The sequence below is a fragment of the Thalassolituus pacificus genome, from assembly GCF_025318105.1.
Taxonomy (GTDB): domain Bacteria; phylum Pseudomonadota; class Gammaproteobacteria; order Pseudomonadales; family Oceanobacteraceae; genus Venatoribacter; species Venatoribacter pacificus.
The window spans coordinates 57,484-115,154 of sequence record NZ_JAOANI010000009.1 but is presented as its reverse complement, the minus strand read 5'-3'; the positions used below and the strand labels follow the sequence as shown (position 1 = coordinate 115,154).

The following is a 57,671-nucleotide window of genomic DNA, read 5'->3' as shown; positions in this document are numbered from 1 at the left end:
GTACACCGCAAAGAATATGCAGGTTGCGGCGCTTCAGAGAGGCAAAAAAGTGGCTGTGCTTACCCAGCTGGGCATTAAACCGCAAGCTGTCGATCAGCTTCAGTGTTGATGGTATGTCAGCCGCCGGGCGCATATCCGTATGGCAAGTCTGAGAAGAAGAATCAGTCATATAACAGGCATCCTGCAGGGTATTCAGAACGATGGTCGGCCGGACTATAACAGCGCTCAGAGCCGCTCCCAAGCCAGGTCCTATTAAATTAGCAGGCGCTTGATGAGTAAAATCTTTTCAAGCTCCTGACGTAGAGCTACTCTGTATACAAAGCTTATACAAAGAGGCCAAGGAATTGGTTAAGCAATCCGGCAGAATCACAATCCACCCTTTCCGACAGATCATCGCCAGCCGCTGTTTCTTGCTTTGGCTGGCACTCATCCTGCTGTCGCCACTGTCATGGGCTGCCCCGCAAGCGGAAATTCAGGTCAAAGTCGGCATTTACCCTTATCCGCCTTATGTTGAGCAAAATGAACAGGGCGAATATGAAGGCATTGCCATCAGTCTGATTCAGCTCCTGAACGAACACCAGAATCAATATCAGTTTGTAGCCGTGCCAATTTCACCCAAACGCCGTTATCAGGCGTTTAAAATGGGCGACTACGACATTATCTTTTTTGAGAATTCAGCCTGGGGCTGGGAAGATATTCCGGTAGAAATCTCCCGCCCTTACCAGACCGACGGTGAAGTCTATGTGGCGCTGGCCGAGGAAAACCGTGATCAGCAATACTTTGCCGACCTTAACAATAAACGCATGATAGGAATTCTTGGTTTTCATTACGGCTTTGCCGGTTTTAACGCTGACGAGAACTATCTGCGGCAGAATTTCCACATGATTTTATCCTGGACCAACGAAAAAAATCTGGCTCTGCTGCGTGAACGTCATGGTGATATTGCGGTCATGAGCAAAGCGTTTCTGCATCGCTTTTTTAAAGATAACCCTGACGCGCGCGAAGAGTTTCTGGTCTCTGATCGTTATGACCAGCGCTATCAGCATTCTGCCCTGATCCGCCCCGGTTTTATGCCCGGAGCCAACGAAATCAACCAACTGATGGATGAACTGAAAAGCAACGGTAAGCTGCTCGAATTATTCCGTCCTTATGGTATCCGCGCCTGTTCAGATATCAGCCTTGATGCGCAACCCGGACAAATGCAGGATGTCTGCCTGGAATAATCCCCAGGCAGATCAGCCTGTTGGCGCAACAATTCAGTGAGACTGACGTCCGCCTGAAAACACCAGCAAGCCGAGGGTTCTGTTTGTGCTGCAACCGCACACTGATTAAGCCCGCCGCATAACGGACAACGCTGCTCATCAGCACCATCTGAACGGCTTTCAACTGATTTAACGCTGACATCACTGCCCACTGAAGACGACATAAAACCTCTGTAAGCCACCACCTCATCGCCGTATCATAGACCTTTGCATGCCCAGGTTGAATCTATGCCTCCCTCCCCACAACGTTCCTCAAGACGATCCACCATAAAACAGGAACTGCGTGCCCTGCTGCACCTTAACCCGACCACCCGCCCGTGGCATTTACCTTTACTGGTCGCGTGCTGTTCGGCACTGCCGGCATTGGCCGGTGTACTGTATGGCGATATAAAATCCGGCATTCTCGGCTGTGTTGGTGCGTTGGTTATTCTGTACTTACCCGCCGCCGGATTACGCCGCCGCCTGTATACATTGCTGGCCTGCGCACTTGGCTTCCAGCTCAGTTTTCTGCTTGCCAGCCTCGGCAGTGCAGGCCCCCTGAGCGCCGCCCTGATGCTGTTAATCATCACCACCGTCAGTACTTATGTAACGCGCCGCCTGAATATGCCACCGCCGGGCAGTTTCTTTTTTATTCTGGTTGCCGCACTGGCAAGCGTCCTGCCCCATGAACCGGAACAGATTCCACAAAGGCTGATGTTCGTTGGCCTTGGCAGTGCAGGTGCCTGCATACTTGCCCTGCTGTACAGTCTGCTGCTGCCAGCAGAAACAACAGCACCAGCCCGCAGCACAACTCCGGCACGTCAGATACTGGCCGAAGCCACGGTTATTGCCGTCTTTGTTGCCGCATCATCGTTATTAGCAAACGCGCTACAGCTACACAATCCGTACTGGGTGCCTATTTCCTGCGCTGCGATTATTCAGGGAGCCAGCTTCCGGTTGGTGTGGCAGCGGAAAATTCACCGCGTCGTAGGAACTGCTCTGGGATTAGGCATTGCCTGGCTGATTTTTGCCTTGCAGCCCAACAGCTGGATGCTGGTACTGACCATTGGTCTGCTGAGTTTTGCGATTGAGGTTCTGGTTGTGCGTAACTACGGCTTAGCCATGTTGTTTATTACGCCCTTAACGCTGATATTTGCCGAAGTAGCCGCCCTACAAAGTCCGTTAAGCACGCTGATGCTGGCGCGTTTCAGCGATATCCTGCTCGGCAGTCTGATTGGATTAATCGGCGGCTGGCTGATTCATCATCCTCGTTATTTCGGTGGCATCATCCGCGCACGGGATAAACCCTGACTGGTTTCCGCAGCGCTGATTACCGGCCGTTCTGTACTATTTTCAGACGCGGATAAATACATGCCTTCCGGCGGATGAAAATACACATTCGCCGTGCAGCCAGACTGCAACAGCAACGCACACATAATCAGCCCTGGTCGCAACAAACCGTTGCTTAATCTCAATGCAAAATACGCAGCCCTGCGTACTGTCGTTCTGATCAAATCAGACATCGTTATCCTTAACCGCAGTCGTACCGTTAACTGCACCGATTCATCATAATCAGCATAGCGGTGCAGCGTTAACGACAAACCTATCAGTCTACCGGTAAGCGAACAAGGTCTTTATTACGACGATTAATCCGGCTTGTCCGGAATAATAATTCGTGTACAAATTCCGGCGGCCCCTGCCAAAAATCCACAAAAAAACCCGCCGTAGCGGGTTCTTTTTGTGCGAAAAGCAACAGTCCGGAATTAATCCAGGAAACTGCGGCCTTTTTTCGCAGCCGTGCGCAGACGCAGCGCGTTCAGCTTAATAAAGCCGGCCGCATCTTTCTGGTCGTAAGCACCGGCATCGTCTTCGAAGGTGGCGATTTTCTCATCGAACAGAGTATCTTCTGAACGACGGCCAACCACAATCACGTTGCCTTTATACAGTTTAACGCGCACGTCACCGTTAACGACGGTCTGAGTCTCATCGATTGCGGCCTGCAGCATTTTACGCTCCGGGCTCCACCAGTAACCGTTATAAATCAGCTTGGCGTAACGTGGCATCAGTTCGTCTTTCAGGTGTGCCGCTTCACGATCCAGGGTGATGGATTCGATCGCACGGTGTGCTTTCAGCAGCACCGTACCCGCTGGGGTTTCATAACAGCCACGGGCTTTCATACCCACGTAGCGGTTTTCGACGATGTCGACACGGCCAATACCGTGAGCGCCAGCCAGCTTGTTCAGCTCTTCCATAATGGTCGCCGGGGATTTATCCACGCCATCGATGGCCACCGGGTCACCGTTTTTGAAGCTGATGGTGATGTAAGCAGCTTCATCCGGAGCGTTTTCCGGAGACACAGACCACAGCCACATATCTTCTTCTGGCTCATTCCACGGATCTTCCAGAATGTCGCCTTCGTAAGAAATGTGCAGCAGGTTAGCATCCATAGAATACGGCGATTTTTTACCGGCTTTTTTCTCAACTTTAATGTCGTGCTGATCGCAGTACGCCATCAGGGTTTCACGGGAGGTCAGATCCCATTCACGCCATGGAGCAATCACTTTTACGCCTGGCTTCAGTGCGTAAGCACCCAGCTCGAAACGCACCTGATCGTTGCCTTTACCGGTTGCACCGTGGGCGATGGCATCGGCGCCGGTAGCGTTGGCGATTTCGATCAGACGCTTGGCAATCAGCGGACGGGCAATCGAGGTGCCCAGCAGGTATTCGCCTTCGTAAATGGTGTTGGCGCGGAACATCGGGAATACGAAGTCACGGGCAAACTCTTCACGCAGATCGTCAATAAAGATTTCTTTAATGCCCAGCGCTTCTGCTTTGGCGCGCGCCGGTTCAACTTCTTCGCCCTGGCCCAGGTCAGCAGTAAAGGTTACCACTTCACATTTGTATTCTTCTTGCAGCCATTTGGCGATCACGGACGTATCCAGACCACCGGAATAGGCCAGCACCACTTTCTTGATGTCTGACATGGGTATTCTCCAGGATAATGATTGGCCGCGCGGCAGGCAGACAGCCCACACCGGCGGATAGCGATAATGAAAGGGGCAGTATTGTACTGATTGTGCACGGGATAGCCAACAGGCGTACCCAAAGGACACAGAAAGAGCAGCAAAGAAAGAGTCGTGAAGGAAGCGTAATAAAGAACGCGCGGCGAAGAATCAGTCGCCGCTGGCGGTCGTCTGGGTACGGGTCTTAGGCTTAAACAGCAGATTATCCGGAATCGGCATATCTTCACGCTGCTCGATACGGATGGTCACACGACGGTTTTCTGCGCGGCCGGCAGCGGTTTTATTACTGGCGACCGGATAACGGTCGCCATGAAAACGGGTGGTGACGATTTCCGGATCAATGCCCTGCTTGATGAAGTAGCGTTCCACATCTTCAACCCGGACCTTAGACGTCTGACGGTTATCGTAGCGGCGACCGACGCTGTCGGAATGGCCATCGAGATACACCGCAAAGATGCGCGGGTCGTTTTTGATGTAGAAAATAATGCGGTCGAGAATTTTAATATCCGCCGCGTCGATCTGCTCTTCACCACTGGCAAACAACACCTTTGAGCGCGCCACCTGCCGGTAATTAACCGGCAGCAGTTGTCTGACACAGTCGAGATAGTCCTGATAAAACTGCGGAAAAGACACCGCCGACAGGTGTACTTTTACAAAACGGTTTTGGTCGTAATAGGTTTTATGGCTGATGGCCGGCCACTTGCCTTCCAGCAAAGCATGCAGAAACTGATTCGTGCGGGTGGCATCCAGACGCAGATTCGGCGTGTCTTTAATAATCCGTGCCACGCCCAAATCTTCGCTCCTGGCGCTGGGCTGCCACGGCGGTGGCAAAATACTGACCCGCGCCTGACTGTATGACATCAGGTTTTTCAGCGTTTCCAGCTGAAAGGTCACATCCTCACCCGCTTCGTGATAGAACACCGCTTTACCGTACCCCGCCAGCGTCTGTTCAAAACGGCATTCAAACACCGAACCACTGACCGACCAGTCGGTGGTTTCAATGTCGCCGCCGTAGTCCAGCGCAGCGTCTGCCTGACAGAGCGCGCTGAGCAAAACAGCGCTTAGGGCAATTAATTTGTGCATAGACGTCCGCTTGAGGCTGTTAAATTCAGGGCTGTTCCAGAGATATCGGCCAATTCCGAGAAAAATTAAGCGGTTAAAGGCTGCTTTCGGTACAATGCCCCGATCAATTTTAGCTGAAGGTTGAAGAGCATGACTGACCGTTTGACCATTACCCGCCCCGACGACTGGCACCTGCACGTGCGTGACGGCGCTGTGCTGCAGCATACTGTGCCCGCCACCGCCAGGGTGATGGGCCGAGCCATCATTATGCCGAACCTGCAACCGCCGGTAATGAACGCCGAACAAGCGCTGGAATATCGCAACCGCATTCTGTCGCGCGTGCCGCAAGGTCTGAATTTCAATCCACTGATGGTGCTGTACTTAACCGACAATACCACTGCGGAAATGATTGCCGAAGCCAAAGCCGCCGGTAACATTGTAGCCGTTAAGCTGTATCCGGCCGGAGCGACCACTAACTCCGCATCGGGTGTTACCGATTTGGGCAAGCTCGACGATATCGCCGCCGCACTGGCCGAAAACGATATGCCGCTGTTGGTGCATGGTGAAGTGACCCAAAACCACATCGACATATTCGACCGTGAAAAAGAGTTCCTCGACACCATTTTGGCGCCGCTGGTCAGCCGCCATCCGACGTTAAAAGTAGTGGTAGAGCACATCACCACCAAAGACGCCGCAGAATTTGTCCAAAGCCAGGGGGCCAATGTTGCCGCCACCATTACCGTGCAACACCTGGCCTATAACCGTAACCACATGCTGGTTGGTGGCATTAAGCCACACTTCTACTGCCTGCCGATTCTTAAGCGCAACATTCACCAGCAAGCGCTGCAGGATGTGGTTGCCAGTGGTAACAGCAAGTTTTTCCTCGGCACCGACAGTGCGCCACACGCCAAAGGCGCAAAAGAAAATGCCTGTGGTTGTGCCGGTTGCTTTACCGCCTATGCCGCCATTGAACTGTATGCCGAAATTTTTGAAGACCTTGGCGCGCTGGATAAACTGGAAGGTTTCGCCAGCCACTATGGCCCGGACTTCTACGGTCTGACGCGTAACAGCGACGAGATCACCCTGATCAAACAAGACTGGCAAGCGCCGGTCGAACTGCCTTTTGGCAGTGATATTATTGTGCCGCTGCGTGCCGGCGAAACCCTGCGCTGGAAACTGGAGTACTGAGCGGATGAGTCAGGAGCAACAAACCCAAGATTCACAAAACGAAAAATCCTTAATGGCCAAACGCTTTCGTGGCTTTTTACCGGTTGTGGTGGACGTCGAAACCGGCGGTTTTAACGCCGACACCGACGCCCTGCTGGAAATTGCCATGGTCACCCTGCGTATGGACGACGACGGCTATCTGCATCCGCACGAAACCCTGAGCGCCAATATTCATCCGTTTGACGGCGCCAACCTTGAGCGCGAAGCCCTCGATTTTACCGGCATTGATCCGTTCGACCCCGAGCGCGATGCCGAATTTGAAATCGACGCCCTCAGCGCCATGTTCCAGACCGTGCGTCGCGAAGTGAAGCACAATGGCTGTAATCGCGCAGTCCTGGTGGGCCACAACGCCCACTTTGACCACGGCTTCCTGCGCGCTGCGATTGCCCGTAACGACATCAAGCGCGACCCGTTCCATCCGTTTTCGTCTTTCGACACCGCCTCCATTGCGGCACTTGCCCTCGGCCATACCGTGCTGGCCAAGTCGTGCAAAATGGCCGGTATCGATTTTGACAACAGCTCAGCGCACAGTGCCGCTTACGACACCTTCAAAACCGCCGAACTGTTCTGCTTTATTATCAATCGCTACAAAGATCTGGGCGGCTGGCCACTTGCGGGTGCCGACCTGAGTGACGACAACGACTGAACAACACGAAGACCCTCTATGGATTACCGTTTTTTCTACAACGAACGCCAGCTGCCCTGCGCCCGACTGTCGATGGACCACGAAGCCTTTGGCCTCTGGCTGACCGACGAACTGGGCGCCGACACCGAACAGCTGACCTCCCTGCTGCAGGCTGTCAGCAGCCTGGAACAGGGCCAGAAAAGTGAATTTCAGTGGCAGGGGCGCGACTTCCTGCTGCGCCTGAACCGCGATGACGCCGAAGTGATTGCGCTGTCGATGCTGCAGGATCACAATCTGGATGAGCTGGAAGGTGAAGACCTGCAATTTTACGACGCCGAATCCTTTGCCGCCTGCGGCCTTGATGACTTTAAAGAACTGCTGATTGAATGGCAGGAATTCCTGCACGACTGACCCCCTCTCTGCCTGCCTCAGCCGATGCAGGCACTTTGGCCACAAGCCTTGCGCAAGACGCTCTCCAGATCACCGAACCACACCCGGACAACAACGCAAATAACACAGAAAAGAACCAAAACCCAGAACAGCAATATCTCTCAGCACGCCGTTCAGAATCGCTGTGCCGTTATAGGCCAACGGTAATGCCCGATAACCACAGACTCACCCAACTGATAGAAGACTATTTCGTTATAGAAAAATTCAATAGCTTTTAACTAACCACCGCATTGCCACAACTAATTCGGCAAGCGCGTCCTTCTCCCCTAGTCTGTATCTGTACAGTCACTACCGGCTTCACTTTCACAGCGCGAAACAGCCGGCTCACCGGTCAATGAAGGAGATCAGTATGAGCAACAACAAACAAGGAACGCCTGCAGGCACCTGTCCGGTCATGCATGGTGGCAACACCACATCCGGCAACGACAATATGGCCTGGTGGCCCAATGCCCTGAACCTGGACATTCTCCATCAGCACGACAGCAAGACCAATCCTCTGGGCGACGATTTCAACTACGCCGAAGCATTCAAAAAGCTCGACCTCGAAGCACTGAAAAGCGATCTGAAAACACTGATGACCGACAGTCAGGACTGGTGGCCAGCCGATTGGGGCCATTACGGCGGCCTGATGATCCGTATGGCCTGGCACAGCGCCGGCTCTTACCGCACAACCGACGGCCGTGGTGGTTCCAACACCGGTAACCAGCGTTTTGCACCGCTGAACAGCTGGCCGGATAACGGTAACCTCGACAAAGCCCGTCGCCTGTTATGGCCACTGAAAAAGAAATACGGCAACAAGATTTCCTGGGCCGACCTGATGATTCTTGCCGGTAATATGGCCTATGAATCCATGGGCTTTAAAACCTTCGGTTTTGCCGGTGGCCGTGAAGACATCTGGCATCCGGAAAAAGACACCTACTGGGGTTCAGAAAAAGAATGGCTGGCGCCAAGCGGCAGCGAAGGAACAAGGTACAGCGGTCAGCGCGATTTAGAGAACCCATTAGCCGCCGTGATGATGGGCCTGATCTATGTAAACCCGGAAGGCGTGGATGGTAACCCCGATCCGCTGAAAACCGCTCAGGATATGCGCGTCACCTTCGAGCGTATGGCCATGAACGATGAAGAAACCGTTGCCTTAACCGCCGGTGGCCACACCGTGGGTAAAGCACACGGCAATGGCGATGCCGCCAACCTTGGGCCTGCCCCGGAAGGCGCCGACGTTGACGAACAGGGCCTCGGCTGGAACAACCACAAAGGCCGCGGTATTGGCCGCGATACCGTCACCAGCGGTATCGAAGGTGCCTGGACCAGCAAGCCAACCCAATGGGATAACGGCTACTTCGACCTGCTGTTTAAATACGACTGGGAACTGACCAAAAGCCCGGCCGGTGCGCACCAGTATCAGCCGGTGAACATTGCCGAAGAAGATATGCCCGTGGATGTCGAAGATCCGTCTATCCGCCGTATGCCGATGATGACCGACGCCGATATGGCGCTGAAGGTCGACCCGGAATACCGCAAAATAGCCGAGCGTTTCCGTAACGATCAGGCCTACTTCGAAGACGTGTTTGCCCGCGCCTGGTTCAAACTGACCCACCGCGATTTAGGTCCGAAAAGCCGTTACCTCGGTGCCGACGTGCCGGCCGAAGACCTGATCTGGCAAGATCCGGTTCCGGCGGTGAACTACACACTGAGCGATGCCGAACTGGCCGACATTAAAGCCAGAATTCTGGCCTCTGGTCTGAGCGTATCCGAGCTGGTTGCCACCGCCTGGGACAGCGCCCGCACCTTCCGTGGTTCCGATTACCGTGGTGGGGCTAACGGCGGCCGCATCCGCCTGGCGCCGCAAAAAGACTGGGAAGGCAATGAACCTACCCGCCTGCAGAAAGTGCTCAAAGCACTGGAAAGCATTCAGGCCGGTTTAAGCAAACCCGTCAGCATGGCCGACCTGATTGTACTGGGCGGCAGTGCCGCGGTTGAAAAAGCCGCCAAAGACGGAGGCGTGGATATTGTTGTGCCATTCGCAGCGGGCCGTGGTGATGCCACCGACGAGATGACCGACGCAGCATCCTTTGAACCGCTGGAACCGATCCACGATGGTTTCCGCAACTGGGTGAAAAAAGACTACACAGTAATGCCGGAAGAACTGATGCTCGACCGCGCACAACTGATGGGTCTTACCGCCGTAGAAATGACCGCACTGGTCGGCGGTATGCGCGTACTCGGCACCAACCACGGCGACAGCAAACACGGTGTATTCACCGCTAAAGAAGGCGTATTAAGCAACGACTTCTTTGTGAACCTCACCGACATGGCCTACAGCTGGAAGCCAACGGGTAAAAACTCCTACAACATCGTTGAACGTAAAAGTGGCGATGTAAAATGGACCGCGACCCGTGCCGATCTGGTGTTTGGCTCTAACTCCATCCTGCGCTCTTACGCCGAGGTGTACGCTCAGGACGATAACAAAGAGAAGTTTGTAAAAGACTTTGTTAAAGCCTGGGTGAAGGTCATGAATGCAGATCGCTATGATCTGAAATAATGGCTACACCTTTGCTGGCGGCTGATGCTGAAATCAGGTGGTACTGAAGTCAGGCGCAGTCAGCTGCTGGCGGTTAAAAAAACTCCGGGTTTTGCCCGGAGTTTTTTTATGGCTGTTTGTTTTGATGGAAAATATGACGGCTGTAGGGTCGACGGTTGTAGGAGCGACGTTCAGTCGCGATATCCGGTTTGTTTACGGCCGCTCGCGGGCTGGCTTTTTTAGTCTCTTTGAGGCCTTTGCGGGGCCGGCGGGATGGCTTTTCGGACTTCCACCCGGCCCTATGACCTCTTTGAGGGGTCTTACCCCTCACGCCGGTCGGGCGCTTACCCCTCACGCCGGTCGGGCGCTTACTCCTGACCGCCATGGATGGCGGAAATGCAGATTGTGCAGGAGCACACAATCGGCCCGCTTCGCGCTGTGCAAGACTAAATCCGCTCTGAATAATCCTGCGATCTCGGTAACGCGAATAATGGGCGAGACCTCAGGCATCCTGCCTTTCGCCCTGCGGGTCAGCCTGCGGCTGCTCAATTTTGTTCCCGACAAAATTGTCCATGCCATATTCGCTCGCCCGGCATCCTGCCGGAACGTACCGGCGCAGTATTATCCAAACCGGCGTCCTGCAGGCGCATAAAACCATAACGCGAAACCTCGCTTCAAAATGAACAACACGCAGCTTTCCAGGGCAGACAGGGTATTTTCTGAAAAGAAACTTCGCACAGTGATATAAGCGCCTTTAGCCCAACGCAGGCGCACAAACCATGACGCGAGGCCACATTTCAAAGCAGGCAATGTATTGTGGGAGCGGATCTTATCCGCGACGGACTAGCCATACGCTCATATTGATATGTAGGGTGGGCACTGCCCACCAGATCACAACCGTCATTATCAAGAAGAGCCAAAGCAACACCTGTCGTCATTTGCCATTTGTAACCAGTTTTATCAATTATTGAACCCAACCCCGAATTTCAGTACTCTCGACCCTCAGCAGGGATGCCGCCATATCGTACGAACACACCGTCCGGACACACGCCCTCCCCGCTTACAATCCCGAATGATAAAACCACGCGATTCCTGCCCTGCGTATATAAGGACGGGCGGCAGCGTGTCTGGAGTACAAGCACCATCTGAGCGATTTTCACTGCCGGAAAAGCGCTGAAAATCACCGACGCAAAATAATATACAAACAACCAGTATATTTTACTGTTTACGGAATCTGATGCGCGTTTACGCTCCGGTAGCAAAACGCGCATGCGCGGATTAACGCCTTCGGCCCAGAATGAATGGAAGAAAATCAATCACTTAAGATTCTGCGAAAAGTGATAACACGCAAAGTGTAAAGAGCGACGCAGGGTAAAAGCGTGCCTGCGCGTTTATATCCTGACAAGAAAGAAAATAACGATAATTTTTACAGCCTGGACAATGGATTAGGCTGAGAATTTGAATAAGGGCTTAGGTGTGTTAATGAGCATGCCTACGAATAAACTGTTATGTTCTACGAGGATATGTAGAAAACAATGGAATTTTTTAGAAATCACTGGATCAGAATCGCATACCTATTGATTTCATTAGGTGCGCTTCTTGCGTCGTTAAAATTCAAAGACAAAGTTATCGGAAGCGATGCTTATCTGAATGAGTTTTCATACTTTGGAGTGGTTGCGACTTTAGTTGCGTTGCTGGTGGCAGTGTTCGAAGTCTTGCACAGTGTGCACGTTTCTAAAAGTATTCGTGACGAGGCGATAAAGCTGCTTAAGCAAGCTAGGGATATTAATGGCGCTTCATTTGTAAGTGAATGCCTTGCTGTGCTTGATGAAGCTAATGAGCATGTATCTGGTCAGCGCTACGTACTATCGCTAAAATGCTTTCAACACTTTAGGCGCACATATCTTCGAATATCTGGCCCGGAAAATCTCGTAAACGAGATAAACAGTGCTCTAGGTAATATAGAGCTTGGTCTGCAGCAAGCAACTCATACGAGTCCTCAGGCTCCGCTGGATGGACGAAAAAAATCAAAAATACAAAAAGATATCTTAAATATAAAAAGGTGCCTTGAAGAAATGAATCCAGCAAAGAGAGGTGAGTATGTTTCCTCCTAAGATTAAAGATTTTGTTGTTGAGCTTATAAAAAGAACTGAGAGCGGTGAGTTTTCATGGATATATGATGATGATAATTCCAATGTCCAATTACAAACTGATCGTTTTATCGTTTCCTTAAGGTACTCATTTAATGGAATTGAAGAGTACGGGGAATTTGTCTTGTTTTATTTTGATTCACAAGATCAAAAGGAATATCGGTTTTATACCAACCAGACATGGAATGACTATGATGTGGCCCGTCGCCTTTATGATGTTGCTCAGTCTTCCGGTTTGAGCTTACCGTTCTGAGTCAAGAACATAACAATCGCAGGCACAGCGACGGCTTTTACGTTGCGGCTTCGCCTCCACTACAAAGCCGCGCGTGCTGCGGGCGTTATACCGTAGGTCTATATTGGAGATAGCTCTTGGGTAAAAAAACTGAAGACAAAAAATTGCTCAAGTGTTTGAGCTACATTAGCTATTTGCAAAAAGGAAATAAGCCTAGATTTCCAGCTGAGGCGATTAGGCATTTAGCTAACCTACTTCAATCTATAGAAAAACTGTCGGCAAGTGACGGAAGATTCAAAGTTACAATTGGTATCACAACACCTAATGGTAATATTGATGTAAATTTACTTGAAGATTGCGGCTATGTATTCCACCACTTGTTCCCTGTTCTCTTCACTGCACCAAGTAACAACACTATCGACCAATATTTTAAGGTAACAACTTCGTTCCTCTCATCGAGTAACATTTCTAACATCCTAAAAGCACAAATAATAGATTTTGAAAACCAAAGTTTTAAGAATGTGTTGAAGCAAGGGTTTGTATACAGTCCGCATGGATTTGAAGCTCTAGAATCTAGATTGAAATTCTGTAGGGTTGGATTGGCCAAACCAAATGATGATGCGTTTGGTGAACTCAATGCAATTAAAAATATATTCTCTACCTATGTTTCAAAAGCTCTGAAGTATTTTGTAAATAATGGCCAGTTTCTGCAAGGGTCATCCTTCCTTTACACCTTACTAGAAAGCTCAGATTCTATTAATGAGAAAACATGTATTGTGAGGTTTATAATCTCTCATAACACCTCATTTAACTTGAGTAGTAAGACAGAACTAAGCTCTCTACTTGATGAGTATGAAGACGAGTACAGCTCTGAGGATGTTGATTTTATGAGATCTGAAATTGATTCAGATCCTAGCTCAATGCATGTATCGTTTTTCTCCTTTGGAAATGGAAATCTATCTCTTAAATCAACTAGAAATAGAGATGTAGCTACAGTTATTAGTTTTTCTATCCCTAATGCATGTACTGACATCGGAACCCGCCAAATAGAAGCTGGCGATAAAACCACAATAATCCTTTCGCCTGTCGCAGCATTTTGGGCTGATCCAATGTTCAAAGTTATGAGTGACTGGAAAATAGCAAATATGGGATGGAGTCATTTTTGTGACGTGGAGCCAAAAGAAGGAAGAGGCTATACGCATGTTCAGGTGGTAATAAATGAACTATTTTCCCCAGATGTAGAGCTTTTAGAAGACTCTAATAAATTAATCGACTTTAGCGAAAAAGAGGCCCTCATGGGGCGCCCTTTCTATCCACATAAAGATTTTGTTGTACGAGTAATGCTGGATAACTTTGTCGACATAAGTGAATGCTTGGATATTGAAAAAGGGGATATAAATATAAATTTATTCTCCAACTACTTTGTTCAGCATATTGATAGTTCGACGGGTGAAAGCATTCATCACAAGCTATTTGCAATTACGAACCCTGATTCTTATTCAAAAACCACAACTAAATTTATTGAACGACTAAATAGTATAAATCTTTCTGATTCTTTGGTGGACGTTAGAGATTTACTCACTTCAACTAAAATAGAAACAGAAAAAAATTTGACGGAGTTTGTCAAGCGATCTATTGATTTGTTTGTAAAACACAATATTGAAAATCACGGCGGCTATAAATACTTGTGGAAGACGGATAGCACAGGGGAGCTAAAGCCTTGTAGGGAACCAGAGTCACAGCCATATATATTTAGCCATTTGAGAGCTATATTTGACTTTATGGGAATTCAGATATCTAGAGAAGTTGAAAGCTCCAATGGCGAGATAGATTTTTTATTATCATATAATAACAGCCAAAACAAACTATTGCGTCTATGTGTCGAGCTTAAGCTAGCACACGCTTCAAAGATTGAAGATGGCCTCACAAAGCAATTACCAGCTTATATGAAAGGTGAGCGCTGCAAGTATGGGATTTATGTTGCTCTCTGGTACAAATGCACTATTTTTGAGAAGCCTGAAGGGTACTCTTCAATTAGAGAATTAAAAGATAGGCTAGAAAAGATCAACTCCAACAACAGGGTGGTAAGCATAATTATAGACTGCTCAAAGCCTACGTCGCCTTCAAAACTTAAATGAGTAAAAACGGTATAACAAAACGCTCAAGCAAGGACGCAGCAAAGCTGCGCCGCTTAGCTTGGCGTTATGAGTCCTAAGATGTTCTTAATATTGAAAGGAAAGCCGAGTATTGATAGCTGCCGTGATGGAGGTAGTATTGTTGTTAATTACTATACACTCTTCGGAAGTAAATACATTTTGACACTCCCAATTAAGTGGGGCGGCACCAGAGAAGATATGAAGGTTGTTGGCTATAGAGAGCCTAAACTTGAAAAACGTCTAACTCAAAAGAAGATATCTAAAGGGAGTGGAAAGCCATACTACATAAATTCCCTCTTAGATATGGAGTTGAATAAAAAAGATGCTTTGAAAATTGCAGTTAAAATCCGAAAAAAACTAACAAATACCGATAGCTATGATTTAGCATTGAACCTTGTTCATGGAATAGAAAGCAATGGTCATTTGCGTGACTCATAACAATGAGTTGGTGAACGCACCTTCGGTTCTGGGACGGTTAAACTTCGCTCGTTCCTCACTACGTTTCACCGCCCCACAACAAAAACGTTACATGTCTAGAGGAGTATCGCGTGGAATTTGAATTAAGCGAAATAACACAAGCGGATATCGACTTTCTACATAATATGTCGCTCGAAGAAGTTATAAGTTGGCCTATCGATTTCGAAACTAATAGGCAGACATTCTCAGAAACGTCAGACGTCTTAGATATGTGGTTGGGTGGTAAGAAATGGAGAGAAACCGAACATCATTTCATCCAATTTGGTCAAGATGGCTGCGGTTCTCTATTTTGCCTTTGGTACTACCCTGAATTAAAAGGTGAACCGCCAGTGGTTTTCTTAGGGTCTGAAGGCGAAAGAGCTCTTGTATCCAATAGTGCTCATGATTTTGTAATGCAAATCACTTCTGGCAAAGTGTTCTACGACGGAAGTTGGCTCGATCCACACGACGAAGATAAAGACGAATTAAATTGGGATCTTCTGTCTAAGAAAGCAAAATCTTATCTAGGCTCACTTTGCGATAATCCGTCAGAATTAACTAAATCGGCACAAGCTAAGCACCCAGATATTTCCTCATGGATTGAAAGCAATGTCGAGTAAACATTTAACAAGCAAAGTCACTGCGACCAAATACTCTCCACTTCAATTTTGTGCGGGAAAATGCTCGCACAAAATCAAAGCTCCGGTAATTGGTGCGTGCTTTGGGCATTACGTGTCACTATGAAAACACCAATCGAGTTAAAATTAGACGGTATCACCGTAGGGGAAATTCTCAGTTTTAGCTATGAGACTCCTTGAGCTACCGGCAAAGTTAAGTTCAAAGACAAGTCACTATTTGAAAAATTAGTGGCAGTATCTTCGACGTCATCCTTCGATCTAGAAATGGATGAGCTTGGATTAGATGACGCTGAAGAAGAAAAAATGTGGGAGGCCAAGTTAAAGGAGCTTTGTATTTCTTGGGAGGATCTGAAACTAGACCGTGATGATAGATGGTCTGTTATTCCCAATGGAGGTGAATCGCAGCCAATTTACTCACCTAGATTCTCCGAGCAGGGCTTTATCGACTATCGCCTATGAAAACACGTAACAAGTCAATCAACTTCGCGCCTACGGCGTCGGACGCAGCAAATCTGCGCCGGTTATTGAGGCGTTATGGACAACGAGAGAAATATGCAGTTTGCCAACTTTGAAGATGACTACTGGCAGTTACGTAACGGAGAGGAATCTCATCGGGCGCATCCAGATACCTTTTGGATTCCGCCTATTGAGGAGAGGAAGAGCCTCAAAGTTGGTGATGCTGCCAAGGTAATCCTCGAAATTGAGTGCGAGGATGAGGATGGCGAGGTGTTTGTTGAGGGCGAACGAGGATACCTGATCGTGTCCGAAATAATTGGCGAGAAATACATCGGAATCCTCGATTTTCATCCTCTTTGCATCGAGAAGGGTCAAGAAGATGTGTATCTATGTTTTGGTGCGGAAATTCCTTTCGGTCCAGAGCACGTAATCGAGATTGATCGCCCACCTCAAGATTATATTGATTGGCAGTTGGGGCAAAAGCCAGAGCGAATCTGGCACCGCCGAAATGCCTAGCAAGGCGCTCGTTCGGACGCAAAGCGTTATGCTCAGTGAGGAGAAACCATGTCACTTTTAGAATCAGCGAATGAGCCTGTAGATCTGTTAAAAGAGCTCTTTCGTGAAGCGAATGAGATAGTTTATGAAGCTGATCAAGAGCGTTTGTCCTTTAGTGTGCAAAGCGCTAAATTCTTAGAAAGCATTGTAGGAGCGGGCGATGCCCGCGAGACTTCAGAACAGCTGTCTGCTACCGGAACAGTTCCATACAATAGAAGCGGCTTTCAGCCGCGACAACACCGCAAAAAAGCACCGGAAGCTTTTTTGCTCCGGTATTACCGGAATGATGCGAACGGAGTAAATAATGTCTTCAGTACCTGAATCAAAAGACGAGTTGCTCACCGCTATAAATTCGATATACCCGAAACTGATGGACGATTATCGATGTATTCCTGCCTCAATGGCACGTAAATGTAAAATTGAAGGTAATATAAAAGGAACACAAATCAGCGTTTGTGACACGGTCGCTTATCTTATCGGTTGGGGAAATCTGGTGTTGAAATGGTACCGTTTAAAATCGCAAGGTGTGCCGGTCGATTTTCCTGACACAGGCTATCGATGGAATCAGCTTGGATTACTGGCGGTCAGTTTTCACGATCAGTACCGTGATTGGAAATATGAGGACTTACTGAGGAAATTAGACTCAACAATAAAAGAGCTTATCTTGTTGGTTGACAGCTTAAGCAATGAAGAACTCTATGAAAAAACATGGTATGAACAATGGACACTGGGTCGGATGATTCAATTCAACACGTCATCACCCATGAAAAATATGCGGACTAAAGTCAGGCGATTTAACAAAAGCAACGGACTTAGGTAAGTAATTCACATAGAAACGCCTCAACAGTGATAGCAATACTGCCCCTCGCCCTTACCAGACCCCGCCGATTTCCCAGCGCTCCTTCCCCATAACCACTTCGTCGCCAATACTTAAACGCATCAGTGTTTGCGCCAGCGGTGCCTGGGTACTTAGCACGGCGATAGTGCGTCCTTCTGTCACGAGCTGACGGCCGCCAACCGGCGCTATCCACAACCAGCGCTGATTTTGCTGCGCACTGTTGTTCTGAGTATCCAGTAATTGAATCAATGCGCCGGAGGCGATGGTGTCGTCTTCACTGAAGTCCGGCACCGGCCATTGGCCGATAAGGATGCGGGTTTCCTGCAGCTCGCGGATACGCTCCGACTGACCGTGGGCCAGATAGGCGGCTTCCAGCGCCAGAGTGTCGTACTGATTTTCCGGTTTATTGCCTTCGTGGGAGGCGGTTTCCTGCGCCTGGCGGGCGGCATTGAGTGCCGCAGCAATTTCACCGTCAAGGGCGGCCAGCAAGGCTTCTTTCAGGGCGCTTTTGGCAAACGGAACTGTGTTCAAATGGATAACCGAAAAATAAAGAATTATGCGATTATAGGCCTATTCGTCGTTTATATTAATGCTTTGTCTGCACCCTGAGTACAGGGCTGTGCCTCAGCGAATACCTTAAGGAATAGCGCTAACCATGCCTTCTCTGTCCTCTCACCCGGTTACCTCTTCTACCTCTGCCTCTGCTGCCTCTGTTTCCCTCGCGGCCTCAGGGTTACTGGCTCACAGTCCTTTTGTTAAAGCGGTGCAGCGTGATGAGCTGACATGTCTGGAAATCCGCCATCCGCAGTTCAGCGCCGATCTGTTATTACAGGGCGCGCAGTTAATTCATTACGCGCCTAAAGGTGAGAGCAACTGGCTGTGGCTGAGCGAGCAGGCGGAATACAAACAGGGGCAATCGCTGCGCGGCGGCATTCCCGTATGCTGGCCGTGGTTTGGTAATGCGGCGATGAATCCGGCGGCGGTAAAAGCCGCCATAACTAATCCGGAGCAGGCACCGGCCCATGGTTTTGCCCGTGCACGGCAATGGCAGCTGAGCGATTTGTACGAGGCCTGCGACCGGGTAGAAATTACGCTGACATTAAATGATCACCAGCATCCGCAATGGGCAGCGCAGCTGAGCGCTGAGGCGCATTTTATTTTCCGCGCCGACAGTCTGGCGGTTAATTTAATCAGCCAGAATAACGGAACCGAGCCGGTATGTTTCAGCCAGGCATTGCATACCTATTTCCCCACCGACGATGTACGTGCCACTCAGGTTTTAGGCTTTGAAGGTGAGCGTTATATCGAAACCTTAGAAGGCTGGTGCGAGAAAACCCAGCAGGGGCCGGTACGTTTTAGCGGTGAAACCGACCGTATTTACGATGCCACGCGTCCCTTACGTTTAATCAGCCCACTGCAACGTCTATTACTGCAATCCTGTGGCAGCGCCAGTGCCGTGGTGTGGAACCCGTATATTGAAAAAAGCCTGCGTCTGAGCCAGTTTGCAGCAGATGCCTGGACGCGCATGTTTTGTGTAGAAACCGCTAATGCCTTTGCCGATGTAATTACCCTCGCGGCAGGCGAAAAGCATTGCCTGGGACTGCAATTAAGCTCGCTGGGCCAAAGTTAAGCTCGCTGGGCCAGAGTTAAACTCGCTGAGTAAGGGTTTAGCTCGCTGAATCTGAACGGGATTCTGCCAACATTAACAAGGAGGTTTTGGTGTCTTACGAATTAATCGTCAGCGATCCACGTCAGGTACGGACTTTACAAATGCTGCTGTATTACAGCATCGCTTTTCTTGTCGCCTGGCTGGTCAGCAGTGATCAGCCACCGGTCGTTCTCTGGCCGGTTACTGCACTGGCTCTGCCATTGCTGTTGTGGTTGCAGTGGTGGGAACATAAACGCCATCATCAGCAGCAACGGGTTAAAACCTTGCTGCGTTATGACGATGGGCAATTGTTTATAGCCCCGCATGCTAACCACCCGGCACTGACACTGGCCGCTGCTGATATCCGTAAGGTATTGATCGGCCCCGGCTATATTGCCATAGAAGGCGATTACCCCATTGCCCGCTCGCTAAATCTGCCTGTGCAGGCCGATACCCGGGAACGGGATAAAGCGATAGAAGATATTATTGCCGCGTTACTGCAGGTTAATCCGGCGCTGGCTGTTATTCGTGAATAACCGCCTGTTAATGCGCGCGCTTTTGATCCTGCTTTTGTTCCTGCTGCACTAAAAACAGCGATAACGCGCGGTCATAGTTGTTCATGTGCTGGCCGAACCAGTCGGGGATGGTATCCATTAAAAATTCGAGTACACCGGTCATATCACCGCTGCGCTCATAACCTGCCAGCGCGTCGGTAAATAGTTGCAGTATCCGTTGGTGTTCATGACGGTGGGCTGCGAGGGCGGGAAAGCGCAGGTATTCCATATCACGCTCTTCCTGGGCAAAGTGCTGCAGACAGTGGTCATACACACGGCGTAAATAAGGTAAACCGGCGCGGCCCATCAGCAGAGCCTGTTCGGCTTCGTTCAGCAGGTTGGCAAACTCTTCGTGCTCACGATTCATTTGCGCTAACGCCAGCGGGCGATAATCACGAAATTCGATGGTCATGACGGCAGATCCGCAGCAACAATCAGTAATGGCAGTCTAACCCGCCACTACTGATTACGATGTTGATTATCGTCAAGCGAAGGCTGATCGAAGGAGCATCAGCAAGGCTGGGCGATTAACCGCTCAGCAGTACTGTGCCACATCAACGATGGTGCGGCGTAACCAGCGATGCGCCTGATGGTGCTGCAACAACGGCGACCAGGCCATTTTCAGCTCGAACGGCGGGATTTTGAACGGTGGCTCTTTCACCACCAGCGAGGCCGATTCGGCCTGCATGTCCGCCACTTTACGCGGCAATGTCGCCACCAGATCGTTATTCAGCGCCAGTAACGCCGGCATCTGGTAGTGGCGGGTAAATACCGAAATCTTACGCTTATGGCCCAACTTCGACAGCGCGTTATCCACCCAACCCAGACGGATGACTTTTTCCGGATCAATCCCCACGCCAGCGCCCATACCGGTTTTGCTTACCCAGATATGTTTGGACGCCAGATAGGCATTAAGATCGAAATTATGAATGCCCTGATGGCCCGGGTTAATCAGACAGACAAAATCGTCCTGCCATAACGTCATCTGGTGAAACGACTGCGGCATTTCGTCAAAGCGGTTAATGGCCATATCGACCTTACCGGCTTCCACGTCTTTAAAGGTCACATCCGAGGGGGTCAGTACGTCGAGGATGATATCCGGTGCTTCGGTTCGCAGGCGCTTCACCAGCTCCGGCACCAGCGTGGATTCGGCGTAGTCGCTGACCATAATGCGGAACACGCGGTGGCTGCTCTGGGCATCAAACTCTTCCAATGGCTGCAACGCCATTTCCAGTTCGCCCAGTGCCTTACGGATCACCGGCTGCAGCTCCTGTGCGCGCTCGGTCGGCGTCATACCGTCGGAGGTGCGCACCAGCAGCGGGTCGCCAAACAATTCACGCAGACGTCGCAGACCATTGCTCATCGCCGGCTGGGTAATACCCAACTGCTGGGCGGCTTTGGTTACGCTGCCTTCGCGCAGCAGGACATCAAGGTAGACCAGCAGATTAAGATCGATACGATCGAGGTTCACAAACATCACCCTTCAGTGTTGAAGGGCGCATTGTCGCAGGATTTTCGGCATTCACCAAGACTATACAACTGCCTTGCTGCATAACTTTTATTAATACTGAGTATAAGGCTCAGCCTTCTGTTTTACGCAGGAAAGGCTCTACCCAGGGCTTATTGGCGGCAATTTCTTCCTGGCTCAGGCCTTTCAGTTCGTATGGAAACACCAGCCAATCGTCAGTTTCACGCAGACAGAAATCGGGTTTGAAATCGACCCGGTTATACGCCGGACGCTGCCACAGTGTCGCAACCTTAACCTGGCTGGGCATATTCCGCTTGAGCTTGCCCTGCAGGCGGTTAATCACCGCGCTGATGTTGTAGCCGGTGCTGAATACGTCATCGACAATCAGCAGGCCATCATCAACGTTCAGGTTTTCAACCAGGTACTGAGTGCCATGTACGCGAATATCTTCCGGCGACTGCACCATGCTCTGATAGGCCGGCAGACCACGATACGAGGTACGCAGCGCGATATGATCGGTTTTCACGCCCAGTGTCTGCAGACACTCCTGCACATAGATACCCACCGAGCTGCCGCCACGCCACAAACCAACGATAAAGGTCGGGCGGAAACCGCTCTCAAAAATCTGCACGCCGAGGCGGAACGCATCCTGAATGACTGTTTCTTCGTCCAAAAATCGTTTCTGCATGAGGTACTCTTATGTGACAGGCATAGGAACAGAGCGGTATGATAGCACCTGACCAATTGGTCAGGTAAAGAGTTGTTTCAAAACACGACGGGAGCCGGAATCATTATGAGTGCCAAATTGTACCTTACCGCCCAGGGATTGCTGGAAGATTCTTATCATCTTGCGGCCAAGGTGCTCGACAGCGGCTTCCGCCCGACCTTTATGATTGCGGTATGGCGCGGTGGTGCACCGATTGGTATTGCGGTGCAGGAATACCTCGATTACCACAGCGTAGAGACCGACAACATTGCCATCCGCACCTCGTCTTATCAGGGCATTGACCAACAGGCCAAAGAAGTCAAAGTGCATGGTCTGAACTATCTGGTAAAAAACGTAAAACACAGCGATAGCCTGTTGATTGTCGATGATGTGTTCGACAGCGGCCGCTCCATCGAAGCCATTATTAACGAGCTGAGCCGCCGTGCACGTTTGAATACACCACACGATATCCGCGTTGCCGTGCCCTACTATAAGCCGCACCGCAACCAGACCGACCGCGTACCGGATTACTATATCCACGAAACCAGTGCCTGGCTGAAGTATCCGCACTCACTGGAGGGCCTGAGCAACGATGAAATCGCTCAGGGCCGTCCGGAACTGTACGACATTATCAAAGACCACCTGCCGGCCTGAAAACCCGGTGCGGAAACAGAATAGAAAACGGGCCCTGTTAAGGCCCGTTTTTTTATTGCTGAAAAGTATCTCTCTTACGGATATTTTATTTCAGCCCGGCCAGATAATCGGCCTGAATTTTAGCGGCATCAATTTTCGTCAACCCTTCGTTAAAAATATCGGCCATCGCCTGCTTATTGTTCTTAAAACAGATAAACAGCTTTTTATTTTCCAGAAGTTTGTCATTAAAACTGATTTTATCTTTCAGCTTAACCAGATCCGGGTCGGTTTTAACGCTGTATTCCAGTACGTTTTTATCGATTACGGCAAGATCAATACGCCCAAATGCGGCTTTCTGGATATTGTTTTTATCGCTGATCACCTCGCTGACTTTCAGCTGGCCGGAAGCCACCATCGCATCAAAGTCGGCGGTATTCACATAGTCTTTCACGACACCAACCTGAAAGGCTTTCAGATCATCAAGTGACGACCAGCTCACCGGTTTGGCGGCCGCTTGCACAAACCCCAGCGGGCCACTGCCCATGGCTTCAGAAAAGGCGAACTCCGCCGCAATATCATCACTGTAATATTCCGGGAAATACCCGGCGTATTTACTGCTCTGATCTTTTGCCAGATGCACCGCTCGACTCCACGGATAAAAATCGACCATCAGCGTATAGCCCATCGCTGCAAACGCCGCTTTGGCCACTGCAACACTGGCACCCTGTTCCGCCATTTGCGGATCAGAATACGGCGGCCAGCTGAGTGATGTCAGATAGATCGTTTTATCCTCTGCCTGAGCCGGAAAAATACCGGCGACCAGCAGTAAAACAGCACAAAAAATATGACGCATAATATTCCCCTCACATCAGTTTAAAGCTGCGTTTAACCGACAGCACAACCGTGCTGTTGCCATTGTCGTTAAAGTTATCATCGATTGTTGTGGACATCAGACTGCCCTTGATATCAAAGCCATGAAACATGCGGCTGACGGCAACTTCGGCGTATTGATAGGAGGCTTCATTGTCGTCCCAGGCCCACACATCTTTATCGTCCGATACGCTGTGCGCTGCTGCAAACGCCAGGGTGTAATCACCCAATGGCATGCTATGCGACAATTTAAAAATATTGTGCGCAGTATCCAGACCGAAATACTCCGGTGCGTGATACCAATACAGTGTGGTGTTGGCATTAAAATACAGCCCCACATAATACTCGCCGTAGTTATAGTCATTGGAATTACTGGCACCATGATAGGTGTATTGGGCATAGCCAATATCAAAACCAAAGGCCGGATTAATGTCGTGGTAATAGCCCAGGTAATAATCCCATTCAAGATTCGTATCGTCGGCACCACCAAAATCGACATTACTGGCCCAGGTTCCTGCGTACAAACCACTGTTATGGCTGTAATTCAGCTCCGCCTGCAATGCCGGATTTTTATCGGTTTGCGATACGCCATTGAAGCGATAATCCGAAACCACCTCCAGATCGGCCGAGACTCCGGCAAATGCAGCTATAGGAGCCAACACCAGAGATAAGAGTAAACTTTTATTCATCCAATTCTCCATCATACGGCCAGAGCCCTGATCCGCCGGAATATACCGGCGGACTTTAAAAACGGAATTTGTGCATCAGGAATGTCAGCGCTTCAGCCTGTTTTTGCGCTTCGACACTGGAGCGTGCGGTATTACCAATCATTTCATTGGCGGCATCGACGCTTTCTTTAATGTGCACCAGGTTTTTATTCAGTTCTTCAATGACATGACTTTGCTCGCCCGATGCCTGGGCAATTTCGGCATTCATATAACTGATTTCCATCATCATCGCCACCACACCGGCAATGGATTCTCCGACTTTTTCAATCTGTTCCACGCTGTTGGCCGTGTATTCTGTACTCTTGTGCATAACCTCAACGGCCTGACTGGTCGAAGACTGCAGACGACCAATCATCTGATTAATTTCGTTGGTCGAATCGCGGGTACGCTGTGCCAGTGTGCGTACTTCATCGGCAACCACGGCAAAACCGCGCCCTTGTTCACCGGCTCGGGCCGCCTCGATCGCGGCATTCAATGCCAGAAGATTGGTTTGTTCCGCAATCCCCTGAATCACATCCGATACCGCACCAATATTAACGCCTTCGGTTTCCAGATTACGGATCACCTCGCCTACATGCTTAATTTCACCGGATAAATTCCGGATAACATCCGCAGCTATTTTTACCGTTTCCTGGCCATGGCTGGCTTCGACATTGGCTTTACCGGCATATTCCGAGGCTTTTTTGGCATTGTCGGCAACGTTTTGTGTGGTGGAAGCCAGCTCGGTACTGGCCGTAGCGACCATATCAACTTCGTGTTTCTGCACATCAAATCCCTGGCGGATATTGCTGATGTCCTGCTGACTCGAATTCGACAGTAATTTCAGTTCTTCCGATGAATGGTTTACCTGGCCAATCATACTGGCCAGCCCGGCTAATAGCTGATTAACCTGTACCGCCAATGCCGATATCTCATCACCACGACTGGCATCCAGGCGCTTACTCAGGTCGCCGCCGCCAGCCGCCAGTTCACCGACTGCAGCGGTAATCTCTGATATTTTTTTAACCACCGAGTGAGAAACAAGAAAGGTAATCAGGCTGACCAGAATAATATCCAGCAGAATCATCTCAATGATAACCGCGCGGATTGCCTGATTAAGTTCTGCGCGCATGACAGAATCGTTCATACGCAATATCAGATGGCCAACGCTCTTGGGCGTGTCATTGTCGTTAAAAAACAGTTCGGTACGGGTTTCCAGCGCGTTACTGCTGTCAGCATTTTCTTTTGCCCGTACAACCGGATCACCTTCTGGCAGTTCAACCACCAGGCTGTTGATGCTTTCGGCTTCCAGCTCGGCTTCCAGTGTTTTTTCAATACTGGCGGTATCAAAATTCCAGATGAAGTTAGGCAAGCTAAGACTTAAACGATTGGCTACCAGACGGGCCTGACCCTGTAACTGTTGCTCCAGAGCCTGAGCTTTACTCTGATAGTTGTAAAAACCCATCAATAACAGCAAAGCCGTTACGGTAATAACAACATAAACCGCCATTCGGGATTTGATACTGGTAAACATAGCCAACCTCCTGAGATCAACTAACGATAGTACAGCGCAAGACGATGACGGGCTGGTAAGGCAAAAAAGCTCAGATTGTCATACTATTCAGGCCCTTACCGATCTATTGATAAATCTATGTTTTTATTCACACGTAATTCATTACAACGTAGCGCCAGAAATATTCATGGTTTGTTACATAAAAGCGCTGAAAAAGACGAATTATCATTTCTGTCTGAACACTTACTCATGGCCGTTAATATTGCCACGAGTGGCTATTGCCGATAGCAGATATAGCGATAGCAGATATAGCGATGGTAGAAATAGCGATGGTAGAAATAGCGATGGTAGAAATAGATGGAAGCGACGACTCCCGGCAACCAGGGCACCTCTGAATCATTCAGTGCCCGCTCGGTTTACTGAAAACGTCCAGAGATGCCCTGATATTGATGGGTGTGCATGCATAAACGCACATAAAAAAACGGAGCCGAAGCTCCGTTTTTTATGAGTGATGCGAATAACGCCTCAATCCGTTTGCTTAAGCCTCAGTTGAGGTGCTCAACACGGATGCGGGTAACATCACCCACGGTACTGGCCAGACCTTCAATCGCGGCAATGGCTTCGTTCATCTGTTTTTCCACCACAACGTGGGTCAGCAGGATGATCTGCGCCAGCGCTTCGCCATCTTTTGGCTCTTTCTGGATGATGGCTTCGATATTGATGCCACGCTCACTCAGAATGCTGGCAACAGCGGCCAGTACACCGGTTTTGTCTTCCGCCTGAATACGCAGGTAGTAAGCGGTTTCCACTTCTTCCATCGGCAGTACCGCCACGTCTTCAATATCGTTGAAGGCCAGGTGATTGACGCTGGCTTCCGCCGGTGCATCAAAGGTACGGGCCAGGTCGATAATGTCGGCCACTACTGCAGAAGCGGTTGGACCAGCACCGGCACCCGCGCCAACATACAGCGTGTCACCAACTGCATCACCGTTCACCATCACAGCATTCAGCACGCCATCAACGGTCGCAATCGGACGTGCCACCGGAATCATGGTCGGGTGTACACGCAGGTCGATACCTTTTTCAGTACGACGGCTGACACCCAGGTGCTTGATGCGGTAACCCAGCTCTTCGGCGTACTCAACATCGTCAGTGGTGATCTTGCTGATGCCTTCGGTGTAGCAGCGGGCAAACTGCAGCGGAATGCCGTAGGCAATCGACGACAGAATGGTCAGTTTGTGTGCTGCATCAATACCTTCAACGTCGAACGTTGGATCGGCTTCGGCATAACCCAGCGCCTGAGCTTCAGCCAGAACGTCGGCAAAGTCGCGGCCTTTGTCGCGCATTTCGGTCAGGATAAAGTTACCGGTACCGTTAATAATGCCCGCCAGCCAGTTGATGCGGTTCGCCGCCAGGCCCTCACGGATGGCTTTAATAATCGGAATGCCGCCGGCAACCGCCGCTTCGTACATCACGCTCACGCCTTTGGCTTCCGCCGCGGCGAAGATTTCGTCACCGTGTACCGCAATCAGGGCTTTGTTGGCGGTTACCACGTGCTTACCGTTGGCAATGGCGCCCAGTACCACGTCTTTGGCGATGGTGTAACCACCGATCAGTTCAACCACCACATCAATCTCGGGGTTGTTAATCACATCGTTAACGTCTGCCGTAATTGCCACAGCGCCGGTGTCAACATCCGGGTTCGGATGACGGGTAGCCACCTGCGCGATAATAATTTCACGACCCGCCCGGCGCGCGATGTCTTGTGCATTACGGGTCAGCACATTAAAGGTGCCGCCGCCAACTGTACCTAAACCACAGATACCTACTTTTACCGGTTTCAAGGTCGTTTCTCCTTAAAATATAGAGAGTGTTAAATTCGTTTCAGCGTGCTGCTGTTAACCGCCAAAGCCATCGTTACGCAGCATCTGTTTAATGCCGCGCAGCGCCTGGCGGGTGCGCTGGTCGTTCTCAATCAGGGCGAAGCGTACATGGTCATCGCCGTATTCGCCAAAGCCAATTCCCGGTGACACAGCCACTTTGGCCTCGGTCAGCAGCTTCTTGCTGAACTCGAGGGAGCCCATTTTACGATAAGCTTCAGGAATTTGCGCCCAGACAAACATGGTGGCTTTCGGCCATTTTACCGGCCAGCCCAGATCATTCAGCCCCTTGCAGAGCACATCCCGGCGGCTGCGGTACATCTCGCAGATATCGCTCACCACCGTCTGATCACCTTCCAGTGCGGCAATGGCCGCCACCTGGATAGGCGTGAATGTACCATAATCGAGGTAGGACTTAATCCTTGCCAGGGCATAAATCAGATCTTTATTACCGCAGCAGAAGCCAACCCGCCAGCCCGGCATGTTGTAGCTCTTCGACAGTGAGTAAAACTCAACCGCAATCTCTTTCGCGCCTTCGACCTGCAAAATAGACGGCGGCTGGTAACCGTCAAACACGATATCGGCATAGGCCAAATCCTGCACCACCCAGATTTCGTGCTCTTTGCACATCGCCACCACCTTCTCAAAGAAGGCTAAATCGACACACTCGGCGGTCGGGTTACCAGGAAAGTTCAGCACCAGCATTTTCGGCCGTGGCCAGGTGGTTTTAATGGCTTTTTCCAGCTCGTCAAAAAAATTCACATCCGGCGTCATCGGCACATGGCGGATATCCGCCCCGGCAATAACAAAGCCGTAAGGGTGAATCGGATAAGACGGATTCGGCACCAGCACGTTATCGCCCGGCCCCAGAGTGGCCAGCGCCAGATGTGCCAGACCTTCCTTCGAGCCGATGGTGGTAATCACCTCGGTTTCCGGATCGAGGTCGACATTGAATTTGCGCTTGTACCAGCTGGCCATGGCGCGGCGTAAACGCGGAATGCCCTTCGACTGGCTGTAACGATGGGTACCGCCACGGGTCGCAGTTTCCACCAGCTTATCGACAATATGCTTTGGCGTGTCCTGATCCGGGTTACCCATCGACATATCGACGATGTCCTCCCCCGCCGCTCGTGCCGCCATCTTCATTTCGCCGATCACATTGAAGACATAGGGAGGCAGACGCTTAATGCGCGGGAAGTTAGTATCCATAACGGTTTCCTGATTCTCAGGTAATTAAAGGGACATCAAGGCTACTGTATCAACGACAGGGGAACAACGATCAGTCGGCAGGAATTTGACCAGCACAGTGCGTGCGGTAAATCGCATAAAGCTGTGTTAGTGTCAGAACGACAATCTGATTGCATAAAAAACATAAGGAAAAGCAATGGAAAACTTTCTTGTATTAACCGTTATTGCCGACGACAAACCCGGAATTGTTGAACAACTATCAGCCACCATCGCCCGCAATGGCGGCAACTGGCTGGAAAGCCGCATGGCGCACATGGCGGGTAAATTTGCCGGTATTTTGCGGGTTTCTATTGCCGCCGAACAAAGCAACAGCCTGATTGCCGAATTAAGCTCACTCAGCTCGCGCGGGATTCTGGTTAATGCCGAAACCGGCAGCGACAGTGAAGAAAACGACAGCCTCGACCTGACCCTGAATCTGGTTGGCAACGACCGTCCGGGTATTGTTAAAGAAGTATCGCAGGCGCTTTCAAAAATGGGCGTGAACGTACTGGAATTAACCACCGACTGCGGCACCGCCGAAATGTCTGCGGTACCGCTGTTCCGCGCCGAAGCCTTGCTGCGGGTACCACACAGTTTTGATACCGATATTCTGGCCAGCGCGCTGGAAGCCATTTCCAATGACCTGATGGTGGAAATCCGCTTGGATTAATCTTCCGGTAACTGCCGTGCTGCATTAACCTGCAGCACGGATTCTGAAGACAGAATCAGCCAATAACAGCCTGACCCAGCAGCCAGGTCGAATTACCCGCCAGCAGCCACATCATTACCTTAAAAAACACATCACCGTCGATGCGTTTGCTTAACCAGCGGCCCAGATAAATACCAACAAAAGCCACCGGAACCAGCAACAACGTTAACCAGCCGATATCAAAATTCAGCAATCCCAGCATGCCGTAAGGCAGTAATTTAATGGCATTCATTAAACCAATGGCGAGGGTTATTTGGGCCAGGAAAGATTCTTTATTGAGCTTACCCAATAAAAAATACGCCTGTAGCGGTGCCGCACCGGCATGAGCCAGAGCACTGCCGATACCCGCCAGTCCGCCCAGTAAACCACCCTGCAATGCAGAAGCGCCCTGAGGCTGCACCTCACCGGCAACCACCGGGCGGCGTCCGGCCATCCAGGGCCAGCGCTTCTGCGCCAGCACCCAAAAACCCATCAAACCGATCAGCGCCTGCACACCGCGCTCACTGACCACGCCCAGCAATAATGAGCCCGCCGTAATGCCAATCAGAATGCCGGGCAAGACCGGCTTCACCAGCGCAAACGACAAATGCCGGCGGTAAACGCGCAGGGTCATAAGATCCATCAGCAACAGAATCGGCAGCAGAATACCGATGGCCTGTTCGCCGCCAATAAAGGGCGCCATCATCGGTACCGCGACAACGCCAATACCACCACCAAAGCCAGATTTGGCGATGCCGGTTAACAATACGCCGAGTACGGCGATGGCAAGAAAAGTCAGATCCACAACGTTATCCAGATAAACGCCGGACATACGCCTGCACCCTCAGGCGATGTTCCGGCCGGGCAGGCAATGCCTGCTTACGGTAAATCGAACAACAAGGCCTCCGCCTGGCTGTCGGCACTGAAGATCAGTGCCTGTTCCTGGCTGATGGTCACGCCGTCACCGGCGTGTAAAATCAGCGTGTCATCTCCGGCCTGCAGTTGCAGCGGGCCGTTGATGGTATGTACGTAATATTGGCGCGCAGGGTTCAGCACCTGTTCAGCGCTTTCCGCTGCCAGACGCACATGCAGCAGCTGCGCATCCTGACGGATACTGAGCGTACCGTCGCGTCCGTCCGGCGTAATCACCGGCTGAATCGCCTGCTGGCGTGGAAAACGTTTCTGCTGATAACCCGGCTCGGTATTCTGCTCATTAGGCTGAATCCAGATCTGCAGAAAATGCAGCGGCTGGTCTGTCGACGGATTAAATTCGCTGTGCATCACACCGCTGCCGGCCGACATCAGCTGAAACTCACCGGCCGGCAAATGCTCAACGTTGCCCATCGAATCGCGATGGGCAATAGTGCCGTCCAGCACATAGCTGATGATTTCCATATTGCGGTGGCCGTGGGTATCGAAGCCAGCGCCGGGGGTCACCCGGTCGTCGTTGATCACCCGCAGAGCCGATACACCCATCTGTTGCGGGTCGTAATACTGGCCGAAAGAAAACGTATGCGAGCTGTTGAGCCAACCAAAATTGGCCCGGCCGCGCTCATTGGCTGCGCGTAAGATTAACATGCGGTGACCTCCTTCGATATTATTGATATGAGCATTAATGTTTGCAATGCAACGCTCTTTTTCAGTGCAACAGTAAAACCACCCACAGACTTCCGCGGGAGGCTGTGAAATACTGCTGCGCTTTTTTGCGAAGCCTTTTACACCTCTGTTTTAAAGGCGTTGTTTTAAAGGCGTTGTTTTAAAGGCGTTTGTTGCGTGTTTGCCTGCAACGTTGTGCAAAACCTTTTTCCCGGCAACCCGGCCCTTGTCCGACGTTGCCCTACTGCCTGCGGGCCAGCGGTTTACTGTGTCTTCAACTTCCGAATCCGTATCCACAGACGATCAGCAACAAGCGCAACTGTTGCGCGCTGATCTTATTCTGCTCGGCGTTACCCTGCTGGCTGCGGTCAGCTGGATGTTTTCCAAAGAGGCGTTAAACGAATTTCCGCCACTGCTGTTTATGGCCTGCCGCTTTACCGCTGCCGGGCTGCTGCTGGTGATTCCCGGCCGCCGCGCGCTGGTTGCCCTGAAAGCCCATGAATGGCGTGCATCGGCCCTGGTCGGCCTGTTTTTCGGTGCCGCCATGAGCTTCTGGATCATGGGGCTGTTTAACGCTCACACCCTCGGCGAAGGCGCGTTTATTACCAGCCTGGCAGTGGTGCTGGTGCCTTTTATCAGCTGGCTGCTGTTCCGCGAGCGGCCGGCGAAAAGCATCTGGATTGCCCTGCCGCTGGCCATCGGCGGGCTGGCGCTGCTGTCGTTACGTCACGGTTTTAACCCTGACCCCGGCCAGCTGTTTTTCTTTGCCGCCGCCCTGCTTTTGTCGCTCACCTTTATACTCAACGGCCGTGCCGCGGCGCGTATTTCGGCACTGGCCCTGAGCGCTATTCAGCTGGTGCTGGTCGGCGTTGTGTCCTTCAGCCTGTCGGCCATGTTTGAAGACTGGCCCGATACTTTTACCCCTACCATGTGGCTGTGGCTGATTCTGAGCGTAACCGTTGGCACCGCCGCACGCTTTCTGCTGCAAACCTACGCTCAGGGTCTGGCGTCCCCCAGCCATGCTGCCGTGATTATGGTGCTGGAGCCGGTCTGGACCGCCATCATCGCCGCCTTCTGGTTTACCGAACGGATGGAAACGGCGCAGATTCTCGGCTGCACCCTGATTCTGCTGGCGCTGCTGGCCAACCGCTGGAGTGCTCTGCGGCGCTGGCTGAAACGCTGATACAACATCCCAGTCCGTAATCATTATTCCGCTAAGCGGCTTTTCAAAACGGACATTGATTGTTTGGTAAAAACCATACTGCGGCTGAGATAAACCGCGCCTCTGGGCCCGCCGCCATGAGCGATGATTTTTACGATCTGGCTGGCATGGATGCCAGACAAGCGTATCCGGCCATGGATGGCCGATATACGCGTGGTCAGTAAAAAACGAGCGAATAAGGATTACGGGCCAGAAAGCGCAAAGCAGGGGCCCGGGGAGAAGTTCCCCGGATTGGGGCGCAGGGGCTTGCCCCGCTTCGGCTACTCACGTGCAATCGACGTTTCATGATTGCTTAAGTAAATAGCACATCCCTACCCGGCGTTTAATCAGTTACTCAGGTCGTGCAGCTTACCCGGACGACCATCCAGCACAGTGACTTCGCTTGCCGCCAGGCGCGGCTTACGTGGCCAGTTACCTTCTTTGGCGTAACCCAGGGTCACCATCATGGCAACGCTGTAGCGTTCACCGATGTTGAACACTTCTTTCGCTTTCGCGGTATCGAAGCCGATCATCGGCCCGGTGGCCATACCCTTGCCAGCCGCGGCCGTCATCAGGTTCATGGTCGCCATACTGGCCGAGCGCAGTGCTTCATCGTGGGCTGCGGCTTTGTTATCGCCGTAGGCACCGTTTACCGCACTGACAAAGTAGTCACGCACGCCTTCGTTGTAGATCCCGGCATCGACACCGCGCTGGGCGATATCCGGCATACGTTCATGACCCTGTTCGTCGGCCAGCACCAGAATAACCACCGGGGCATCGGCCACTTTCTGCTGACCGTAGGCGATGTCTTTTAAGGTTTCTTTCGCCGCCTGATCGGTTACCACCAGATAGCGGGTATGCTGAATGTTAAAGGCCGTTGGCGCGTGTTGGGCGTAATCCAGCAGCTCCAGGACTTCCGCCGTGCTGATGGCACGTTCGGTATCAAAGTAGTTCACAGAAGTACGCTGGCTCAGGGCATCAAATACGTTCATGGGGCATCCTTAAATCGGGTATCGGTTCGGGTATTGGTTGTGGTGTTAGGGCTGTTAAGCAATGAGTGCAGTTTAAGTTCGCTTTATTCGATTAAAAATCTCATAATTTAACGTATAGCTTTCGATATTTACGAAAAGGCATTCCAATGAAAACAACCCTCGAACAGTGGCGCATGTTTAAAGCGGTGGTCGACCATGGCGGCTACGCTCAGGCGGCTGAGGCCATCTTCAAGAGTCAGTCAACCATCAGCTATGGTGTGCACAAGCTGCAGGAGCAACTGGGCGTACAACTGCTGGAAGTGGAAGGGCGCAAAGCGGTACTGACCGAACACGGCCGTATTCTGTTACAACGTGCCGAACAGCTGCTCGATCAGGCAGAAAATATCGACAAGATTGCCGGATCGCTGAATCAGGGCGTCGAGCCTGTTGTGCGTGCGGCCATCGACACCATTTACCCCAACGATGTGCTGTTTGATGTGTTTGAAGCCTTCTCAGCCGAGTACCCCGATACCCGTCTGGAGCTGGAAGAGTTTGTACTCAGCGGCGGTAACGAAATGCTGCTCGAAGACAGCATCGATATTCTGATTACCCCGCAACTGCCCAGTGGCTGGAATGGCGAGCACGTACACCGCTCCTGCTTTCTGCCGGTTACCAGCCCGCAGCATCCGTTGCAGCATCTGGGGCGCGAGGTCACCTACGATGACCTCACCGCTCACCGGCAGGTGGTGCTGCGCGACAGCAGCCGCAAACGCCGCAGCGAAGGTGGCTGGCTCGGCGCCCATCAGCGCTGGACCGTGACCCATACCAGCACCCGACTGAATATTGTCCGCCGTGGTCTGGGCTTTGCCTGGCTGCCGGAGCTGCTGATTGCCGACGACCTGAAAAGCGGTGCCTTACAGGTGATTCCCTTTGCTCAGGATGCGCGGCGCTACGTCGACCTCTATCTGGTAATGGCCCATGAAGAAAGCGCCGGCCCCGCCACCCGCGCCCTCGCCCGCCTGCTAGCCAACACCGACACCGGCTGCAAAGCGGCGCACACAACAGAAACCGAATAAGCGCCCCAGAATGCAGCGACCATCTGTTCAGCTAATCATCTGTGCACCCTTTTGGGGTGCAACTGACAGCAAAATCAGCAACTTAACACTCGCCAGCCTGCCGGATGCCGCAATTTTCAGGCTCCGGCAAAACTGGTACAGCCCTTGCTGAACACTGATCAGTAACAGGAGATACTCGGCAACCGAATCCGGTTGGGATTCACAGAAATAGGTGGCTAGGGTTCCGGTTCTTTGATGGAAAAAGAACGACTGGTCCGAGAGCAACCGACCTCAGCGTATTCACAGCGCAGGTTACACGGCGGGACAAAAGCCCGGGAGACCCACACGCGAATGCCAGCATCTGGCCGTTCGCGCTGAGTTCTCCTGCCGTCTGATTTATGTGGATATCAAAGAGGAAGTCCTATGAACGCGTTAAAACGTCTGCTCACTGCCAGCCTGGTCACCCTGGCCGCCCTTACTCCATTACACGCTCAGGCCAAAGACAGTTTCCGTCTGGCCTGGTCTATCTACGTTGGCTGGATGCCGTGGGATTACGCCGACAAAGCCGGCATCGTAAAAAAATGGGCCGATAAATACGGCATCGAAATCGAAGTGGTGCAGATCAACGATTACGTTGAATCCATCAACCAGTTTACCGCCGGTGAATTCGACGCCTGCGTAATGACCAATATGGATGCCCTGACCATTCCGGCCGCCAGCGGCGTCGACACCACCGCCTTAATCGTCGGTGACTTCTCCAACGGCAACGACGCCGTGATTCTGAAAGAAGGCAAAAGCCTGAAAGACATCAAAGGCCTGCCGGTGAATCTGGTGGAGCTGTCGGTTTCCCACTACCTGCTGGCACGCGGTCTGGAAAGCGTGGGCATGAGCGAAAAAGACGTATCGGTGATCAACACCTCCGACGCCGATATGGTGGCAGCTTATGGCACCGGTGATGTTAAAGCCGTGGTGACCTGGAACCCACTGGTAAGCGAGATTCTGGCGCAGCCAAACGCAACCGCCGTGTTTAACTCCTCACAGATTCCGGGTGAAATTATCGACACCACTATGGTCAACAGCGAAACCCTGGCCGCTAACCCCGCCTTCGCCAAAGCCCTGACCGGCGCCTGGTACGAAACCATGAGCATCATGGCGAAAGACGACGCCGAAGGTAAAAAAGCACGCAGCATGATGGCCGAAGCCTCAGGCACCGACCTTGCCGGTTACGATGCCCAGCTGGCCGCCACCAAAATGTTCTACGACGCACAAAAAGCTGTGGAATTTGTGAACAGCGCCGAGCTGCCAAAAACCATGGAATACGTGGCGAAATTCTCCTTCGACCACGGTCTGCTGGGTGATGGCGCCGCCGATGCCGGCTTTATCGGCATGGCCTTCCCGAACGGCAAAACCTTTGGCGATAAAGGTAATGTGAAGCTGCGCTTTACCGACAGCTATATGAAGATGGCGGCTGAAGGAAAGCTGTGATGCCCGGCCATTGAGTATCAGGCGCTGCGCGGCAGAGTTTGCTGCCGCAGCGCTTTTAAGCCGTACCGCAGCCATCGCGGCCAGCGGCAAAAATCGCTACAATGCTGCCCTTTCTTTGAATAACCCGTAGCGAATTGTCATGACCGCACAGAATCCCCGCAAAATCCTCGTCACCAGCGCCCTGCCCTATGCCAATGGTTCCATTCACCTCGGCCACCTGCTGGAATACATTCAGACTGATATCTGGGTTCGGTTCCAGAAACTGCGTGGCAACGAATGCCACTATGTTTGCGCCGACGACGCCCACGGCACCGCCATCATGCTGCGCGCCGAAAAAGAAGGTATCAGCCCGGAAGAGCAGATTGCGCGGGTAAAAGCCGAGCACGAAGCGGATTTCGCCGGTTTCCAGATTGCGTTCGACAACTTCCACAGCACCCACAGCGAAGAAAACCGCCTGCTGTCAGAAGAAATCTACAAAGCCTGCCGTGACAAAGGCCATATCGCCATCCGCAGCATCAAGCAGCTGTACGATCCGGTTAAAGAGCTGTTTCTGGCCGACCGTTATATCAAAGGCGAGTGCCCTAAGTGTGGCGCCGCCGACCAGTACGGCGACAACTGTGAAGTCTGCGGTGCAACCTACACCCCGGCTGAGCTGAAAAACCCGTTCTCAGTGATTTCCGGTGCCACCCCGGTCGAAAAAGAGTCTGAGCACTACTTCTTCAAACTGCCGGACTTTCAGGAGTTTCTGCAGCAGTGGACCCGTTCCGGCACCCTGCAGGATGAAGTGGCCAACAAACTGGCCGAATGGCTGGATTCCGGTCTGCAGGAGTGGGACATTTCCCGCGATGCGCCGTATTTCGGCTTCGAAATTCCGGATGCACCGAACAAGTTTTTCTACGTCTGGCTGGATGCCCCTATCGGCTATATGGCCAGCTTTAAAAACCTGTGTGACAAGCGCGGTGACCTCGACTTTAACGAGTACTGGAAAAAAGATTCCACCACCGAGCTGTACCATTTTATCGGTAAAGACATTATTAACTTCCATGCGCTGTTCTGGCCTTCCATGCTGAGCGCCGCAGAATACCGTACACCAACGGCCGTTAATGCTCACGGTTTCGTCACCGTGAACGGTTCTAAAATGTCGAAGTCGCGCGGTACCTTTATTAAGGCGCGCACCTTCCTGAATCATTTAAACCCGACTTATCTGCGTTACTACTTTGCCGCCAAACTGAGCTCCAGCGTCGATGATTTCGATTTAAATCTGGAAGATTTCGTGCAGCGTGTAAACGCCGATCTGGTCAACAAACTGGTGAACATCGCCTCACGTACCGGCAACTTTATTGCCAAAGCGTCCGGCGAACTGAGCGCGACCTGCGCTGAACCGGAAATGCTGCAGCAATTTATTGATGCCGGCGACCAGATTGCCAGCCATTACGAAAAACGCGAATTTGGCCGCGCGATGAAAGACATCATGGCGCTGGCCGACCGCGCCAACGAATATATTCAGGAAAAAGCCCCGTGGGCGATGAATAAAGAAGAAGGCCGCCAGCAGGAAGTGCAGGACGTATGTTCCGTGGCGCTTAACCTGTTCCGTCAGCTGGTGACTTATCTGGCACCGGTACTGCCGGAAATTGCCGACAAAACCAAAGCATTCCTGAATCTGGACAGCCTTGACTGGGAAGCACGCCGCGAGATTCTGCTGAGCCACAAAATCAATAAATTCCAGCCGATGCTGGCCCGTGCTGAAATGGATAAAGTAACCGCCATTCTGGAAGAAACCAAAACCGAGCTGGCCAAAGAAAACGGCGAAGCACCGGCGGCGGATAACAGTGCCGATAAAAGCGCTGCGAAAAACGCCGAGAAAAAGGTCGAGAAAAAAGCGAAGAACAAAGGTCCAGAGCTGCGTGAAGACGGTAACGAAGTGATTGCCGATACCATCGAGTTCCCGGATTTCGCCAAAGTCGACCTGCGTATTGCCCGCATTGTTAAAGCCGAACATGTTGAAGGTGCAGAAAAACTGCTGCAACTGACGCTGGATATCGGCAACGGCGAAATCCGCAACGTATTCTCCGGTATTAAATCGGCCTACAACCCGGAAGACCTGAACGGCAAGCTCACCGTGATGGTCGCCAACCTGGCGCCACGTAAAATGAAATTCGGCATGTCCGAAGGCATGGTACTGGCCGCAGGCCCGGGCGGTGAAGATATCTTCCTGCTCGAACCACACGACGGCGCCCAGCCGGGTATGCGCGTGATGTAAAAAAGCAGAAACAGAAAAGCCGGGGTTTTACCCCGGCTTTTTATTGAGCGGGCTTAACATTAAACCCGGTTTAATATGCCTGCCACACTATTCACCACAGGGAAGATTGACAACATTCGTATTAATATCGTTTTCCAGCTCAATCCAGAAGTTAATACTCCATGCCTCGCGCTTCTTTCGTATAATGTAAGACTTACCCTTTTCGGCTAAAAACTTCAAACAGCGTTCAGATTTAACCTTTCCCTGATAAAACCCTACGTCAATCTCAGTCAAGCCAGGTTCAATATAAGCACTTTCATAATAACCGCTAAAAAACCCACCGATAGAAACACCATCAACCGCATTAATATAAAGCTTCTCATCAAGTCCCTGGAAAATACCATGATCACGCTCTGAATCTGCTTTTAAATATACGGCATCTTCTTTCGCAAGCCCCGGAGGAGAATAAGCAGAATCAGCGATACATCCCCACAAAAATCCGGTTAAACAAAACACAACCAACAACTTCATTTTTCACAGATCCTTTGATATTGCTAACGTCCGGTTCAGCAGCAACCAACACCATGCACATTGTGTAAAAAACCGGGCGTTCTGTGGATGCCCGAAAGAGCAGAGCATCCTGTTTGCACTTACTATATTCAGGTATCCTGAGGGATATTATCCCAATCACTTGCATTATCCAGGCACCATGTTAACGCTCGCCGACGCTCCATAATCAGACTCATATTAAAGTGTTTATGGGGAGTGTTGCGAAGCTGAAACTCCCTGCAACACCACATAGCTCTATAGTAAAGGTCTCTCATACTATAGACTTCCTCGTAAGAACGAATCGAATCGGTATCCGTAAATTTCTCCGGCCCTTCATTTTCATGAAGTTTTGGACAATACTCCACCATGTCATCGGGGATTGGGTAAGGAACTTCCAGCTTATCAATTTTACCCATGACCCAAAGAAGCGCCCAAAGCGACTCCAAATACCAATGTAAATTGATCTTATCTTGCTGAGAAAGAGTTTCCTGGCTTTGAGCCAATATTTCACGCTCTGCACATGAAAGATGATCTGTTAGCTGATTGTCCTTTATGTAGTCAGCAATCAATTCAACTGGCGCATCAAATGCAATATTGATCATTGCGTTCATGATGAGTGCTCTGGAAACAACGTCCTCGCATGAGCGCATCGTTGTGATGTCATAAACGGGTAACCAATCACAAACTTCCCCACCCATTCCCTTGATTGCTAATTCACTCTCAGATTTAATTTTTCCAGAATCCATCAATACTCCCCCTGCTAAATATAAGTGCTTATTGCTGTGTGATGTTTACACAAATGTCCCGAATTAAAAAACAACGTAACCCAATGATTTAATTGAAAAATATCACACCAGCTCTGAAAATTTGCAGAGACAAAGCACAAGCCTGTTATTGCGTTCAGAACTGCCGCTAAAAATTGTAAAGAAAACCCAGAATCTATTGATTTTAAAGTCAATAAACTAACATTTGTCTGAAAAACGAGCAAGTTTACGGCTGATTTTCAGGGGGATAGCACGGCCATGCATGCACCTGCTATGGCGGTATCATCCGTACCGGGAATACCAACCACTACTGGATGCACTTTTACATTGGCTTCTCTACACCCTGTCACATTGGGGCCTGATCATGTGCTGATGCAAGGGCCTTTATAAAGATCCTCTCCGGTATACGGAGGCTGCAATCGACCGACTGTGGCACCCTTGTGCTTAAAAACTTTCTTATCAGTTTAACCAAACTGAAACATTCTCTCACCATAATCAGCGATCATCCGACCACGGACTCTGGAAGGCTCTCCTGTACGCACTGGCAGAACCGGAATAATCGCGCAGGCGAGTTCAGAATCCCCACTTTCTTGCTGTTTCTCCAGCTAAAGTCCACAGGCAGACCGGATTCAATGAATATGTTCCAGCCCGATGTCTCAGTGCATCACATCAGTCAGCTGATTAATCAGGAGAAGCCCAGATTACTCAGTTTTATCCGCAAAAAAATCAATGACCACTCCTACTCTGAGGATATATATCAGGAAGCACTGGAGCGGACATTAAAACGATCTATTCAGGGGTTTGTGCTCAATGACCCGATCAGTTACATCTATAAAATTGCCAACAACATCATTAATGATTATTACCAGAAGAAAGTATCAGAAGACACCGTCTGCATTGACGATCAGGAAGTTCATTGCGAAAAACCGCAACCTGATCGCAATGCAGAAATGAACCAGAAAATAGAGCACTTTTTGCTTTGTCTTAACCAGCTTCCTCCCGAGACAGCAAATCTTCTGGTGATGCGAAAAGTTCATGGGCTGACCATTTCCGAAATCGCCCGCCGCGTAGGAAAAGAGCCAAAATCAGTAGAAAAACGAATTAATCGTGCCATGCGTTCAGTACTTGAACAGATTGAACGTGGCGTACCCGCAGTGAGTAAAAGAACGTGGTTTTAAGACTGATACCAAAACAGAATATTCTGGGTGATTCTGAAAGAGAGAAAATCAGCCAATGGGTTCTGCATGAAAAATACGAACAAAGTGCAGCTGAGCAGACCTCTGAAACCGAAGTCTGGCTGGATAAAAAACCTGAGCGTCGCCAGGAGGCTGATGCTCTTGATGCAATCTGGAATGATGATTGTTTTACTGAGGCACTGAAACAGTTCGAAACAAATCAACAGAACCGTCAGCAGAAAAGCCAGCAGAACCACCAGACATCTGACCATAAATGCAGCACATTATGGTACGGAAGCATCGCTGCATCGGTCGTTCTTACCCTTGGCATTCTGCTGTTTCGCAGCGGCGATGTTTCACAACCGGTATATTTCAATACTCAGAAACTGCAAACCGCTCACCAGCTACTGGATGACGGTTCGCGCCTTGACATCAGCGCAGCCAGTCAACTGCTGGTTAAATACAGCGCCGCTGAACGGCACATTGATCTGGTTGAGGGTGAGGCTCAGTTCAACGTCAGTAAAGATCCGGCACGGCCTTTCGTTGTCGAAACCCGCCATGCCACTTTGCAAGCACTGGGCACGGTGTTTAATGTTGATCAGCGACGCGACAGCACCGAGTTAACAGTTCTTGAAGGCCGGGTTGAAGTGGCCCCGCTGCAGGCAGGCAACAAACGCGTCATCCTCACGGCAGGACAACGGGCTCTGATCCGGGCAAATGGACATGGTCCGGTAGAGACATTCGACCTGACCTCTTACCGTGACTGGCAACAGAATATTCTCGAAGCGGATAATATGCCGCTGGCAGACATCATTGATGAACTGAACCGATACCGGAATACGGCCGTCGGAATCCATCCAAGCATCAGTAACTTGCCGGTATCAGGCACTTTCAGACTGGACGATACGGAAAAGAATCTGCAGCTGATTACCTCAGCCTACCAGTTAACAATATCCGAACAGAATGGAATAACCTTTATTAGCAGGTAATCAGAATGCCTTCAGGTTAAGCAGATGATAAGGCAGGGAAGATATAATCATGCAGCTGGCATGAGCCAGACCATGAGCCAGACCATGAGCCAGACCCAGCGCTACCCTGTACTACTGCTGCTATGGCTCTGCGGCATATTCTGCGCTGAGCCATTACACGCTGAGCCTTCAAACTCTGATCAGCTAAATACCGGACAATCAAATACCAGGCAGTACTCCCACAAAAATTCCGGCTACGGAGAAACTGCCAGCTGTATTCCACCCAAACAGATCGTGCAGATTACTGAAGATTCATTGAGTCATGCATTGCAGTCAGCTGCCCGTTATTTTCATTTTTTAATCGTTGTGCCGGAAGCCTTACTGGCCGATAAACGCACAGCAGAAATCGAAGGCTGTTATTCTTTGGTTCAGCTATTGGAACAGCTTCTGCAAGATACACCGCTTGAATACGACCTTCTCGGCGACACCATTATTATTCGCCAAACAACCACAGAATATTCGCGTAACAACGATGATGAAGCTCATACAATAAGTCCTGAAGAGTTAATTGTAACCGCTGACAGTGCAGCAGAAATACAACCACGCCCGCTCAATGAACTTACCGGCCCAACAGAACTGAGCATTAATACCCGTCAGCTCCGTGAAGCAGGAATTTATACATTATCCTCAGCACTGGAGCTGACAGCCGGGGTTAAAATAGAAGATAACCGCTACGCGATCATCCGCGGGATGACGGGCCGTTATCAATCAATCCGGATAAATGGCGGTGAGCTTCCCAGTCTTGATCCCTCCGGCCAGAACTTTCCTCTGGATTTTATTCCACTGGGTATTCTCAACAGTATCAACCTCAGAAAATCGGTCTATGCCGATGCTCCCGGTCAGGCCAGCGCTGGTATTGTCAGCCTGAATACCATGCAGTTACCCAAGCAGGCGTATGCTCAGCTCACAGCCAGCGCTATCTGGCGTCCACACAGTAACCACAGCACGGTTCTTCAGGGCTCCCAGACATCGGCCAACCGTTACGGATTTGGTGATGGCCGTCAGGCTATTCCGTCGCTTCTTTTTGACAATGCCCGTACGGGTGGCGTCGATACGCTGTCAGCGCAACAGCGTGAGCAGGCAGGAGAAGCCATTGTCGGTGATATGGGGCTATATCGGACGAAAAGCAAAAACAGCGGCAGTCTGGAACTGAGCACCGGCACGACCGGGCAGTATCAGAACATACGCTGGGGTGGAACGCTGTCTGCCAGTGTACGTGATCGCTGGCAGCACAGCCTTATCCGTTCCACCAGTTACAGTACAGGGACGGGCTACTCCGGCGCGTCCAGTGATTTTCATCACGAAGACTCCCGGCATAAACGCAGTGAACACACGTCCGACATTAATACCCTGGCTGCGCTGGGTTTACATATTTCGGATCAGCAGTACCTCGGATTTAATACCCTTTACCTGCACCAGGGTACTCACCACGGTGAGCTGATAGAAACACAGGGCAAAAACGAACAGAATATCAATACAGAAACCGCCTACCGACGAAACCTGATCCACTGGACAGAACGAAGCCTACTGCTACACCAGCTCTATGGATTGCATAAATTCACACCATTAACCACCCTGAACTGGCAGATCAGTAAAAGTACAACGGAATATAACCGTCCACACGATCTGGATTATCGCTATTTTTCGGTGTCAGAAGAAAGTAACTACAGGCTACAGCTATTACCATCAACGGCCAGTATTAGCTGGCGTTATATGGAGCAGCAAAGCGATTCTTACGGTTTACATTTCAGTCACCTATACGGCATTGATCTCGGTGACGCGTTACTGACCGGTGAGTTCAAAACCGGCTGGGAAAACAGCGTTAAAAATCGCGAAGGCTACAATTTGCTCTACGGCTTTACCGGCAGTAAAGATCTGACCAGCAATGGGCAGATTATGGAACAAACCAACCCCAGCGACATCCTCACCGCAGAGCGCATTACCGGAGACAGCCAGATACCCGGCTTTATTTTGCAGGATACTCTGCTGGAGCCTGAGCAGGATATCGGATTAAACGGCCATTTTTACCGCGCAACACAAGAGAATCAGGCATCCTATCTGCTTAACGATCTTGATCTTAACGAACACTGGCGTCTGATCAGTGGTTTGCGCTATGAAAAAAATACCCTGCAGGCAGAACTCTGGGACGCTCAGCCGGAAGACAACAAAAAACTTGAAGACGGCACCCGCTGGCTACCCTCAATCGCCATTGGCTTTCAGCGACCTCAGCAGCGAATCTGGCTGAATTACCGTCAAACGGTTGTCTGGCCACGCTTTAACGAAATACTGCCTGTCGTCTACGAAGATCTCGACACCCGCACAAAAACAATCGGCAACCCACGATTACACAGTTCCGACGTTCATAACTGGGATTTATCCTGGCAATGGCAAAATGTTTCCGGGCTGGAGCTGGGGGCAGCCTTATACCTGAAACGAATCCGCCAGCCGATTGAAGGAGCATTCACAGATAACAGCGAAGCGACGGACAGCGCAACCTACAGCAATTACAGCTACCGCAACAGTGGTCAGGGTAATGTTCGTGGTCTGGAACTGGAAGCCGATTATCGTCTGAGTATTGGCCGCAACCAACACATAAAGCTATCCGGGCGCTATGCCAGAATTCACTCACAGGTCAGCGGTTCCGATGCTTATGATGATTCTGACGATGCGGAAGAAAAACCAAAAAATCATCGGCCATTACAGGGACAGCCTGAGTATATTGCGGCCTTAAGGTTGCAGTATATGCCTGGCCTTAACCAGACAGTGAGTCTGACAGGCAAGCGCAGCGGCACTCAACTTTATATTACCAGCGACCAGCCAGATCTGCCGGCCGTCTATCAGCAGCCGAGAAATCATCTCGATTTCAGCTGGAATTACCGGATACACCCAGGCCAGTTAACGTTCAGCATCAATAATATGCTGAATACAGCACACCGTTATCTTCAGGGTGATTACCATTACCTTGATTACCGTACCGGGCGGGAGTTTCTGCTGAGTATCAACGTCGACGTTCAATAGCTTTATTTCTTTTTTTCTTCTCTTTCTCTTTTATTCAGACAATAAATAGCCTGAAGCTTAAAATAAAAGGCCCACACTTTGCAGTATGGGCCTGAAAACCTGAAAACTATCCGGTTTTAGTTACAGGCAGGAGCAGCCGCCCAGAAGGTAGTTGCTTTGGTGAACGAAGAAGGGCCTGTTGCAGAGAAGGTCATAGCATCAACAACAGAGCAATCAACGCTCATAGTACCGAAATCAGCTGAACTGATATTAGTGGAACTGATAGCATCACAATCCTGGGTAGAAACCGTGTTGTAACCGGTTACCACAATATTATTGAAGTAACCGTCAGTACCTTCTTTCAGCTTGAAAACGAAGTCAGTATCGGCATTGGCATTGTCACCAACAAACTCGACATACGCACCTTCAACAGAAGCCGTTGCCAGCGGAGTGGCTGCGTAGTTATTCGGGTTACCGGCCAGTTCGAATGCATGGTCGGCAGCACCGTTCTTATCGCCCTGCTCAATGTACACATTGGTGATAGAACCGTGGAAACCGTAGTCCCAATCCACACTGTCATCACCGTTACAGGTCAGCCAGAGGTTTGACACAGCCACGTCACCACCAAAGAACTCGATACCATCATCCAGGTTTTCGTTTACGTGGATGTTGCTGATAATGGTGGACGACGTTACACCGTACAGCGTCAGACCGTTGATTTCATTACCGCCGTTGGCAACATCATCCGGATCATTTACGTTAATTTCGGTACCACCTTCGGTAATGGCAACATAGTTCATGACGCCACTGCCCGTTTCGCTGGCTGCTTTACTGCTGCTGCCGGAACCGAAATAGTAATTGCTGGAAATACCTTCCATCAGACAAGTATCACCGGAAGTGCATTCGTTAGCCACACCATAACCAGACAGAATCACACCGCCCCACTCGCCTTCGCCGGTGAAGTCTTCATCGGCACTGGAGAACACGATAGGGTTGCTGGCAGTACCAACGGCATTAATTTTTGCACCACGGGCAATCACCAGAGCCGCATTATTGGCGGTGGCGATCACATTAACACCCGCTTCAATGGTCAGTACAGAATGGTTAGCCGCAGCGTAACTGGTATTCTGCACATAACCATCACCCACCGTTACAATACCCGGCAGCGACCACAGGACAGGAGCCTTCTCATCTAAATCTAAACCATTAAACAACGTCACATCTGTAGTAATAGATGCAGGCAGTTCACATAAAACGTAGTTGGTGCCATTCCAGCTATAGGAATAATCAGCAACAGAACCTACATCAGTGCAGTAGCCATCAGAAGCAAAAGCGCTTGCAGATGCTACAGTTAAGGCCGACGCCAAAAGGATCTTTTTCATTTTCAATCTCCAGCAATGTATTTCCATGTATTAGGTTTGCAAAAACTGAATACAAACATTATCGATCGAAGGTAGTGATGTAAATTATCACCGAAAATATTGGATTACTTACCCAACAAAACACTCACAAGGAGCAAGTAAACAGTGCCAAAAAGTAATGACTAAAATGTTTCAACTTAATATCAATAACATAGTATTATCACCAACCTAATAATCCATCATTATTAAAAATTAACCCATTTGTAACACTTAAACAAAAATCAATTAAAATCAATTAAAATCAATTAAAATCAAAAGCTTAGAAAACAATCAAAATAAAACAGCCCCATCAATTTAAATTAACAAAACTTTAAATAATTGTATTTTAAAAAAATACACCGACATTAAATTTAGTTAACAAAAAAGGGAGCAAAAGCTCCCTTAAAATTAAAAACTAACTGACTAAAACATTGAATCTAATCCGTAATATCCGTACCGGAATTAAATATCAACGAATAGTCAAACGCCCCAATATAGCCATTAGTTTCAATCACACTGGCATTTACTGTTTTTGAGCTGGAATAATTCAGAGGCCAAGCATCGGTGGAATCGTTCCAGATCAGATCAGGCCCTTTCATTACTTCAGGAGCCGGATAATAATCACCATGTTTGGGAGGGGCTGTCACACCAGGCACAACTCCACCATCATAATTACCTGGTCCTTTACCACTTAATGCCGCGTAGTAATGCTTAAAGCTGGAAGTGTCACTCACTGCCAACAAATCGACTAAGTTACCCCCGCCATCAGGATTGTTTGAAAATGCCTTGCAATTAGCAGCGAGATTGTTAACTACCAACGTATCATCAAGCTGAGGCTTAATGGTTTCGTCAATATAGAAGCAGAGATCAAAGTTTCTGCCACGATCCATAAAACGTTCCGACGTACCAAAAGCGCTATTATATATAAACAAACCCGTATCATTGCCCAATCCCACTGCGGGACTAACCTGCTCATATTCCGCAAACTCATAAATCGCAATCGTCATATTCGCAATGGTCGGCATAGACCTTGGTAAAGCGACCAATGAGCCAGCCTCCAGCAACTCGGCATCCGTCACATTGTCGCCACGCAATAATGGGTAAAGAATTTGACCGGACTCATCCATCAAGACAGGGTCAGGGCTATACGATGAACCATAAAGAAAAGAGGGGCTTGCTGAAATATATTGTAAAGTTCCCTGATAACCATGATTCCAATACAGAAAACTTCCCCAGTGACCGGATGAGCTTTGTTGGTATAAATGGTTGAAGTTAGTTGATCCACCATCAATGGAAATCTGATCTACCCCCGTATACTCTTCACCTGCATCACTAGAATTTCTAAAAATTGAATTATCAATGGTAGCGGACCCCGTGGCATTCAGCCTAAGCGTACTATTTTGATAAAAATACCGCATATCAAAATTCACAAAGTCATTATCATAACCGCCGTAGTACCCATATTGTCCCTCAATATTACAGATTCGAGTGCCCGCCTCTGCTGTCGCTGCTTCCGGGCACTGGTTATGCCGGGCAAAGCCATCAATCACCAGAGGAATATCCAGCTCGATATAACCCTTAGTATCTTCAGGATTATCATTACTATCTTTAAATTCTGCTTCCCCACGCATATTAAGGTAACCCGCGCGGGTAATATGCAGAACACTATTTTCAGACTCCGCCGTTAACACAACGCCCGCATCAATCGTCAGGGTTACCGGATTTGCTTTCATATCAGCAACGGCGGCAACGTCAGTTATTTGTTGATGCCCCTCACCAATATGAATTTCACCTTTTACCGTCCAGGTAGTTGGCACTACCGGCACAATAGGTTCATCGACCCAGTAAATGTCATTCGTATTTGAACCAAGGACAATGTAGCCAGGAGCAAGTACCGAGGTCATATCAGTTTCACCGGCTTCGATCGCTGATGCTACAGCCTCACCAGCTAATCCGGTGTATTTTGACAGAGTTCTGTCTTCCGTATAGGTTCCCCCGAGAATACGACAGGTAATCTGAGCGGCGTAACCTCTTTCGACAGCGCCGTCACCATTTATGTCAACGTCAACCTGGTTACGATAATCCATTAAGTACAAATCAGCGCCCACCATCATGCCCAGGTCATTACACTCAGAGTCCGGCGCAATAACCACCGAATCACTCCAGTTGCTGTACCAGTCATCACCATCATCTGCCACTGCGCCAATATAAGCACCGCCCCCCAGATGATGGTAGGCATCACCTAATAAAGCAGCGTAGTTACTCAGATCCACCAGACTCACGCTGACGTTGCCAGTAATCAGGTAACCGGTATTCAGAACCGGATCTTCTTCAACCACACCACTTGCAGAAACCACGGTATAGCCATAATCGTAACCGCCACTTTCGGATTCATCGGCCAGAGTGTTTTCACAACTGAATATCACGCCATCAAACAGAATTCCCAATGGATCACTGCTTTGTAATGCAGCGGTTTCGGCATCGTCAATATCCAGGCAAGTGGCAAAATCTGAAAATACCGAGTTAAACATCAACAGGCCAGAACCCTGTTCCAGCAATACAGCCGTATTGGCAGAGCCAAAGCCAGCGGCGGTGATATTGGTGATAACCGGGCGGGAACGCGGCATAGCATCATAATCGGCATTATTATTAATACCGTGCAACACGGCACCGGTGCTGTTGTCTCCCGGACTGATAACGGCTGTTTCTATGGTTCCCTGATAGCCGTTTTGCCACTGAATCTGGTCACCTGCGATATTGGCCATCAACAGATGATCAAAATTGGCAGCGCCGCCATTAATATTAAGGCCGTCTGCTCCGGCACCGTAAATGTCCAGATAGGTAATGTTCGAATCTGCTCCAACCTCGTTAAGGGTGAATGCCGCCTGACCATCTTCACCAGTGTCATACAGACGCAGGTACTGAATATCCAGCTGTTTAGCGCTACCGGCAGCACCATTAACCGTAATACCGCGCCAGCCTGAAGTAATATCGCCAGCGGTCAGCCCGGCAACACCGACAACAACCGGCGCTTCTGCTGAGCCGGCAACACGCAAGCGTGCATCGGGCTGAATAAGCAATTCAGAATCGTTGTTACTGGTAGCCAGCAAGGTGGTGCCAGCAGGCAGCGTCAATTGCACCGGACTGGCTAATGCGGCAGCACGTTCAGCGCTGTTGAGTGGCGCAAAATCGGTACCGACCTGCACCTGGCCATTTATCCGCCAGGCAATTTTTTTAGGATAATAGTCAGGTTTTCCGCCGTTATCCAAACGCCCCTCAATACTGAAGTTGCTGTACAAAGTGGCTGACTGGTCAACGTTGGTTAAATCACAGATCTGATACGGCATGCCACCAACAACCAGAGTATCTTCTGCCAGCGTGCCGACCCCCATACACTCGGGAAAAAGAATGGCCGGGCTATAAACTCCCAACACACTCGCATTACCCGCACCCAACTGAGACGGATCTTCAACATTGGCAAAGTTTAAGCTGCTATTACCTACTGCCCATATATAGCTGAGCAGGGCATCGGCACCGGTTATCAGATCGGTCGCGTCTGCAATGGCTGCCAGGGCATTACTGGTGTTATTGGTAATGTTGCTGCAGTTAAACAAAGCAGACCCCACACTGATCTGACTGGCCGAATCCTGTGGTGCCAGACAGGTATCAAAGCCCTGAACCAGGGCGTCATCCAAGGTAACTTTAGCTGCGCTGGCTACTGATATCGCCACACCCGCCTGATTGTACTGGTCGAACAGGCTAAGATTACTCAAATTCACCTGACCGCCCTTCACCACCAGCGCCGATGTTAACGAGTCATGCCTGATACGAGCAGCAATATCGCCCTGATAGTTATTCAGCTCCAGAGCGGTAGCGCTGATGTTAGTGATATAGGGAATGGGGCTAACCGGATTGCCATTCACAATATTATAGCTGCCACCGTGGACCTGCAGCCCATTCGATCCGCTGTAAGCAATCACCCCTCCCGTTTGGCTGGCTGCGGGAGCATAAGCGGTAACCGCCGCATGAATCGTACCACCCGCATAGTTTTCCAGACTGACGGATACTTCCTCACCCGCTTCACCAATCACGGAACCATCGCCGCTGTTCAAGCTGTATAAACCGGGAAACCCCTTGGTATTTGTCGAGTTGAAACTCATGCCATAGGCTGTCAGATCGGTATCTTTGGCAACACCGCCGTAGTAGCCAAAGGGACCTTTAATATTGCACAGCTGGTCTGGACTACTGGTTGCCGGGCACTCTGGTGAATAGCCAATGCCATTAATAACCACACCACCCCATTCACCACCGCCGGTATTATTGTCGTCGAGTGATAAAATGTTGGCCGTTAATTGTGCATTTCGATGAAGAATTACAACCGAACCGGGCTTCGCATATAGCTCAACGGAAAAATTAACACGCTCAGCGAGTAATTGATCCAACGTCTCGTATTCTTTACTTTCGCCGAACTCGTACACACCATCCAGCACCCAGACTAGAGGTTTATAGTTCCACGTCTGTTTCAGACTGATCGTGTTTAAATTATTAGTAATATCGCGTGTGTTGCTTAGCTGTCCGATGTCTTTGTTCAGTAAACAGGCATTGAATTCTTCGCCGTTTACCTGCACCGGATCAGTAGCGGTTCCGACCACACCGTATTGCAGGATTTCACACTGTGCCAGCGATACCTCCAGGCTTTCCTGCATGGCGGTTTCATCGGATACATCAGCACCGCAACTTGCGAGTAACAAAACCGCGGATAAGACACCCAGCTTTGGTATTAACTTCAGGCCTGAATACTCAGAAGCCCGAGGGTATTTTTTAAATAACATAATTCCACCCATCATCTTTTTAGGAGTCCAATATTTAAAATTCATAACTGACTTTCAGCTTGTATTTAGGCCCGGACTTGTAACTCAGGTAGGCCACATCGTATTTTTCGTAGTACTGACGTTTTTCAGAATCCAGTATGTTTTCACCCGACAATGACACTTTAAGGTCATCACCAAACCGTTTGGTGTAAATCAGTTTCAGGTCGTCATAAGGATCGCTGTAAACATTGGTGACGTTACTGCCCGCATCAGGGGTAACAATCACCAGTTCTTTACCTTTGCGGTTAAATACCAGCGTGACTTCCTGGCCGGTTTCGAAGTGGTCATACCCTAACTGCAGGTTAAAGATATAATCAGGCTGGCCTTGCAGCGGACGGTTTAAATCGGTTTCTTTGGAGTCAGCGGCCAGGCTGATTTCCGATTCAATGTCGGTGTAATTACCCTGCACAAAGACAGAATGACTGAAGTTATCATCAAGAATAAACTCGGTACGGAAATCCAGCTCCCAACCGGTCACCTTGCCGGATTCTACGTTAACAAAGGTGTAGTAATCGTAATCATCACCGAGCGTGTCAAAGGCATTTTCAATCGGGTTGTCCATGTCTTTGCGGTAAGCACCCAGGCTGATGGATTCATTATCACTGGGGTACCACTCCAGGCGCATATCGTAGTTTTTAATATCGGCCGGTTTAAGATCCGGATTACCTTTGTAGCTGGTCAGGGTTTCGATATCACGATAATTTCGTGGTAATAGTTCAAAGGTTTCCGGCCAGCTTACGGTTTTGCTGTAAGCGCCGCGTAATTGCCAGTTATCGCTGATCAGCCAGGTCAGTCCCAGAGATGGCAGGGTTTTGGTTTCATCCAGCAGTTCGTACAAGGGTTCCGGGTTGTAGTAATACTGGTCAGCTTCTACTTTAAATGACTCACGGCGCACACCGATATTAGCCGTAACCGTTTGCCACAGGTTCCAGTCGGTTTGCACATACCAGGCATTGGTATTCTGCTCGACACGGTACTGATAACCTTTATCGACGCCGGTATCATTTTCTGCATCGATAGAACCGCCATAATTCACGTACAGACCATTACTGCCATTGGTGCCATCACCAATATATTCATCGGTGAAGATATCCGCAGGGTCAGGGTACAAAAGAATATTTTCCCTGGTTTCCTGTTCTAGCTTATTACCTCGGTATGAAAACCGATCTTCATAACCGTCGCGGGTACGGCTCAGCTGATACAGACCCGTTTTTGCCGTTACTGAAATATCTCCGCCTTCATTGATCGGTAACTCCAGATCAATACTGGCTGAGTTGCCGTCTTCTTCAGAAGCTTCCCACAGATTATAGGCGCTACTGAAACCAACCTGCAGCACAGGGTCTGCAGACAGGCTATTACCCTGATAGGAGTACCGCTGAGCATTCGGGCGATCATATTCACTGCTTGACCGGGAAATCTGCCAATTGGTTTTTAAGTCCCCCAGTAATCCTCCATCACTCAGGGGGATGTAGTGTTCACCCCATATCTGATGGCTGACCAGCTGCTCCTCAATCCAGTCAATACTTTGGGTTTCCTGCTTTTCTATGTTTCCGCCATATGGCCAGTCTCGCGGATCTTCGGGCATAACAATATTATTCTCGGCAATATAATAACCATTACCCATAACATACCTATCCTCAAACTCTGCCGAGTTGGTGGTATGGCGTAACAGAATATTATTCAGGCCAAGTGTATGATTTTCGGTAATGCGCCAGTCCAGATTAAGCATGGCACTCAGGTCGATAACATTATTGGTATCGTAGGTCACTTTTGAAGATGTCAGCGCAAGAAGATCTTCTGGTTCATTTGTATCAGGGTTGTTAACGGTATACAGCTCAAAACCGTTCTGAATTTTTTCATCATTGGTCCATTTGTTACTGTAACGCACTGCGCCAATCATCCCCAGGCGCTGTCCGCCATCCGTGACAATGCTGTCACCTCCGGACAGGCTGATGGACATATCGGCGGGTAAATCCCCTTTATACACGCCGTAGTTTTCAAAGGACTCTCCCAGCTCTTCACGGAACTGCAGAAATTCTTCGCTGTCGCCCAGGCCATTGCTGCCCGCAGAATCCGGATCGCCAAAAAAATAAGCACCGCGCGCGCGCTTGGCAATGTCCGGCATTTCACGGAAACCGTCGTCATACCCTGTCCAGTCACGGCCACCATGTTCTTTGCTTATATAGCCGTCTTCACTATTGGCTTTACCATAGGCCAGACTGGCCGAGATTTTAAAAAATCCTTCATCCGGAGTAGGCTTGGTACGCATATCAATATGACCGGCGGTTGCTGTGCCCGGTACATCTGCGGTGGCCGATTTTTGCAGTGACAGCGACTGCATAATATCTGCAGGAAAGATATCCAGCGGTAAATCACGACGAGCCGGATCGGTGGAGGGCAGAATAGCACCGTTAAAAAAAGTGGACTGATAACGGCTCTTCATACCACGGACAATCGCATAGCGGCTGTCTTCCATACTTACCCCAACGACCCGCGTCATGGCGGAGCTGACGGTGCTGTCATCAAAGCGGGCAATCTGCGTGAAATCCATAGTATCCATTACCGCCGATGACATTCGCTCAGCATCAACCGGGCTGTATGCCTGATAGCTGCCCACCGCGACCACTTCTTCAATAAATTCACTGTCATTGCTGCTGAGCATCGGTAATTCGGTAAAGACACTCACTTCCATACCGCGCATCACATTGACCGATGTCAGGGTGCGCGACATATATTGCGGATGTTCAATCAGCAGGCTGTATTCGCCTTTTGGTAATTCAATTTTAAATTCGCCATTACGATCGGTGCGTGCGGTAATATTTTTACCAACAACACTAATCATTGCATTACGAACCGGACCATTAGTTTCAAGTCCGAAAACCTCCCCTGTCAGAACGCCAATGCCTGCCAGCTCTTTTTTATTATTACGATTGGCTGCCGCCAGCGGAACACGATCAATAGCCGCATCTACTGTTTTTTCACCGCGCTTTGCGCTGATGCTGATAAAAGCCGCTTCATCATCTGCCAGCGTAAAGCTGTAAGGAACAGATTGATCCGGCAACTGCAACGTTAACGTATGCCGTCCACCACCAAAGCCTTCATACCAGAAACTGCCATCGGCGTTGCTGCGCCCTATTTCTTTTCCATCCAGCAAAATAATGGCTTCTGCCAGTGGTTGCCCGTCGAGTACGATGTCTGCTTTAAGACCCGCAGCAAACAATGGTCCTGCACTTAACAAACTGATAAAGCCAGTCAGTAAATGCTTGTTCGATACCCCCATTTTTACTTCCCCTGATCATATGTGAATGACTCCGGCCTGAATGCAGCAACCGGCAGCTACCACTGAAGACGGTAAATATGGGGGAAGTGCGACATGAATTTTATATGTCACGCATTGTGGATAAGTCTGAGCGTTGTATAACGTGATCAATTCAACAGCAAAACCTGTGCAAAAGATTTCATCTGTTTTTAATAATGTTCCATTTTTTATCCGGCGGCTGTCCGGCCCCTGATATTGTCCGGCTTCTGTGCGCCTTCCTGGCGCACAGTGATCCCTTATGTTGTGCACGCCTGTTTACCTGCGCCGTACCTGCACATCGTTGTCCCTCTGCCGGCCTTAACCGGGCAGCCCGCCGCTAAAAAAACTGACTAAGCAGTCAATATGGTATCCCTCTTGCTTAACAACCCGGCATAACCCATTGCGGCCCGTTGTTATTGGGCTGGTTCTGACAGAACAAAGGAGATACGGCTTGAATCACCCCGTTCAGCCGCTGCTAAGCGCGCAGGCTGATGCACCATACTGGAACGCGCAGTTACAGCTGACCACACGCCAGACAGAAAGAGGCACCCGTTTGGTGCAGTGCGAACATAACGGCCCTCTTTATGTGCAAAAGCCGTTTTACCCGGAAGGGCCGGACTGTGCGCACCTGTATCTGCTGCACCCGCCCGGCGGCATGGTGTCGGGTGATTTTCTTACTATTAATGTCAGTGCCGGTGAAAACAGCCATGTGCTGGTAACAACGCCCGGAGCCGGTCGTGTTTACCGCGCCCGTGCCGATGGTTTACTGCAACAACAGAAAGTGCAGCTAACGGTTGATAACAACGCGGCACTGGAATGGATGCCACTGGAAACCATTTTATTTCCGTCATCGCGTGCGCAACTGGAAACCGAAGTACATCTGGGTGAAAACAGCCGCTATATCGGCTGGGATATTGTCAGCCTCGGTTTGCCCGCTAATGGCAGCCGTCTGGATGACCTTGATCAGCACACCACGCTGAAGCAGGGGCTGCGTATTTATTATAAGCAACGGCTATTGCTGAATGAGCGCCTGAGCCTGCATCCGGGTAACAGCGAATTATTAAATGCCGCGGCCGGTTTCCGTGGCATGCCGGTACACGGTCTGTTGGTGGCCGGGCCTTTTACTCAGGGCTTTTGTGAACAGGCTCTGGAGAAACTTCAGGAGCTGTGCGCCGACCAGCTCGCCGGCGTCAGCCTGAACGGCCAATTTTTAAGCGTGCGTTATCTTGGCACCTGCAGCGAACAGGCCCGCCTGCTGCTGATGGAGGCCTGGGCGATTATCCGCCCGCAATTAATGCAACGTCCGGCCTGCGCTCCGCGCATCTGGGCAACCTGATTATTTCTGACTATTTAAAGCACTGATTGATTAACTGAGGTGAACGATGGAACTGCTACCGCGCGAAAAAGATAAGCTGCTGATTTTTACCGCAGCCCTGCTGGCAGAACGCCGCCTGAACCGTGGTCTGAAATTAAATTACCCGGAAGCCATGGCTTACCTGACCATGGAAATTATGGAAGGCGCACGCGATGGCAAAACCGTGGCCGAGCTGATGGGTTACGGTAAAACACTGCTGAGCGCCGATCAGGTGATGCCCGGCGTGCCGGAATTAATTCATGAGGTACAGGTAGAAGCGACCTTCCCGGATGGCACTAAGCTGGTCACCGTGCATGAGCCCATTGTTTAAAACGGCCTGCGTTTAAACAACTTCAGCCGAGATGCTTAACGGTTTACAGGAGAAAGAACATGATTCCAGGTGAAATTATCGTCGGCGAAGACGATATCGAATTAAACGCAGGCCGTGAAACGCTTCGTCTGCGTGTTGAGAATACCGGTGACCGCCCGATTCAGGTTGGCTCCCATTATCATTTTTACGAAACCAATCCGGCGCTGTCGTTTGAGCGGGAAAAAACCAGAGGTTTCCGCCTGAATATTGCCTCAGGTACCGCCGTGCGTTTTGAGCCAGGCCAGGGCCGTGAAGTGGAATTAGTCGCCTACGCCGGAGACCGCATTGTGTACGGTTTCCGCGGCGAAATAATGGGCAAGCTAGGGCCTGTTAACACTAAGTAAATCGGGCCTGCTGAGAGCCAGTTTTTCTCAGAACAAGGAGAGAGGAGTGATATTAGCGAGCTAAATGAATGACGAACGACGATGTTAATGGGGAAAACTGGCCTCAGCCCGAAGGGTTATGGCTAAAAGTCCCTCATTCTGCGTTGCTGCTCGCTCACTTAACCCGTTAGGCCACACTCTCAGCGCCTTGTCTGAGAAATTTTTAGCCAATAACAGGCCTGTTTAATTAGTGTTAACAGGCCCTAGATAACTTAGGGAAAGCACATGAGTAATAAAACCATGGACCGCACGTCCTACGCGCAGATGTTCGGCCCTACCACCGGCGATAAAGTGCGCCTCGGCGATACTGAATTATTTATTCAGATTGAAAAAGATTTCACCACCTACGGCGACGAAGTGAAATTCGGCGGCGGCAAAGTCATCCGTGATGGCATGGGCCAGAGCCAGCGCGTCAGCGCAGAAACCGTCGATCTGGTGATTACCAACGCCGTGGTGCTGGATCACTGGGGGATTGTAAAAGGCGATGTCGGTATTAAAGACGGCCGTATTTTTGCCGTGGGCAAAGCCGGTAATCCGGATATTCAGGATAACGTCGATATTATTGTCGGGCCGGGCACCGAAGTGATTGCCGGTGAAGGTTCCATTCTTACCGCTGGCGGTATTGATGCGCATATTCACTTTATTTGTCCGCAACAGGTTGAAGAAGCGTTAATGAGCGGCGTCACCACCATGATTGGCGGCGGCACCGGACCAGCCACCGGCACTAACGCCACCACCTGTTCATCCGGCCCCTGGTACATCGGCAAAATGCTGCAGGCCACCGACGATATGCCAATGAATTTTGGCTTTTTAGGTAAAGGCAACGCCAGCCTGCCAGAGGCACTGGAAGAACAACTGGAAGCCGGTGCCTGCGGCCTGAAATTACACGAAGACTGGGGCACCACACCGGCATCCATCGACTGCTGCCTGAGTGTGGCGGAAAAATACGATGTGCAGGTTGCCATTCATACCGACACCCTGAACGAATCCGGTTTTGTCGATGACACCATTGGTGCTTTTAAAGACCGCGTAATTCACACCTACCATACCGAAGGGGCCGGTGGTGGCCATGCGCCGGATATCATCCGCGCCTGTTCTTACCCCAATGTGCTGCCCTCTTCCACCAACCCAACGCGCCCTTATACGCGTAATACGGTGGATGAACATCTGGATATGCTGATGGTCTGTCATCACCTCGACAGCAGCATTCCTGAAGACGTCGCTTTTGCCGATTCGCGCATCCGCAAAGAAACCATTGCCGCTGAAGATATTTTTCACGACCGTGGTGCCTTCAGCATGATCTCATCCGACTCTCAGGCCATGGGCCGCGTGGGCGAAGTGATTACCCGCACCTGGCAGACGGCGCATAAAATGAAAACCCAGTTCGGTTTATTAAAAGAAGATCTGGACA

Annotated in this window: 50 protein-coding genes and 1 riboswitch (2 of these 51 only partly in view); of the genes, 29 read left to right on the top strand and 21 right to left on the bottom strand. The window is 50.2% G+C overall.

The window, feature by feature from the left end; genetic code table 11:
• A protein-coding gene (locus NYR02_RS02545) for an SLATT domain-containing protein (protein ID WP_260974828.1) crosses the window boundary here: on the bottom strand, positions 1–169 show its 5' portion. It extends 389 nt beyond the left edge of the window; 169 of the gene's 558 nt are visible here — the first part of the coding sequence; the start codon lies at positions 167–169; the stop codon falls past the left edge of the window.
• Positions 170–410: 241 nt separating this feature from the next.
• On the opposite strand from NYR02_RS02545, the gene NYR02_RS02540 reads away from it, so the two are divergent.
• Complete coding sequence (locus NYR02_RS02540; protein ID WP_260974827.1) at positions 411–1,223, top strand: substrate-binding periplasmic protein; 813 nt, start codon at positions 411–413, stop codon at positions 1,221–1,223.
• Here NYR02_RS02540 and NYR02_RS19575 read toward each other — a convergent pair.
• Positions 1,148–1,426 (bottom strand): cysteine-rich CWC family protein, encoded by a 279-nt coding sequence (locus NYR02_RS19575; protein WP_420864291.1) that lies wholly within the window; start codon positions 1,424–1,426, stop codon positions 1,148–1,150. The two genes, NYR02_RS02540 and NYR02_RS19575, sit on opposite strands and share 76 nt — an antisense overlap.
• A 64-nt stretch (positions 1,427–1,490) precedes the next feature.
• Between NYR02_RS19575 and NYR02_RS02535 the strand changes: the two genes are divergently transcribed.
• Positions 1,491–2,552, top strand: coding sequence for an FUSC family protein (locus NYR02_RS02535; protein ID WP_260974826.1), 1,062 nt, complete (start codon positions 1,491–1,493; stop codon positions 2,550–2,552).
• 452 nt (positions 2,553–3,004) lie between these two features.
• Here NYR02_RS02535 and NYR02_RS02530 read toward each other — a convergent pair whose 3' ends face one another.
• Entirely contained in the window at positions 3,005–4,225 is a 1,221-nt protein-coding gene (locus NYR02_RS02530) for an argininosuccinate synthase (protein ID WP_260974825.1), read from the bottom strand.
• A gap of 189 nt (positions 4,226–4,414) precedes the next feature.
• On the bottom strand, positions 4,415–5,347 hold the full coding sequence (locus NYR02_RS02525) for a flagellar protein MotY (protein ID WP_260974824.1): 933 nt from the start codon (positions 5,345–5,347) through the stop codon (positions 4,415–4,417).
• 129 nt (positions 5,348–5,476) lie between these two features.
• Between NYR02_RS02525 and pyrC the strand changes: the two genes are divergently transcribed.
• From pyrC to NYR02_RS02465, 12 genes are all read left to right on the top strand, one after another.
• Positions 5,477–6,514, top strand: a complete 1,038-nt coding sequence (gene pyrC / locus NYR02_RS02520; protein WP_260974823.1) for a dihydroorotase — start codon at positions 5,477–5,479, stop codon at positions 6,512–6,514.
• A 4-nt stretch (positions 6,515–6,518) separates the two neighbouring features.
• Positions 6,519–7,199, top strand: coding sequence for a ribonuclease T (gene rnt / locus NYR02_RS02515; RefSeq protein WP_260974822.1), 681 nt, complete (start codon positions 6,519–6,521; stop codon positions 7,197–7,199).
• Between the two features lie 18 nt (positions 7,200–7,217).
• Positions 7,218–7,589 (top strand): YacL family protein, encoded by a 372-nt coding sequence (locus NYR02_RS02510; protein WP_260974821.1) that lies wholly within the window; start codon positions 7,218–7,220, stop codon positions 7,587–7,589.
• Between the two features lie 388 nt (positions 7,590–7,977).
• A complete protein-coding gene (gene katG, locus NYR02_RS02505; protein WP_260974820.1) occupies positions 7,978–10,170 on the top strand; it encodes a catalase/peroxidase HPI in 2,193 nt (730 codons plus the stop codon).
• A gap of 1,514 nt (positions 10,171–11,684) precedes the next feature.
• Complete coding sequence (locus NYR02_RS02500; protein ID WP_260974819.1) at positions 11,685–12,263, top strand: hypothetical protein; 579 nt, start codon at positions 11,685–11,687, stop codon at positions 12,261–12,263.
• Positions 12,250–12,552 carry a hypothetical protein gene (locus NYR02_RS02495; RefSeq protein WP_260974818.1) on the top strand — a complete coding sequence of 101 codons (303 nt, stop codon included), beginning with the start codon at positions 12,250–12,252 and terminating at the stop codon, positions 12,550–12,552. The genes NYR02_RS02500 and NYR02_RS02495 overlap by 14 nt, the downstream gene beginning before the upstream one ends.
• Positions 12,553–12,668: 116 nt before the next feature.
• Positions 12,669–14,669, top strand: a complete 2,001-nt coding sequence (locus tag NYR02_RS02490) for a hypothetical protein (RefSeq protein WP_260974817.1) — start codon at positions 12,669–12,671, stop codon at positions 14,667–14,669.
• Positions 14,670–14,735: 66 nt separating this feature from the next.
• The gene (locus NYR02_RS02485) at positions 14,736–15,125 is read left to right on the top strand and encodes a hypothetical protein (RefSeq protein WP_260974816.1); all 390 of its coding nucleotides are present in this window, start codon (positions 14,736–14,738) and stop codon (positions 15,123–15,125) included.
• A 110-nt stretch (positions 15,126–15,235) separates the two neighbouring features.
• Positions 15,236–15,763 (top strand): hypothetical protein, encoded by a 528-nt coding sequence (locus tag NYR02_RS02480; protein ID WP_260974815.1) that lies wholly within the window; start codon positions 15,236–15,238, stop codon positions 15,761–15,763.
• 570 nt (positions 15,764–16,333) lie between these two features.
• Complete coding sequence (locus NYR02_RS02475) at positions 16,334–16,753, top strand: hypothetical protein (RefSeq protein ID WP_260974814.1); 420 nt, start codon at positions 16,334–16,336, stop codon at positions 16,751–16,753.
• Between the two features lie 48 nt (positions 16,754–16,801).
• Positions 16,802–17,113: a hypothetical protein gene (locus tag NYR02_RS02470; protein ID WP_260974813.1), complete on the top strand. Its 312-nt coding sequence runs from the start codon at positions 16,802–16,804 to the stop codon at positions 17,111–17,113.
• Positions 17,097–17,612: a ClbS/DfsB family four-helix bundle protein gene (locus tag NYR02_RS02465; protein WP_260974812.1), complete on the top strand. Its 516-nt coding sequence runs from the start codon at positions 17,097–17,099 to the stop codon at positions 17,610–17,612. Before NYR02_RS02470 ends, NYR02_RS02465 begins: the two co-directional genes overlap by 17 nt.
• A 51-nt stretch (positions 17,613–17,663) precedes the next feature.
• Here the strand turns inward: NYR02_RS02465 and NYR02_RS02460 are convergent, their stop codons facing one another.
• Positions 17,664–18,161, bottom strand: coding sequence for a hypothetical protein (locus NYR02_RS02460; RefSeq protein ID WP_260974811.1), 498 nt, complete (start codon positions 18,159–18,161; stop codon positions 17,664–17,666).
• Positions 18,162–18,285: 124 nt separating this feature from the next.
• Between NYR02_RS02460 and NYR02_RS02455 the strand changes: the two genes are divergently transcribed.
• Together NYR02_RS02455 and NYR02_RS02450 are read left to right on the top strand one after the other, a co-directional pair.
• Entirely contained in the window at positions 18,286–19,260 is a 975-nt protein-coding gene (locus tag NYR02_RS02455; protein ID WP_260974810.1) for a D-hexose-6-phosphate mutarotase, read from the top strand.
• Between the two features lie 89 nt (positions 19,261–19,349).
• A complete protein-coding gene (locus tag NYR02_RS02450) occupies positions 19,350–19,814 on the top strand; it encodes a hypothetical protein (protein ID WP_260974809.1) in 465 nt (154 codons plus the stop codon).
• A 7-nt stretch (positions 19,815–19,821) separates the two neighbouring features.
• Here the strand turns inward: NYR02_RS02450 and NYR02_RS02445 are convergent, their stop codons facing one another.
• The 3 genes from NYR02_RS02445 to NYR02_RS02435 all read right to left on the bottom strand — a co-directional run bounded on the left by NYR02_RS02445 (position 19,822) and on the right by NYR02_RS02435 (position 21,988).
• Positions 19,822–20,244: a bacteriohemerythrin gene (locus NYR02_RS02445; RefSeq protein ID WP_260974808.1), complete on the bottom strand. Its 423-nt coding sequence runs from the start codon at positions 20,242–20,244 to the stop codon at positions 19,822–19,824.
• A 123-nt stretch (positions 20,245–20,367) separates the two neighbouring features.
• Positions 20,368–21,303: a LysR family transcriptional regulator gene (locus tag NYR02_RS02440; protein ID WP_260974807.1), complete on the bottom strand. Its 936-nt coding sequence runs from the start codon at positions 21,301–21,303 to the stop codon at positions 20,368–20,370.
• A gap of 109 nt (positions 21,304–21,412) precedes the next feature.
• Positions 21,413–21,988 (bottom strand): phosphoribosyltransferase, encoded by a 576-nt coding sequence (locus NYR02_RS02435; protein ID WP_260974806.1) that lies wholly within the window; start codon positions 21,986–21,988, stop codon positions 21,413–21,415.
• Positions 21,989–22,093: 105 nt separating this feature from the next.
• On the opposite strand from NYR02_RS02435, the gene NYR02_RS02430 reads away from it, so the two are divergent.
• Positions 22,094–22,660 carry a phosphoribosyltransferase gene (locus tag NYR02_RS02430; protein ID WP_260974805.1) on the top strand — a complete coding sequence of 189 codons (567 nt, stop codon included), beginning with the start codon at positions 22,094–22,096 and terminating at the stop codon, positions 22,658–22,660.
• Between the two features lie 85 nt (positions 22,661–22,745).
• On the opposite strand, the gene NYR02_RS02425 is transcribed toward NYR02_RS02430, so the two are convergent.
• The 5 genes from NYR02_RS02425 to alaC form a co-directional block, all read right to left on the bottom strand.
• Entirely contained in the window at positions 22,746–23,492 is a 747-nt protein-coding gene (locus NYR02_RS02425; RefSeq protein WP_260974804.1) for a substrate-binding periplasmic protein, read from the bottom strand.
• 10 nt (positions 23,493–23,502) lie between these two features.
• Positions 23,503–24,198, bottom strand: a complete 696-nt coding sequence (locus NYR02_RS02420) for a TorF family putative porin (protein WP_260974803.1) — start codon at positions 24,196–24,198, stop codon at positions 23,503–23,505.
• A 55-nt stretch (positions 24,199–24,253) separates the two neighbouring features.
• The gene (locus NYR02_RS02415) at positions 24,254–25,750 is read right to left on the bottom strand and encodes a methyl-accepting chemotaxis protein (RefSeq protein WP_260974802.1); all 1,497 of its coding nucleotides are present in this window, start codon (positions 25,748–25,750) and stop codon (positions 24,254–24,256) included.
• 524 nt (positions 25,751–26,274) lie between these two features.
• Entirely contained in the window at positions 26,275–27,573 is a 1,299-nt protein-coding gene (locus tag NYR02_RS02410; protein ID WP_260974801.1) for a homoserine dehydrogenase, read from the bottom strand.
• 54 nt (positions 27,574–27,627) lie between these two features.
• Positions 27,628–28,818, bottom strand: a complete 1,191-nt coding sequence (alaC, locus tag NYR02_RS02405) for an alanine transaminase (RefSeq protein ID WP_260974800.1) — start codon at positions 28,816–28,818, stop codon at positions 27,628–27,630.
• A gap of 175 nt (positions 28,819–28,993) precedes the next feature.
• On the opposite strand from alaC, the gene NYR02_RS02400 reads away from it, so the two are divergent.
• A complete protein-coding gene (locus NYR02_RS02400; RefSeq protein ID WP_260974799.1) occupies positions 28,994–29,506 on the top strand; it encodes a glycine cleavage system transcriptional repressor in 513 nt (170 codons plus the stop codon).
• 55 nt (positions 29,507–29,561) lie between these two features.
• On the opposite strand, the gene NYR02_RS02395 is transcribed toward NYR02_RS02400, so the two are convergent.
• Both NYR02_RS02395 and NYR02_RS02390 read right to left on the bottom strand, forming a co-directional pair.
• A complete protein-coding gene (locus NYR02_RS02395; protein ID WP_260974798.1) occupies positions 29,562–30,356 on the bottom strand; it encodes a sulfite exporter TauE/SafE family protein in 795 nt (264 codons plus the stop codon).
• A 47-nt stretch (positions 30,357–30,403) separates the two neighbouring features.
• A complete protein-coding gene (locus NYR02_RS02390; RefSeq protein ID WP_260974797.1) occupies positions 30,404–31,102 on the bottom strand; it encodes a pirin family protein in 699 nt (232 codons plus the stop codon).
• A 286-nt stretch (positions 31,103–31,388) separates the two neighbouring features.
• Between NYR02_RS02390 and NYR02_RS02385 the strand changes: the two genes are divergently transcribed.
• Positions 31,389–32,303: a DMT family transporter gene (locus tag NYR02_RS02385; RefSeq protein ID WP_260974796.1), complete on the top strand. Its 915-nt coding sequence runs from the start codon at positions 31,389–31,391 to the stop codon at positions 32,301–32,303.
• A 365-nt stretch (positions 32,304–32,668) separates the two neighbouring features.
• Here the strand turns inward: NYR02_RS02385 and NYR02_RS02380 are convergent, their stop codons facing one another.
• On the bottom strand, positions 32,669–33,313 hold the full coding sequence (locus NYR02_RS02380; RefSeq protein WP_230330770.1) for a nitroreductase family protein: 645 nt from the start codon (positions 33,311–33,313) through the stop codon (positions 32,669–32,671).
• A 146-nt stretch (positions 33,314–33,459) separates the two neighbouring features.
• Between NYR02_RS02380 and NYR02_RS02375 the strand changes: the two genes are divergently transcribed.
• The 3 genes from NYR02_RS02375 to metG all read left to right on the top strand — a co-directional run bounded on the left by NYR02_RS02375 (position 33,460) and on the right by metG (position 38,092).
• Positions 33,460–34,368, top strand: coding sequence for a LysR family transcriptional regulator (locus NYR02_RS02375; RefSeq protein ID WP_260974795.1), 909 nt, complete (start codon positions 33,460–33,462; stop codon positions 34,366–34,368).
• 204 nt (positions 34,369–34,572) lie between these two features.
• Positions 34,573–34,688, top strand: a riboswitch (guanidine-I (ykkC/yxkD leader).
• An 82-nt stretch (positions 34,689–34,770) separates the two neighbouring features.
• The gene (locus NYR02_RS02370; protein WP_260974794.1) at positions 34,771–35,832 is read left to right on the top strand and encodes a putative urea ABC transporter substrate-binding protein; all 1,062 of its coding nucleotides are present in this window, start codon (positions 34,771–34,773) and stop codon (positions 35,830–35,832) included.
• A 139-nt stretch (positions 35,833–35,971) separates the two neighbouring features.
• Positions 35,972–38,092 (top strand): methionine--tRNA ligase, encoded by a 2,121-nt coding sequence (gene metG, locus NYR02_RS02365; protein WP_260974793.1) that lies wholly within the window; start codon positions 35,972–35,974, stop codon positions 38,090–38,092.
• Positions 38,093–38,179: 87 nt separating this feature from the next.
• Here metG and NYR02_RS02360 read toward each other — a convergent pair whose 3' ends face one another.
• Positions 38,180–38,602: a hypothetical protein gene (locus NYR02_RS02360; RefSeq protein ID WP_260974792.1), complete on the bottom strand. Its 423-nt coding sequence runs from the start codon at positions 38,600–38,602 to the stop codon at positions 38,180–38,182.
• A 128-nt stretch (positions 38,603–38,730) separates the two neighbouring features.
• Positions 38,731–39,366, bottom strand: a complete 636-nt coding sequence (locus NYR02_RS02355) for a DUF4272 domain-containing protein (RefSeq protein WP_260974791.1) — start codon at positions 39,364–39,366, stop codon at positions 38,731–38,733.
• Positions 39,367–40,022: 656 nt separating this feature from the next.
• Here NYR02_RS02355 and NYR02_RS02350 point away from each other — a divergent pair.
• Genes NYR02_RS02350 through NYR02_RS02340 form a run of 3 tightly spaced genes read left to right on the top strand, consistent with a single transcriptional unit; the run spans position 40,023 to position 44,605 of the window.
• A complete protein-coding gene (locus NYR02_RS02350) occupies positions 40,023–40,562 on the top strand; it encodes an RNA polymerase sigma factor (RefSeq protein WP_260974790.1) in 540 nt (179 codons plus the stop codon).
• Positions 40,553–41,548 carry a FecR family protein gene (locus tag NYR02_RS19485; protein WP_260974789.1) on the top strand — a complete coding sequence of 332 codons (996 nt, stop codon included), beginning with the start codon at positions 40,553–40,555 and terminating at the stop codon, positions 41,546–41,548. The genes NYR02_RS02350 and NYR02_RS19485 overlap by 10 nt, the downstream gene beginning before the upstream one ends.
• A gap of 60 nt (positions 41,549–41,608) precedes the next feature.
• Positions 41,609–44,605, top strand: a complete 2,997-nt coding sequence (locus NYR02_RS02340; protein WP_260974788.1) for a TonB-dependent receptor domain-containing protein — start codon at positions 41,609–41,611, stop codon at positions 44,603–44,605.
• A 116-nt stretch (positions 44,606–44,721) separates the two neighbouring features.
• On the opposite strand, the gene NYR02_RS02335 is transcribed toward NYR02_RS02340, so the two are convergent.
• The 3 genes from NYR02_RS02335 to NYR02_RS02325 all read right to left on the bottom strand — a co-directional run bounded on the left by NYR02_RS02335 (position 44,722) and on the right by NYR02_RS02325 (position 54,135).
• On the bottom strand, positions 44,722–45,966 hold the full coding sequence (locus NYR02_RS02335) for a hypothetical protein (protein ID WP_260974787.1): 1,245 nt from the start codon (positions 45,964–45,966) through the stop codon (positions 44,722–44,724).
• Positions 45,967–46,421: 455 nt separating this feature from the next.
• Entirely contained in the window at positions 46,422–50,861 is a 4,440-nt protein-coding gene (locus NYR02_RS02330; protein ID WP_260974786.1) for a hypothetical protein, read from the bottom strand.
• Positions 50,851–54,135 (bottom strand): TonB-dependent receptor domain-containing protein, encoded by a 3,285-nt coding sequence (locus tag NYR02_RS02325; protein ID WP_260974785.1) that lies wholly within the window; start codon positions 54,133–54,135, stop codon positions 50,851–50,853. The genes NYR02_RS02330 and NYR02_RS02325 overlap by 11 nt, the downstream gene beginning before the upstream one ends.
• 469 nt (positions 54,136–54,604) lie before the next feature.
• Here NYR02_RS02325 and NYR02_RS02320 point away from each other — a divergent pair, with 469 nt between their 5' ends.
• The 4 genes from NYR02_RS02320 to ureC form a co-directional block, all read left to right on the top strand.
• On the top strand, positions 54,605–55,489 hold the full coding sequence (locus NYR02_RS02320; protein ID WP_260974784.1) for an urease accessory protein UreD: 885 nt from the start codon (positions 54,605–54,607) through the stop codon (positions 55,487–55,489).
• A 46-nt stretch (positions 55,490–55,535) separates the two neighbouring features.
• Positions 55,536–55,838 (top strand): urease subunit gamma, encoded by a 303-nt coding sequence (gene ureA, locus NYR02_RS02315; RefSeq protein ID WP_145469284.1) that lies wholly within the window; start codon positions 55,536–55,538, stop codon positions 55,836–55,838.
• Positions 55,839–55,897: 59 nt separating this feature from the next.
• Complete coding sequence (locus NYR02_RS02310; protein WP_260974783.1) at positions 55,898–56,221, top strand: urease subunit beta; 324 nt, start codon at positions 55,898–55,900, stop codon at positions 56,219–56,221.
• 264 nt (positions 56,222–56,485) lie between these two features.
• On the top strand, positions 56,486–57,671 hold the 5' portion of the coding sequence (gene ureC, locus NYR02_RS02305) for an urease subunit alpha (RefSeq protein ID WP_260974782.1). It continues 527 nt past the right edge of the window; 1,186 of the gene's 1,713 nt are visible here — the first part of the coding sequence; it begins with the start codon at positions 56,486–56,488; the stop codon falls past the right edge of the window.

Bases quoted from the DNA above. Each gene is read 5' to 3' on its own strand.
- NYR02_RS19575 (WP_420864291.1), bottom strand. From the start codon at position 1,426: ATGTCGTCTTCAGTGGGCAGTGATGTCAGCGTTAAATCAGTTGAAAGC.
- NYR02_RS02535 (WP_260974826.1), top strand. From the start codon at position 1,491: ATGCCTCCCTCCCCACAACGTTCCTCAAGACGATCCACCATAAAACAG.
- NYR02_RS02530 (WP_260974825.1), bottom strand. From the start codon at position 4,225: ATGTCAGACATCAAGAAAGTGGTGCTGGCCTATTCCGGTGGTCTGGAT.
- NYR02_RS02525 (WP_260974824.1), bottom strand. From the start codon at position 5,347: ATGCACAAATTAATTGCCCTAAGCGCTGTTTTGCTCAGCGCGCTCTGT.
- pyrC (WP_260974823.1), top strand. From the start codon at position 5,477: ATGACTGACCGTTTGACCATTACCCGCCCCGACGACTGGCACCTGCAC.
- rnt (WP_260974822.1), top strand. From the start codon at position 6,519: ATGAGTCAGGAGCAACAAACCCAAGATTCACAAAACGAAAAATCCTTA.
- NYR02_RS02510 (WP_260974821.1), top strand. From the start codon at position 7,218: ATGGATTACCGTTTTTTCTACAACGAACGCCAGCTGCCCTGCGCCCGA.
- katG (WP_260974820.1), top strand. From the start codon at position 7,978: ATGAGCAACAACAAACAAGGAACGCCTGCAGGCACCTGTCCGGTCATG.
- NYR02_RS02500 (WP_260974819.1), top strand. From the start codon at position 11,685: ATGGAATTTTTTAGAAATCACTGGATCAGAATCGCATACCTATTGATT.
- NYR02_RS02495 (WP_260974818.1), top strand. From the start codon at position 12,250: ATGTTTCCTCCTAAGATTAAAGATTTTGTTGTTGAGCTTATAAAAAGA.
- NYR02_RS02485 (WP_260974816.1), top strand. From the start codon at position 14,736: ATGAGTCCTAAGATGTTCTTAATATTGAAAGGAAAGCCGAGTATTGAT.
- NYR02_RS02475 (WP_260974814.1), top strand. From the start codon at position 16,334: ATGCAGTTTGCCAACTTTGAAGATGACTACTGGCAGTTACGTAACGGA.
- NYR02_RS02470 (WP_260974813.1), top strand. From the start codon at position 16,802: ATGTCACTTTTAGAATCAGCGAATGAGCCTGTAGATCTGTTAAAAGAG.
- NYR02_RS02465 (WP_260974812.1), top strand. From the start codon at position 17,097: ATGTCTTCAGTACCTGAATCAAAAGACGAGTTGCTCACCGCTATAAAT.
- NYR02_RS02455 (WP_260974810.1), top strand. From the start codon at position 18,286: ATGCCTTCTCTGTCCTCTCACCCGGTTACCTCTTCTACCTCTGCCTCT.
- NYR02_RS02445 (WP_260974808.1), bottom strand. From the start codon at position 20,244: ATGACCATCGAATTTCGTGATTATCGCCCGCTGGCGTTAGCGCAAATG.
- NYR02_RS02435 (WP_260974806.1), bottom strand. From the start codon at position 21,988: ATGCAGAAACGATTTTTGGACGAAGAAACAGTCATTCAGGATGCGTTC.
- NYR02_RS02430 (WP_260974805.1), top strand. From the start codon at position 22,094: ATGAGTGCCAAATTGTACCTTACCGCCCAGGGATTGCTGGAAGATTCT.
- NYR02_RS02425 (WP_260974804.1), bottom strand. From the start codon at position 23,492: ATGCGTCATATTTTTTGTGCTGTTTTACTGCTGGTCGCCGGTATTTTT.
- NYR02_RS02420 (WP_260974803.1), bottom strand. From the start codon at position 24,198: ATGAATAAAAGTTTACTCTTATCTCTGGTGTTGGCTCCTATAGCTGCA.
- NYR02_RS02415 (WP_260974802.1), bottom strand. From the start codon at position 25,750: ATGTTTACCAGTATCAAATCCCGAATGGCGGTTTATGTTGTTATTACC.
- alaC (WP_260974800.1), bottom strand. From the start codon at position 28,818: ATGGATACTAACTTCCCGCGCATTAAGCGTCTGCCTCCCTATGTCTTC.
- NYR02_RS02400 (WP_260974799.1), top strand. From the start codon at position 28,994: ATGGAAAACTTTCTTGTATTAACCGTTATTGCCGACGACAAACCCGGA.
- NYR02_RS02395 (WP_260974798.1), bottom strand. From the start codon at position 30,356: ATGTCCGGCGTTTATCTGGATAACGTTGTGGATCTGACTTTTCTTGCC.
- NYR02_RS02390 (WP_260974797.1), bottom strand. From the start codon at position 31,102: ATGTTAATCTTACGCGCAGCCAATGAGCGCGGCCGGGCCAATTTTGGT.
- NYR02_RS02380 (WP_230330770.1), bottom strand. From the start codon at position 33,313: ATGAACGTATTTGATGCCCTGAGCCAGCGTACTTCTGTGAACTACTTT.
- NYR02_RS02375 (WP_260974795.1), top strand. From the start codon at position 33,460: ATGAAAACAACCCTCGAACAGTGGCGCATGTTTAAAGCGGTGGTCGAC.
- NYR02_RS02370 (WP_260974794.1), top strand. From the start codon at position 34,771: ATGAACGCGTTAAAACGTCTGCTCACTGCCAGCCTGGTCACCCTGGCC.
- metG (WP_260974793.1), top strand. From the start codon at position 35,972: ATGACCGCACAGAATCCCCGCAAAATCCTCGTCACCAGCGCCCTGCCC.
- NYR02_RS02360 (WP_260974792.1), bottom strand. From the start codon at position 38,602: ATGAAGTTGTTGGTTGTGTTTTGTTTAACCGGATTTTTGTGGGGATGT.
- NYR02_RS02355 (WP_260974791.1), bottom strand. From the start codon at position 39,366: ATGGATTCTGGAAAAATTAAATCTGAGAGTGAATTAGCAATCAAGGGA.
- NYR02_RS02350 (WP_260974790.1), top strand. From the start codon at position 40,023: ATGTTCCAGCCCGATGTCTCAGTGCATCACATCAGTCAGCTGATTAAT.
- NYR02_RS02340 (WP_260974788.1), top strand. From the start codon at position 41,609: ATGAGCCAGACCATGAGCCAGACCATGAGCCAGACCCAGCGCTACCCT.
- NYR02_RS02335 (WP_260974787.1), bottom strand. From the start codon at position 45,966: ATGAAAAAGATCCTTTTGGCGTCGGCCTTAACTGTAGCATCTGCAAGC.
- NYR02_RS02330 (WP_260974786.1), bottom strand. From the start codon at position 50,861: ATGAATTTTAAATATTGGACTCCTAAAAAGATGATGGGTGGAATTATG.
- NYR02_RS02325 (WP_260974785.1), bottom strand. From the start codon at position 54,135: ATGGGGGTATCGAACAAGCATTTACTGACTGGCTTTATCAGTTTGTTA.
- ureA (WP_145469284.1), top strand. From the start codon at position 55,536: ATGGAACTGCTACCGCGCGAAAAAGATAAGCTGCTGATTTTTACCGCA.
- NYR02_RS02310 (WP_260974783.1), top strand. From the start codon at position 55,898: ATGATTCCAGGTGAAATTATCGTCGGCGAAGACGATATCGAATTAAAC.